Source organism: Halomonas sp. PBN3 (genome assembly GCF_000475415.1).
In the GTDB taxonomy this organism is placed as follows: Bacteria; Pseudomonadota; Gammaproteobacteria; order Pseudomonadales; family Halomonadaceae; genus Halomonas; species Halomonas shengliensis.
In genome coordinates this window covers 1-46,338 of the sequence record NZ_AXCA01000149.1, presented here as the reverse complement: position 1 = coordinate 46,338, position 46,338 = coordinate 1, and the positions used below count along the sequence as shown (strand labels likewise).

Genomic DNA, 46,338 nt, shown 5'->3' with positions numbered 1-46,338 from the left:
GGCCTGCTGCAGGCGGCGGGTGGCATCGTCCTCCCAGTCGCTGTCCTCGAGCTGGGTGGCCGGGTCCGCCGAGGCGTCATCGAGGAAGTGCACCGGCGCCTGCCAGCTGCTCTCCTCGTCCTCGTTGGGCGCGGCGTCGAAGCCGGCGTCGTGGGCGGAGAGGCGGCCCTCCATCTCGCGCACCACCTCGGGCTTGACGTCGAGGTCTTTGGCGATGGCGTCGACCTCGTCGCCGCTCAGCCAGGCCAGACGCTTCTTGGCGCTGCGCAGGTTGAAGAAGAGCTTGCGCTGGGCCTTGGTGGTGGCGACCTTCACGATGCGCCAGTTGCGCAGCACGAACTCGTGGATCTCCGCCTTGATCCAGTGCACGGCGAAGGAGACCAGGCGCACGCCCTGGTTGGGATCGAAGCGCTTGACCGCCTTCATCAGGCCGATGTTGCCCTCCTGGATCAGGTCAGCCTGGGGCAGGCCGTAGCCGGAGTAGCTGCGGGCAATGTGCACGACGAAGCGCAGGTGCGACAGGACCAGGCGGCGGGCCGCCTCCAGGTCGCCTTCGTCATGCAGGCGGAGGGCCAGCTCGCGCTCCTCTTCGGCGGTCAGCATGGGGATGCCGCTTACCGCCCGGAGGTACCCGTTGAGGTCGTGCCCCGGGGAGAGTTGGCCCACTGGAAGAAGACTGGTGCTCATGTGCAGGATGCCTCCTCGTCAGCCCAGATATCCATTGGCATACACTTCATATGATGCCAGGAACCGGAAAAAGTTCCATGAAATCACGGGATAGCCCGTGAACCCCATGCGGGCGGCGGTCTGCTCGCAGGCCATGCTCGCGAGGCGTGCCGCTAGCGCGGCCTGACGTCGGCGAGGTGGCGGCTCACGGCGATCCAGGCGCCCAACCACCCAAGTAGTATACTACAGCCCACCAGGGTCACGGAACCGACCGCCCCCAGCTGCGGCAGGCTGAAGCTGGCGCCGTAGCTGGCCGCCAGGGCCGCCACCGGCGCCGCCAGCCACTCGCTGCCGAGTGTCAGCAGCCCCCAGGCCAACAGGCCCCCGCCCAGGCCGTACCAGGCCCCGCTGTAGAGGAAGGGGCGGCGCACGAAGGCGTGGGTGGCCCCGATCAGGGTCACCACCTCGATCTCCCGGCGGCGGTTCTCCACCGCCAGGCGGATGGTATTGCCCACCACCAGCAGCACCCCGCTGCCGAACAGCACCGCCAGGGCCAGGGCGACTCGCCGCCCCAGCTCCGCCAGGTGGCGCAGCCGCTCGATCCAGGCCAGGTCCAGGCGCACCTCCTCCACGCCGCTCACCCCCTCGAGCTCGCCGGCCAGGACGCGCACCGCCTCCGGGGAGGGGTCCGCCGGGCTGACCACCACGCTGGCCGGCAGCGGGTTCTCTTCCAGCCGCCCCAGGGCATCCTCCAGCCCCAGCGACTGCTGGAACTCCGCCATGCCCTCGGCGGCGGTGATCAGCCGGGTGCGCGCCACCCCCTCCCGGGCCGCCAGCGCCTCCTCGACCCGCGCCGCCTGGGCATCGTCCACCCGGCGCTCCAGGTAGACGGTCAGGGTCGCGCTCTCGGTCAGCTCGGTATCGAGCAGCCGGGCGCCATCCAGGGTCAGCCAGAGCGCGGCGGGCAGCACCAGGGCGATGGCGATGGCCAGCATGGTCACCAGGCTGCCGACGGGGGCACGCAGCAGCCGGCCGGCACTGTCCAGCGCCATGGCGCGGTGGTGGCGCAGCCAGCCGCGCAGGCGGCTGGTGGAACGGGTGCGATGGCGGCGGGCGCCGCGGGCAGGCGCCTCGGGGCGTCGGCTCATGCGGCCTCCTGGTCGCCCACCAGGCGGCCCTCGCGCAGCCGCAGGGTGCGGTGACGCAGCCGGGCGATCAGCGCCAGGTCGTGGCTGGCGATCATCACCGTGGTGCCGATGCGGTTGAAGTCCTCGAACAGCGCCATGATGTCGGCGGAGAGCTGGGGGTCGAGGTTGCCGGTGGGCTCGTCGGCGAGCAGCAGTGCCGGCTTGTTGACCACGGCGCGGGCGATCCCCACCCGCTGCTGCTCCCCGCCGGAGAGCTCGATGGGCAGCGCCTTCTCGCGATGCAGCAGGCCCACCTTGTCGAGGGCCGCCCGCACCCGGCGGGCCGCCTCCCGGGGCTCCACCCCCTGGATCTCCAGGGGCAGGGCCACGTTGTGAAAGATCGAGCGGTCGTGGAGCAGCTGGTGGTCCTGGAAGACCACGCCGATCTGGCGCCGGTAGAAGGGCACCTGGCTGGGGTGGAGCCGGCCGATGTCGTGGCCCGCCACCAGGATGCGGCCCCGGGTGGGGCGCTCCAGGCGCATGATCAGCCGCAGCAGGGAGCTCTTGCCGGCACCGGAGTGGCCGGTCAGGAACACCATCTCGCCGCGGCGCACGCGGAAGTCGAGGTTGGCGAGCGCCTCGAAGCGCCCGCCGTAACGCTTGCCCACGTGCTCGAAGGCGATCATGGGGCGGCGTCGTTCCCGTCGCGGTCGAAGAGGGCGTCGACGAACTCGTGAGCCACGAAGGGCCGCAGGTCATCCAGGGTCTCTCCGACCCCGATGAAGCGGATCGGCGTGCCCATCTGCTTGGCCAGGGCGAAGATGATGCCACCCTTGGCGGTGCCGTCGAGCTTGGTCAGGGTGATCCCGGTGATCGGCACCGCCTCGTTGAAGGTGCTGGCCTGGGAGAGGGCGTTCTGGCCGGTGCCGGCATCGAGCACCAGCATCACCTCGTGGGGGGCGGTGGCGTCGAGCTTGCCCATCACCCGGTGCACCTTCTTGAGCTCCTCCATCAGGTGCGCCTTGTTGTGCAGGCGACCGGCGGTGTCGGCGATCAGCACGTCGATCCCGCGCGCCTTGGCCGCCGCCACGGCGTCATAGACCACCGAGGCGCTGTCGGCGCCGGTGTGCTGGGCGATCACCGGCACCTTGTTGCGCTCGCCCCACACCTTGAGCTGCTCCACTGCCGCGGCGCGGAAGGTATCGCCGGCGGCCAGCATCACGCTGCGCCCCTCGCGCTGGAAGCGCTGGGTCAGCTTGCCGATGGTGGTGGTCTTGCCCACCCCGTTGACGCCGACCACCAGGATCACGAAGGGCCCCTCTCCCTTGGGCGGCAGGGTAAGCGGCTGGCTCACCGGGGCCAGCATGGCCGCCAGCTCCTCCTGCAGGGCGCGGTAGAGCGCCTCGCTGTCCTTGAGCTCCTTGCGCGAGACCCGCTCGGTCAGGCGGTCGATGATCGCGGTGGTGGCCTCGATGCCCACGTCCGCCATCAGCAGCTGGGTCTCGAGGTCCTCCATCAGGTCGTCGTCGATCTGCTTCCTGCCGAGGAACAGGTCCGCCAGGCCATCGGTGAAGCTGGCGCGGGTCTTGCCAAGGCCGGCCCGGATGCGCGCGAACCAGCCCTTCTTCTCCCCGCCGGAGGGCTTCTCCTGCAGGGCGGCGCGGGCCGGCTCGGGCTCGGGCTCGGGCTCGGGCTCGGGCTCGGGCTCGGGCTCGGGCTCGGGCTCGGGCTCGGGCTCGAAGGCAGTATCCGGCGTCGGTGCCGTTTCGGCGACAGGTTCGGGATCAGGCGCGGATGCATGCCGGGCGCCGGCGTCCGGCTCCTCGGCTGCCTCGGGTTCGTCGATAGGGGGTGTCTCGGGTGGCGCCTTCGACTCGGAGGGCGCTGCGGCCTCGGCGCCCTCCTCCTCGACGGCGTCGACCGCCTCCTCCAGAGGCTCCTGCTCCTGGCGGGTCGCCTCGTGCTCCTGCTGCTTCTTCTTGCGCTTGAAAAAACCGAACATGGACAGAATCAGCCTCGCGGATGAACGAATCGCCACATCCTACCACCGCCCACCATGACTGTGGACAAGCGCCCCGGTACAATCGCGCCATGACGCGACGCCCTTCACGCCACCGACGCCCGAGCCGGCGCGCCCCCCCCACAGCAGGCGCCAAGCCCTCCGGCCGGCTGCGCCTGATCGGTGGCGACTACCGCCGCCGGCTGCTGCCGGTGCTCGACAGCCCCGGGCTGCGCCCCACCCCCGACCGGGTCCGCGAGACCCTGTTCAATTGGCTGACCGCCGCCCTGCCCGGCGCCCGGGTGCTGGACCTCTTTGCCGGCACCGGCGCGCTGGGGCTTGAAGCGCTCTCCCGCGGCGCCCGCGAGGCCACCTTCGTGGAACGCGACGCCCGGGTGGCCGCCCAGCTACGCGGGAACCTGGCGACCCTCGGCGCCGAGGCGCGCGGGCGGGTGGTGGACGCCGACGCCGCGGCCTTCCTTGCCGGCCCGCCGGCGCCGGTCACCCTGGCCTTCCTCGACCCGCCCTTCCGCCAGGACCTGGCCGCGCCCTGCTGCGCCGCCCTGGAGAATGGCTGGCTGGCCGACGATGCCTTTATCTACCTGGAGACCGAGGCGGGACTCGCTCCCGAGGTCCCGGCGACCTGGCGGCTGCACCGCGAGCTGCGGGCGGGCGACAGCCACGGCCGGCTTTACCGCCGCGAGGCCTCGTCGTCGCCAGCCGACGACGCTTGCTGAGCCACAGGTGCGGCGTTACTCTGCGGCCACCGGCTTCGCCGCCCAGGCCGCCGCTCCAACCGCATGGACCACCCCCGGAACGACACCCAGGAGAACAGGATGAGCATCGAACTCTTCAACCGGCTCGAGCAGAAGGTCACCAGCGCCGTCGAGGCCCTGGAGCTGCTGAAGATGGAGGCCGAGGAGCTGCGCGAGGAAAACAGCCGCCTGAAGCAGGAGCGCGAGGAGTGGGAGCGCCGCCTGACCGCCGTGCTGGGCAAGCTGGACGAGGTGGACGGCGGCCAGCAGGGCTGAGGCGCCCTCCGGGGCCACTATCCCGGCTGCGACGTCTCCAGCCCCAGCGACATCAGCACCGCATCCTCCCTGACCGCCCCGCCCTGACGGGGCGGTGTCGTGTCTGGCCCCCATGAGGGAGTCGCGGGCAGCGGCGGATAGTAGCCGCGGCGCCGGCCATCCTCGACGAAGCCCGCCGCGTGATAGAGGGAAATGGCCGAGGCGTTGCCGGCGCGCACCTCCAGCAGCAGCCGCTCGCTGCCCCAGCCACGGGCCTGCTCGACCACCGCCGCCAACAGCCGACGCGCCAGCCCCTGCCCCCGGCAGGACTCCTCCACCAGGATCGCCTGCAGCTCCGCCTCGAAGGGCAGCCGCGCCACCGCGGCGTAGGCCACCAGGGCAGCGTCGCGGGCGAGGCCAAGCACCGCCATGGCGTCATCGTCGAGGGTCGCCGCCAACGCGGCTGGCGAGCCGCCGGTGGGCCAGCCATGGGCCGCCTCCAGCGCCGCCACCGCGGCCAGGTCATCCGCGCCCAGGCGCCGCAGGCGTGGCGTCTCAGTGGCCATCGCCATCCTGCCCGTCATCGCCGGCGCCTGCCGAGCGCTCCCCGGCCTCATCAGCCTCGGCACACCACACCTTGCCCATCTCCAGCAGCCGCGGCAGCAGGGCCCGCTTGGCCTCGGCACCGGCGGCGAGCGCGCCCAGGGCGGGCGCCTGCCAGGCCGGCAGGTCCAGGGTGACACTGCGCCCCTCCTCCAGCGCCAGGACCCGTGCCAGGGCCTCGTCGTCGCCGAACATCAACAGCCGGCGCGGCGCCCAGCCGCGCCGGCTCGCCCCATTCAGGAAGGCACGCAGCCCCTCGCGCGCCTCCGCCAGGGGCTCCTGCACCGGTAGGCCCTCCTGCAGCGGCCAGTGGAAGGGCTGGAACACCGGCAGCGGCGAGGCGATCCCGGCACCGCGCAGCAGGTTGGCCAGCAGCCGCAGGCGGGTCCGCCCCGGCGGCGCCTCGCCGGGCAGCAGCAGCAGCCAGCGCCCCTCCAGGCAGGCCACCTGGAAGGCGAAGCGCAGCGCTTCCCGGGGTGCCTCGGGCGCCGCCTCCGCGGTCTCCGGCTCGCTCGGCGCCTCGGCCACCGGCGCCTCGCCGAGCAGCGCCACCCGCGCCCTGCCGGGGCGCGGCGGACGGGCGGCCCGCTCCGGGGAGGCGGCGGGCTTGCGGGACGCCGGCTCCTGTTCGCGGGCCTCGCCGAGCAGCGCATGCAGGCGCTCGCCGGGGGGCGCGGCGGCAGGGGCCGCCGGCGTCTCCCACTCGCAGGCCGGGGTCGGCCGGGCGTTGGGCAGCACATAGCGCGCCGCCCAGCCGGTCAGCCCCATCGCCTCCAGGTACTGGAGGCGGTGCGGCTCGCTGGTCACCGTCCGCCGCCCCGGCAGTCGGGCGAGTCGGGGCGGCTCTGGCCGCCGGCTTCCCACTCGCTCGGGGTGTAGAGGTGCAGGGCCAGGGCGTGCACGGGGCCTGCCAGCTCGTCGGCCAGGGCGGCGTAGACTTGCTGGTGGCGCTTGACCGGCATCATGCCCTCGAAGCGCGCGCTGACCAGGGTCACCTTGAAGTGGGTCTCGGAGTTAGGCGGCACGGCGTGGCGGTGGCTCTCGTTCTCGACCTGGAGGAAGGCCGGCTCGAGGGCCTTGAGCTTCGCTTCGATGCTGGACTGGATGCGCATGGCGGCTTCCCGACGTAGTGAAGTGAAGGAGCCATTGTACTCGCTATGGGCGGTGCGAACGATGCGCCTCAGTCGCCGCCGGCGGCCTTGACAGCGCGCCGCTCGCGCTGGGCGGCGGCGGCCAGGGGCAGCCGTGCCAGGCTGGCCAGCAGCGCCAGCAGGGAGGTGAGCGCACCGAGCCACAGGGTCGCCTGCACGGCAAGCCCGGCGGCCAGGAAGGCGCCCACCAGGGCCACCCCCAGCGACTGCCCCACGGTGCGCGAGGTGCTCATGGCACCAGAGGCGTTGGCGCTGCGCTCGCGGGGCACGCTGCCGATCAGCTCGCGGTTGTTGGGTGGCTGGAAGAGGCCGAAGCCGATGCCGCACAGCGCCATGCGCCACAGCACCTCCACCACGCCGGCCTCGGCCTCCAGCCGGGCCAGCGACGCCAGCCCCGCCATCAGCAGCGCCAGCCCCGCCGAGGCCAGCAGGCTGGGGTTGAGCCGGTCCGCCAGTCGGCCCGCCAGGGGCCCCACCAGCATGATCGCCAGCGGCCAGGGGGTGAAGAGCCAGGCGGTCTGCAGCGGCGAGAAGCCCATCGCCTGCTGGAACAGGAAGGAGAGCGCCACGAAGGCGAGCCCCTGCCCCACGAAGGCGCAGCCCTGGGCGGCAAGCGCCAGGCTGAAGCGGCGCTCGGCGAAGAGCGAGAGCGGCAGCAGCGGGTGAGGGGCGCGTCGCTGTCGCCACAGGAACAGCAGCGCGGCCGTCAGGCTGCCCCCTGCCCAGGCCGCGACCAGCCCGGCCGGCATGCCATGGCCGGCGCCGTCCATGGCCACGAAGAGGCCGGCCAGCATCGCCACCGAGAACAGCGCGCCCTGCCAGTCGAAACCGCCGGGCCGCGCCACCTCCCGGGGCAGCGCCCGCCAGGCCAGCACCACCGCCACCGCACCCAGCGGCAGGTGCAGGGCGAACAGCCAGGGCCAGTCGGCCAGCGACAGCAGCACGCCGCCGATGGCCGGCCCGGCGGCATAGCCCGCCGCCACCACCAGGGCGGAGAGCCCCAGGGCGCTGCCGAGCAGGCGGGAGGGGAAGATCTGGCGATAGATCGAGGGGCCGATGGAGAGGGTCGCCGCCGCCCCCAGCCCCTGCAGGGCGCGGAACACCAGCAGGCTCTCGAGGCTTTGGGAGAGGGCGCTGCCCAGCGCCGCCAGGGTGAAGACCGCCACCCCCGCCACGTAGAGCCGGCGACGACTGAGCAGCTCGCTCAAGGCGGCGAACACCAGCAGGAAGGCGGCACAGGTGATCTGGAAGAGGTTGGTGACCCACACCGCCCGGGAGGCGGAGACATCGAGCCCCGCGGCGATGGAGGGCAGGGCGATGTTGACCATGGTGGTGTCCACCACCGCCATCAGGGTGCCGAGGATCAGCGCCAGCACCGCCAGGCGCCGCTCGGGGCCCGGCAGGCCATCGTCGCCGGGGCGGGTCGCGAAGAGTCGACTCATGCCATCTTCCGTCGGGGGTTCGTAATGCAAGAGACCGGCCGAAGCCGGTCTCTCCTGGGCAGTGCGGGTCGGCCGTCAGTCCTGGTCGGTCTCCAGCAGCAGGCTGTCGTCGACCTCGGAGATCTCCAGCGCCGTCTCGTCGTCGAGGTCGATGGCCAGGTAGCTGTGCTCGAGCTGCAGGAAGCGCTGGAACAGCGGCCAGTCAAGGGTCTCGGGCCACTGGCGTTCGTCCTCCTCCCAGGCGCGCAGCTCGGTCTCGAGGATCTCGAGGTAGCGCTCGCGCACGAAGCCCTGCAGGGCCTCCGGGGTATCCATCTCCGGGATCAGGTAGATGGTGCTCTCGCGCTCGACGTCGGCCAGCGTCAGGTCGTCGTCGCCGAGGGTGGGCTCGAGCCCGTTGATCCAGTCCACGAAGTGCTGGGTCGGGCGGACGCTCAGGGCAGAGCGGTTGAGCAGTTTCATGGTGGTCTCCTCGACGTCGAAACGACAGCCATTATGGGCGCTCAGGGCGCCCCTTACCAACTATTCCACCTCGGGCCGCATGGCCGGGAACAAGAGCACATCGCGGATCGAGGCGCTGTCGGTGAGCAGCATCACCAGGCGGTCGATGCCGATGCCTTCGCCGGCGGTGGGCGGCAGACCATACTCCAGCGCGCGCACGTAGTCGGCATCGTAGTACATCGCCTCGTCGTCGCCGGCCTCCTTCTCCGCCACCTGCTCGCGGAAGCGCTCGGCCTGGTCCTCGGCATCGTTGAGCTCCGAGAAGCCGTTGGCGATCTCGCGGCCGCCGACGAAGAACTCGAAGCGCTCGGTGACGAACGGGTCGGCATCCTTGCGCCGCGCCAGCGGGCTCACCTCGGTAGGATACTCGGTGATGAAGGTGGGCTGCTGCAGGCGATGCTCCACCGTCTTCTCGAAGATCTCGATCTGGATCTTACCCAGGCCCCAGCCATCCTTGACGTCGATATCCAGGCGCTCGGCGATCTGGCGCGCCGCGGCCTCGTCGGCCAGCGCCTCGGCATGGATGTCCGGGTTGAACTCGAGGATGGCATCGAAGACCGTGAGCCGGCGCAGCGGCTGGCCGAAGTCGTACTCGTAGTGTTCGAGCACCTCGCCGTCGCGGCTCTTCACCGTGTTGACCACGGTGGTGGTGCCCAGCACCTCGCGGGTCAGGGTGCGCAGCATCTCCTCGGTGAGGTCCATCAGGTCGTGGTAGTCCGCGTAGGCCTGATAGAACTCGATCATGGTGAACTCGGGGTTGTGGCGCGTGGAGAGCCCCTCGTTGCGGAAGTTGCGGTTGATCTCGAAGACCTTTTCGAAGCCGCCCACCACCAGGCGCTTGAGGTAGAGCTCCGGCGCGATGCGCAGGTACATGTCCTGGTCCAGCGCATTGTGGTGGGTGATGAAGGGCCGCGCGGTGGCGCCACCGGGGATCGCATGCAGCATGGGGGTCTCCACCTCCATGAAGCCGCGCGCCTCGAAGAAGCGACGCATGGCGCTGATCACCCCGGCGCGGGTCTCGAACACCTGGCGCGACTCGGGGTTCATGATCAGGTCGACGTAGCGCTGGCGATAGCGCGCCTCCATGTCGGTGAGGCCATGGAACTTGTCGGGCAGCGGGCGCAGGCTCTTGGTGAGCAGCAGCGCCTCCTCCATCATCACGTAGAGGTCGCCCTTACCCGACTTGTGCACCTGGCCGCGCCCCGCGACGATGTCACCGATGTCCCAGCCCTTGATCTCCTCGAGGGTCTCGGCGGGCAGTCCCTTCTTGTCGACGTAGAGCTGGATCTGGCCCGAGACATCCTGGATCACGATGAAGGGGCCGCGCTTGCGCATGATGCGCCCGGCCACGCCGGCCTGGTGGCCCAGCGCCTCGAGCTCGGCCTTGTCCTTGTCACCCAGCGCCGCATTGAGCTCGGCGGCATGGCTGTCGCGGCGGAAGTGGTTGGGGAAGGCGCTCTCGCCTCGCTCGGCAGCGCGCTCGCGGCGCGCGGCCAGCTTGGCGCGACGCTCGGCGATCAGGCGGTTCTCGTCGTTCTGGGTGCCGTTCTGAGACGGACTATCCGGGGAGGAGCTCTCGTTGGCCATTTCGCTACCTAACTGGGAATCTTTGATAAGGAAACTTTGATGCGCCTGCCGCCATCGCCGCGCGAGCGCTACCGAGACGAGGCGCCCCTCTGCGAGAGAGCGGCGCTGACGGTCGTCAACGAGCCTCCATCACAGAGGGGCAACGCCTGATCGGCGAGCGCAGCAGGCTATAGGCCCTGTTTGAGGCTGGCGATGATGAACTGGTCCAGATCACCATCCAGCACCTTGTCGCAGTTGCTGGTCTGCACGCCGGTGCGCAGGTCCTTGATGCGCTGGTCATCCAGCACGTAGGAGCGGATCTGGCTGCCCCAGCCGATGTCCGCCTTGGACTCCTCCGCCTCCTGCTTGGCGGCGTTGCGCTTGTCCATCTCGTGTTCCCACAGCTTCGCCTTGAGCTGCTTCATGGCGAAGTCGCGGTTGGCATGCTGGCTGCGCTGGCTCTGGCAGGCCACCACGATGCCGGTGGGCTCGTGGGTGATACGCACCGCCGAGTCGGTGGTGTTGACGTGCTGGCCGCCGGCGCCGCTGGAGCGGTAGGTGTCGACGCGCAGGTCTGCCGGGTTGATCTCCACCTCGAAGCTGTCGTCGATCTCGGGGGAGAGGAACACCGAGGCGAAGGAGGTGTGGCGACGGCCGCCGGAGTCGAAGGGGCTCTTGCGCACCAGGCGGTGCACGCCGGTCTCGGTCCGCAGCCAGCCGAAGGCGTAGTCACCCTGCACGTGCAGCGTGGCCGACTTGATGCCCGCCACCTCGCCGGCGGAGAGCTCGATGATCTCCGCCTTGAAGCCGTGGTGCTCAGCCCAGCGCAGGTACATGCGCAGCAGCATGTTGGCCCAGTCCTGGGCCTCGGTGCCGCCGGAGCCCGCCTGGATGTCGAGGTAGGCGTTATTTTCGTCCATCTCGCCGGAGAACATGCGCCGGAACTCGAGCTTCTCAAGGCTCGCCTGGAAGCCCTCGAGCTCCTTCTCCACCTCGGCGACGGTGGCCTCGTCCTCCTCCATCTCGGCCAGCTCGAGCAGGTCTCGGCTGTCGCCGAGCCCCTGGTCCAGCTCGTCGATGGTGGCGACGATAAGCTCGAGTGAGGCCCGCTCCTTGCCCAGCTTCTGGGCGTAGTCCGGGTCGTTCCAGACGTTGGGATCCTCAAGCTCGCGGGTGACTTCCTCTAGCCGATCCTTCTTCTCGGCATAGTCAAAGATACCCCCTCAGGACATCTGTCCGCTCAGACAGGTCCTTGATGAGGTTGTGAATCGGGTTGGTTTCCAGCATGGGGCTCATCCGAGTCTGCGATGGAAAACGGCCGCCGCGGCGGCGACTTGACGTCGAGGCCCCGGCGGCACGGAAAAGACACCTATTGTAGCGAAAGCCGCGGCGCCACGCATCCGCCGGCCGGCTCCTCCCGCCGAACGCAGTGAACCCGGCCGAGGCCGGGTTCACGGGTCACGCCTGGTGGACGCCGCTCAGAATCGGTAGGTCAGCTGGGCACCGAAGCCATGGGCCTCGTTCTTGTAGTCGGCGGAGTAAGCTGAAGTCACCGTCGGGACTGGCAAAGCCTCATGGTCCAGACGGTCATAATCAACTTGTGTACCTCGCTCGGTCAGGTAAGAGTAGGCAAAGTCCAAGGTCAGGTCCTCGGTCGGGCTCCAACCGGCACCGATGGAGAAGATACGGCGGTCATCGGAGGGAATACGCGCGCTACGCTTCGCATCCTGTGTCGGAGTGAAGTCCAGGGTGATACCGGCACGCAGCGCCAGCTGCGGGTTGAGCTGATACTCACCCCCCAGCGAATAGGCCCAGGCATTTGAGTAACTTTGCGGCTCTTCGGTGATCTCCTCTCCGTTGTTGGGGTCTACCACACGAATCTGATCGAACCTGCTCCAACGTGACCAGGAGGCCCCCGCCATCAGTTTCAGACGATCGGTCATCTGCTGTGTGACAGAGAAGCTCACGGTTTCCGGCGTGGTCAAGTCAAGCTTTGCATCTCTCTCCAGCCGCTCCGGCGCAATAGCATTCACCAAGCCAGCAGGATCGGTGGCTCGGTAATCACCTGTAAGCGTGTAGCTGACTTTTGAACGGTACGTCAGACCCAGCGTGGTTTCCGGCACGGGCTGGAACATTACACCCAGGTTGTAACCCCAGCCTTCATCATCGCCTTCGATACGTGCATCCAGATCTGCCGCAGGGTCAACAGGATTGAATGGGTTTGCAACTTGTCTATGCAGCTCACCATCCACACGGTTATAGGTGACGCCGGCCCCGATAGACCACTGCTCATTGAAGCGGTAGGAGACCGTCGGCTGAGCGCTCATTACCGTCAGCTCGGTGTAGTTGCCCAGGTTCCGGCCAATAAAGCCATCTTCATAGTCGGTCTTGGAGCCAAATGGGGCATAGACACCGAAGCCAAAGGCCAGACGCTCATTGACCGGGTGAGCATAGAAGGCAAAGGGCACGAAGGTACCAGGCACAATATCTCCATCTGAAGAGCCTTCAATCGGAACCGGGCCTGCACCGAAATCGCGAGATGCCTCGGCATTCTTGATATCGGTATTAACGTTCAAATAGGTACCACCAACCGATACCTGGGCACGATCGAGGAACGACATCCCCGCCGGGTTGCCGAACACGATGGTGGCGTCGTTGACGTTGGAGCTGCGCCCGGCGTGGCCGTAGCCTTGGCCGCTGACGCTCTGCTCGTTGATCTGGTAACCGCCGGCGTGGACCTGGCCGGTGAAGGCGGCGGCCGCCACGGCGGCAGCGAGGGTCAGGCGATTGAACTTGTTCTTCATGGATCCATCCCTTGCGGTGCTGTTGTGACCTTGGCGCCGATATGGCCTCGCGACGAGGCAGGCGCGTGCCCTCCCCTTTTCTCGTATGCGAACGAGCGTTTCAACCCCAAACGAGCGTTTTAATGCTGGAAACGCTAATACTTTGGTCGCACAGACGTTTGAAGCCATGAACTTTCATGGGGTTACCTAACATCGGCCCGGTGCCGCCTCGGCACACTTCGCCGGCGGGTGAACGCCTTGACCTTTGGGTAACCCAAGGGTTTTACACTCATGGCATGATAGAGACGAGAGGCCCCGCGATGAAGGTCAGCGAACTGGCGAAGGCCGCCGGCGTCACCGCCGAGACGGTACGCCACTACGTGCGCGAGGGGCTGCTGCATCCCGAGCGCCACCCCGACAACGGCTACCAGCTCTTCGCCCATGAGGACCTGGAGCGGCTGCGCTTCATCCAGCGCGCCCGCACCCTCGGCTTCGGCGTGGCCGAGATCCGCGACATCCTCGACCACGCCGATCATGGCGACTCCCCCTGCCCCATGGTGCGCGATCTGCTCGCCAGCCGACTGCCGCAGATCCGCGAGCGCATCGCCGAGCTGCAGGCCCTGGCCGAGCGCATGGAGCGGGCGCTGGACGCCTGGGCCGAGATGCCCGACGGCACCCCGGACGGCCACAGCCTGTGCCGGCTGATCGAGAACTTCCCCGAACCGCTCCACGCCGACGCTTCCGACAAGGAGACGCCATGAACGCCACCCTCGAACGCCAGGTACCCGGCATGAACTGCCAGGGCTGCGTGAAGCGCATGCGCGAGGCGATCCAGGCCGAGGATCCGGACGCCGAGGTGGTCGGCGAACCGGGCGCGAAGCGCCTGACCGTCACCTCCACCCTCGACGACGCGCGCCTCGACCGCGCCCTCCAGCAGGCCGGCTATCCACCGGCGGATCGTCCGCTGCGCCATGAGCGCCGGGTGCCCGACATGAGCTGCCAGGGCTGCGTGAAGCGCATGCGCGAGGCGATCCAGGCCGAGGACCCGGATGCCGAGGTGGAGGGCGATCCGGCGGAGAAGCGCCTTGCGGTGACCACCCGGCTGGATGACGAGACCCTGGACCGGCTGCTGGGCGAGGCCGGCTACCCGCCGGGCGAGGCCTCGGCGCCGGCCGAGGAGGCCGAGCCGACGCCCGCCCCTGCAGAGGCCGAAACATCGCACGAGGCACCCGCCGACGAGCGCGCCACCACCCGGCGCCTCGCCATCGGCGGCATGACCTGCGCCAGCTGCGTGAAGAGCGTCCAGCAGGCGCTGGAGCGCACCCCGGGGGTGGTCTCGGCCACGGTCAACTTCGGGACCCACACCGCTCAGGTGCAGGGTAGCGCCGAGGAGAAGGCCCTGATCGAGGCGGTGGAGTCGGTGGGCTACGGCGCCGAGCCGATCCACGACCTGCGCCAGGCCGAGGCGGCCCGGGCCGAGCGCGAGCGGCACGAGTATCGCCGCCTGCTGCGCGGCAGCGCCTGGTCACTGGCGCTGGCCGTGCCGCTGATGGTGGGCATGTTCGTCTACCACCCCCACCCGGAAGGCGCCGGCCGGCTCTTCTGGCTGGTGATCGGGGCGCTGACGCTCGCCGTGATGGCCTTCCCCGGTCGCCACTTCTTCGTCAACGCCTGGAAGAACTTCCGCCACCACCAGGCCAACATGGACACCCTGATCGCCATGGGCACCGGCACCGCCTGGGCGTACTCCATGGCGGTGGTGGCCTTCGCCCCCTGGCTGCCCGAGATGGCCCGCGGCATCTACTTCGAGGCCTCGTCGATGATCATCGGCCTGGTGCTGCTGGGCAACGCCCTGGAACTGCGTGCCCGGGGCCGCACCAGCGACGCCCTCAAGCGCCTGCTCGACCTGCAGAGCCGCACGGCTCGGGTGATCCGCGATGGCGAGGAGCGCGAGGTGGAGATCGACGCGGTGCGCGAGGAGGACCTGATCCGCGTGCGCCCCGGGGAGCGCCTGCCGGTGGATGGCGAGGTGACCGAGGGCCAGAGCCATATCGACGAGTCCATGCTCACCGGCGAGCCGCTACCGGTGGCCAAGGCCGAGGGCGACGAGGTGAGCGCCGGCACCGTGAACGGCAATGGCTCGCTGGTCTACCGGGCCACCCGGGTCGGCGCCGACACCCGCCTTGGCCGCATCACCGAGCAGGTGGCCAGCGCCCAGAACTCGCGGCCGCCCATCGGCCAGCTTGCCGACCGGATCTCGAGCATCTTCGTGCCCTCGGTGATGATCATCGCCGTGCTCACCGCCCTGGTCTGGTACAACCTCGGCCCCGAGCCGCGGGTGCTGCACATGCTGGTTACCGCCACCACGGTGCTGATCATCGCCTGTCCCTGTGCCCTGGGCCTGGCCACCCCGATCTCCACCATGATCGGGGTCGGCAAGGCCGCCGAGCACGGCGTGCTGGTGAGAAGCGGCGACGCCCTGCAGACCGCCAGCCGCCTCACCACCCTGGTGGTCGACAAGACCGGCACCCTCACCGAGGGCAAGCCACGGGTCACCGAGGCCGAGGTGCTGGATGGCGACGAGCAGGAGCGCCTCGGCCTGGTGGCGGCCCTGGAGCGCGGCTCCGAGCACCCGCTGGCGGCGGCCCTGCTCTCCCATGCCGAACAGGCCGGCGCCGCGCCCGCCGAGATCCATGACTTCGACAGCGTGACCGGCGGCGGGGTGAAGGCCGAGACGCGCGACGGTCGCGCGCTGCTGCTGGGCAACGCCCGCCTGCTGGAGGAGGCCGGCGTCGACCTCTCGTCAGGGCGCGAGCGCGGCGCCGAGCTGGAGAAGCAGGCCCGCACCGTGGTCTACCTGGCCGTGGAGGGCACACTGGCCGCGCTGTTCGGGATCAGCGACCCGCTGCGCCACGACACCGTGGCGGCGGTTAAGCGCCTGCAGGCCGACGGCCTCCGGGTGGTGATGCTGACCGGCGACAACGCGTATACCGCCGGCGCCATCGCCCGGGAGGTGGGCATCGATGACTTCCGTGCGGGGCTCCTCCCCGAGGACAAGCACGCCGAGATCGAGCGCCTGCAGGGCGAAGGCGAGGTGGTCGGCATGGTCGGCGACGGCATCAACGACGCCCCGGCCCTGGCCCGGGCCGACGTCGGCTTCGCCATCGGCCAGGGCACCGACGTGGCCATCGAGAGCGCCGGCATCACCCTGGTGCGCGGCTCGCTGCACGGCGTCGCCGCGGCCATCGAGGTCAGCCGGGCGACGCTCTCCAACATCAAGCAGAACCTGGTGGGCGCCTTCGGCTACAACGTGCTGGGCATCCCCATCGCCGCCGGCGTGCTCTATCCGCTCACCGGCACCCTGCTGTCGCCGATGATCGCCGGGGCGGCGATGTCGCTCTCCTCGATCACCGTGGTCAGCAACGCCAACCGCCTGCGCCTGTTCCGCCCCTCCGGCGAGGCCGGCGGCGCCGAACCGTCATCCAACACCCCCGAGGAGGCACGCCCATGAGCTGGATCGTCAACCTGGCCGGCCTCGCCCTGATCGGCCTGATCGCCTGGTGGTTCTGGGGCAAGCGCTGAGCGTGGCGGCGCTCAGCTCACCCCCATGTAGCGCCCGGGCTTGTGGTTCAGGGCGATGATCAGGTTGAGCGCCACCGCACCCAGCACCGAGAGCCCCACCCGGTCGGCCGGCAGCAATGCCAGGCCGGCCAGCATGATGGCGCCGTCGATGGCCAGCTGCACATAGCCGGCGCGCAGCCCGAAGCGGTCCTGCAGGTAGAGCACCAGGATGTTCACTCCGCCGAGGCTGGCGCGGTGGCGGAACAGGATCAGCATGCCGATGCCGATTAGGCAGCCACCCATCAGCGCCCCGTAGAGCGGCGCCAGGCCGGCGATGTCGATCCAGCGCCCGGTGAGCTCCGAGAACAGCGAGACCAGCCCGATGGCGGCGAAGGTGCGCAAGGTGAAGGACCAGCCCATGCGCCTGATGGCCAGCCAGTAGAACGGCAGGTTGATCAGGAAGAACCAGGCACCGAAGGGCCAGCCGCTGGCGTACTGCAGCAGGAAGGCCATACCGGCGGTGCTGCCGGTGAGCAGCGTGGCCTGGGTGTAGAGGGTCACGCCCAGCGCCACGAACAGCGTGCCCACCAGCATCGCCATGGCGTCCTCCCAGAGGGAGTGGGGGTCCTTGGGCAGCTCCTGGGGATCCATGCCTGGCTCCTTAGATAACGTTTGCGTGCTCGACCATCAGCTGCAGGCTCTCCCGACCCCGCCAGCGGTTGCGGTTGAGCTTGTAGGCGCAGCGCAGGCGGTCGCCCACGCCGAAGGCGGGCACCTCGCCGGGGGTCAGCGCCCGGAACCAGATCGCCCGGTGGGTCGCCGCGCCCAGGGAGAGCTCCAGCATCAGGTGGGTGCCGTCGGCGCCGACCGGGCGCAGCCGCTCGACGAGGAACTCGCCCTGGAAGAGCGGTGGGTCGAACTCGCGGCCGTAGGGGCCGAGCGCCTGCAGCTCCTCGAGCGTCGCCAGGCTGAGCTGCTCGGGGGCCAAGTCGCCGTCGGTGAGGATCCGCGGGTAGAGCTCGGCCTCTCCCAGCTGCTCGGCCACCGCCTGCAGGAAGGCGGCCTTGAAGGCATCGAGATGCTCGACGGGCACGCCGACCCCGGCCGCCCCGCGGTGGCCGCCGAAGCGCGGCAGCGCCTCCGGCGCCAGGGCGAAGGTGCGCTGCAGGGCGTCACGCAGGTGGAGCGCCTCGATGGAACGCCCGGAGCCGGTGAGCATGCCCGGTGCCGCGGCGGGGGTCAGCACCAGCGCCGGCCGCCCGTAGGCCTGCACCAGCCGCGAGGCGACGATGCCTTGCACCCCCGGGTGGCCATCCTCGAGGAAGACCACGATGGCCGGCTCGTCGGCGGCCAGCGCCGGCAGCGCCAGGGCCCTCGCCTCCTCGGCCATGTCCGCCTCGATCGCCTTGCGCGACTGGTTGTCCTGATCCAGCACATCCAGATAGCGGCTCGCCACATGATCCTGCTCGGCCAGCATGAAGTGCAGCGCCGCATAGGGGTCGTCCAGGCGCGAGCGGGCGTTGATCCGTGGCCCCATCTGGAAGCCCAGGGTCTCGGCGTCGAAGGGCACGCTGTCGGCGCCCAGGCGCGCCGCCATGGCGCGCCAGCAGGCCGCCTCCATGCGGTTGATCAGCGCCAGGCCGTGGGTCACCACCGCGCGGTTGGTGGGGCTACCGCCCAGCGAGACGCAGTCCGCCACGGTACCCAGCGCCACGTAGGAGAGCCAGGGCGAGAGCTTGGGGGTGGCCTCGGGCAGCACGCCCCACTCGATCAGCACCGAGCGGGTCAGCGACATCACAAGCCAGGCCACCATGCAGCCGGCGATGGTGGCGTCGGGGTAGGGGCAGTCGTCCCGGGTGGGGTTGACCACCGCCTGGGCGGAGGGCGGCGGCCCCTCCACCGGCAGGGCGTGGTGGTCGCTGACCACCACGTCGATGCCCTCGGCGGCCAGCCGCGCGATTCGCGGCTCGTCGGAGCTGCCGCAGTCGGCGGTGATGACGAGGCTCGGGCGCGGCGAGAGCGCCAGGGTGCGCTCCACCAGCGGCAGGCTGATGCCGTAGCCGTCGTGGATGCGGTGGCCGATCAGGCTGTGCAGCCTCGCCTCCGGCACGCCGAACAGCTCGTGCAGGGTGCGCCGGATCACCACGTGGGAGGTGATGCCGTCGACGTCGTAGTCGGTGAGGATGCCGATATGCTCGCCATCCACCACCGCCTGGGCGATGCGCTCGGCGGCGCGCCGGGCGTCGGCGAGCCTCTCGGGGTGGGCCAGGTGGCGCAGGCTGGGCGCGACCAGCGGGTCGAGCTCACCCTGGTAGCCGGCCAAACGGCCGGCCAGCACCCGGGCCTGGAGCTCGGAGAGGCCCTCGCGCTGGGCGCGGGCATAGAGGGCGGCATCCCGGGGACGCGGCAGGATGCGCGGCCTCAGGCGCTGGTGAAGATCGACGGGATCGCTTGCGGCGTTCAAACCTGGCTCCAGCAAGTAAGAGACACGAAGAAGGGCAGCGGGGAGGCAGGGGCCCGCTCGGGGCTGATCCGGCGACAGGCCTTCAGGGAGGCGCTGTGAACCCATCCCTGGGCGCTACCTCGGCCATCCCTGGTCCTCGGACCTCCCTTTCGGCCTATCCCCGGCGCCCCTCGCTGGTGGTGTGCCGCCGCAGAAATGTCATGTGGTTCAACGGCGATTCTCGGCGACGAACCGCTGCACGGCAGAGAGCTCGGCCGGCAGTACGCGGTAGCGCTCCTCGCGCTCCAGCAGGTCGTCCATGTGCGGCGGCAGCGGCACGCCCGGGAAGCCCGCCTTGACCACCGCCTCGGCGAACTTGGCCGGGTGGGCGGTGGCCAGGGTGATCATCGGCACGGCGGCATCGCCCCGCTCGCGCTCGGCGGCACGGTAGCCGGTGGCGGTGTGCGGGTCGAGGATCTCCTGGGTGCGATGGTGCGCCTCGCGGATCACCTCGAGGATGGTGGCGTCATCCACGCTATGGCTGGCGAAGCGCTCGCGCAGCCGCGCCAGGGGGGCATCGGCGAGTGCCGTCGGCTCGGCCTGGAAGCGCTCAAGCAGCGAGGCCACGGCGGCGCCGTCACGCTCGTAGGCCTCGAACAGCAGGCGCTCGAAATTGGAGGAGACCACGATATCCATGGAGGGCGCCAGGGTCGCCTTGAGCTCCTGCTTCGAGAAGTCGTTGGCGGCCAGGGTGCGGTGCAGGATGTCGTTGGCGTTGGTGGCGATCACGAAGCGCTCCACCGGCAGCCCCATGCGGTAGGCCATGTAGCCGGCGAAGACGTTGCCGAAGTTGGCCGAGGGCACGCAGAAGCTCACCGGACGGTGCGGCGCGCCCAGCGCCACGGCGGAGGCCACGTAGTAGACGATCTGGGCCATGATCCGCGCCCAGTTGATGGAGTTCACCGCCACCAGGCGGGTGCCATTCAGGAACGACTGGTCGGCGAAGCTCGCCTTGACCATCGCCTGGGCGTCGTCGAAGTTGCCCTCGATGGCGACGTTGAAGACGTTGTCCGCCAGCACAGTGGTCATCTGGCGGCGCTGCACCTCCGAGACCCGGTTGTGGGGGTGGAGGATGAAGATGTCGAGGTTGTCGCAGTGGCGGCAGCCCTCGATGGCGGCGGAGCCGGTGTCGCCGGAGGTCGCCCCCATGATCACCGCGCGCTCGCCGCGCTTCTTCAGGAAGTGGTCGAGGATGCGGCCGAGCAGCTGCAGCGCCACGTCCTTGAAGGCCAGGGTCGGGCCGTGGAACAGCTCGAGCAGGAAGTGGTTGGCGTCGAGCTGGTTGAGGGGCACCACTGCGTCATGGCTGAAGGTGGCGTAGGCCTCCTCGACGATAGCGCGGAAGGTGTCATCATCGATCTCGCCGTTGACGAACGGCTTCATCACCCGGAAGGCGATCTCGGCATAGGAGAGCCCGGCCATGGCGGCGAGGTCGTCACGGGAGAGCGAGGGGATCTCCTCGGGCACGTAGAGGCCGCCATCGCTGGCCATGCCGGTGAGCACGACCTCCTCGAAGGAGAGCGCAGGCGCCTGCCCGCGGGTACTGATATAGCGCATGGCTTACTCCTGCTCGTCCAGGGACTCGACGCGGATCCGGGTCACGGGGCCGGCGATGTCGGCCATGGCCTCGATCTGGCGGATCGCCTCGTTCATGTGCTGCTCGCGGGTGCGGTGGGTCATCAGGATGATCGGCACCAGCTCGCCCTCGGTGGCCTCCTTCTGGATCAGCGCCTCGATGGAGATGCCCTGCTCGGAGAGGATGGTGGCCACCCGCGCCAGCACGCCGGGACGATCCACCGCCAGCAGCCGCAGGTAATAGGCGGTGGTGATCTCCTCCATGGGCATGATCGGCAGCTGGCTGACGTCCTCGCTGATGCCGCTGAAGGCCAGGTAGGGCACCCGGTAGTGGTGGTCGGTGGCGATGTCGCGAGCCACGTCGAGCAGGTCGGCGACCACCGCCGAGGCGGTGGGCTCGGCGCCGGCACCGGCACCGTAGTAGAGGGTCGGACCCACGGCGTCGCCCATCACGGCGATGGCGTTCTTGACGCCGTGCACATTGGCCAGCAGCCGCTCCTTGGGGATCAGGGTCGGGTGCACGCGCAGCTCCAGGCCCTGCTCAGTGCGCTTGGAGATGCCCAGGTGCTTGATCACATAGCCCAGGTTATCGGCCTGCTCGATGTCCTCGGCGGTGACCCGGGAGATGCCTTCGGTGTAGGCCTTCTCGAACTGCAGCGGCACGCCGTAGGCGATGGAGGCGAGGATGGTGAGCTTGTGGGCGGCGTCGATGCCCTCGACGTCGAAGGTGGGGTCGGCCTCGGCGTAGCCCAGCGCCTGGGCCTCGGCGAGGACGTCCTCGAAGGCCCGCCCCTCGTCACGCATATGGGTGAGGATGTAGTTGCCGGTGCCGTTGATGATGCCGGCGACCCACTCGATGCGATTAGCGCCGAGCCCCTCGCGCAGGGACTTGATCACCGGGATGCCGCCGGCGACCGCGGCCTCGAAGGCCACGATCACGCCCTTCTCGTGGGCGGCCGCGAAGATCTCGTTGCCATGCACCGCGATCAGCGCCTTGTTGGCGGTGACCACATGCTTGCCGTGCTCGATGGCGGTGAGCACCAGCTCGCGGGCCACGTCGTAGCCGCCGATCAGCTCCACCAGCACGTCGATATCGGGATTGGTGGCCACCTCGAAGACATCCGCGGTGCTGGCGATGCCGGTAAGGTCACACTCCGGGTTGGGGGTGCGATAGGCGACCTGCTCGATGACGATCGGCCGGCCGGCCCGGCGCTCGATGTCGTCGGCGTTGCGCGTCAGCACGTTGAAGGTACCGCCACCGACGGTTCCCAGCCCACAGATTCCTACTCTTACCGGTTTCAATGTCTTGCTCCTGCTCGCGTGTTCCGAGTTCGTTATATGGCGTGTCGTGTCCAGGCGTGTCGACGGCCCGCCTGGGTGGCGAGCCGTCGACCGATAGGGAAGTGTGCCGGGCGGGGTCGGGCTATTCCGCCACGCCCAGCATCGCCGCCAGGCGCTCGGCGGGCACATAGCCCGGCACCAGGCGGCCATCGGGCAGCACGATGGCGGGCGTGCCCTGGACGCCCAGCTCCAGCCCCAGATGATACTGTGCCTCGACCGGATTGTCGCAGTCTGCGGCGCCGGAAAGCGAATCATCGCGCTTGGCGGCGCTCATCGCCTCGGCGGGGTTCTCGGCGCACCACACCTGCTGCAGCTCGCGGGCGCCCTGGCCGTTCATGCCGCTGCGCGGGAAGGCCAGGTAGTGCACCTCGATGCCCAGCTCGTTGAGGCGCGGCACCTCCTCGTGGAGCTGCTGGCAGTAGGGGCAGGTGGTGTCGGTGAAGACCACCACCTCGGCCTCGCTCTCGGGTCCCCGGAAGATCACCCGCTCCGCCTCCGGCACCTCGGCCAGGCGCGCGGCGCGTTCGCCGTTGCGCGCCTGCTCGGTGAGGTTGACCAGCCCCTGCTCGGCGTTGCGGTAGAGGTCACCGACCAGGAAGTGCTCGCCCTCGGCGTCGCTGTAGAAGCGCTCGCCGGTGGCCAGGCGCACCTCGAAGAGGCCCTCCATGGGCGCCTCGCGCACGCTCTGCACCGGCATCGCCTGGCCGTTGACCGCGAGGCGCTCGGCCAGGCGCTCGGCGCCGTCCTGCTCGGCGAGGGCCGGCAGGGCCAGCGGCGCGGCGAGCAGGGTGGCAAGAAGGGTCCGGGAAAGGGTCGTCATGTGTCGTCATCCTCGCGGGTGATGGTCGGCGTGCAGGCGCTCCAGCCGCGCCTGGGCCACATGGGTGTAGATCTGGGTGGTCGAGAGGTCGCTGTGACCGAGAAGCAACTGTACGACACGTAGATTGGCGCCATGATTCAACAGGTGGGTGGCGAAGGCGTGGCGCAGGGTATGCGGCGAGAGCGGCCGCTCGATGCCGGCGACCCGGGCATGGTGCTTGATACGGTACCAGAAGGCCTGCCGGGTCAGGGGGCGATCGCCGCGCCCCGGGAAGAGCGCCGGCCGTGTAGGGTCCTGCATCAGCGCGCCGCGGGCGGTGCGCAGGTAGCGCGATAGCCAGTCGACGGCCTCCTCTCCCAGCGGCACCAGGCGGTCCTTGTCGCCCTTGCCACGCACCCGCACCACACCCTGGCGCAGGTTGACCGCCTCTACGCCGAGCCCTACCAGCTCCGAGACCCGCAGCCCCGCCCCGTAGAGCACCTCCAGCATGGTACGGTCGCGCAGCCCCAGGTCGGTGGTCACGTCCGGGGCGGCCAGCAGCCGCTCCACCTCGTCCTCCTCCAGGGTCTCCGGCAGGCTGGGGCGCACCCGCGGCAGGCGGATCTCGGCCAGGGGGTCGCGCTCGAGCCGCCCCGTCTCCAGCGCCCAGCGGTAGAAGCGCCGCAGGCTGGACAGCAGCCGGGCGTTGCTGCGCAGCCGGTAGCCCGCCTCGCGGCGCTCGTCGAGCCAGATCGGCAACGTAGCCGGCGCCGGGGCCAGCAGCGCCTCGTCGCGCTCGGCCAGTCGCGCCGCCCAGGCCGCCAGGTCACGGCGGTAGGCGGCGAGGGTATGGTCGCTCACCCCCTGCTCCAGCCACAGGGCGTCGAGGAAGGCCTCGAGGGTGTCGCGGTCGGCGGCGGCGCTCATGGCAGGCTCCGGCGGGCAGCGCTCAGATGCAGCAGGACCCCGCCCCGCGGCTGCGGTGACGGGGTCCTGGTAACGAGCCGGGGCCAGGCCCCGGCTCGGCGGCTCCGAGGCGGCTGCCTCAGGCCAGCTTTTCCTTGATGCGGGCGGACTTGCCGCTGCGCTCGCGGAGGTAGTAGAGCTTGGCCTGGCGCACGTCACCACGACGCTTGACGCTGATGGAGTCGACCAGCGGGCTGTAGGTCTGGAAGGTACGCTCGACGCCGACGCCGTGGGAGATCTTGCGCACGGTGAAGGCGGAGTTCAGGCCGCGGTTGCGCTTACCGATGACGACGCCTTCGAAGGCCTGCAGACGCTCGCGGTTGCCTTCCTTGACCTTGACCTGGACGACGACGGTGTCGCCGGGGGCGAAGGCCGGGACTTCCTTGCTCATCTGCTCGGCTTCGAGCGCCTGGATCACCTTGTTCTTGCTGCTCATGACATGTAACTCCTTGATAACCTGACTCGCCGGTCGGCTTGGGATGCCGGCGAATCGTGATCCCGGCGCCCGAGCGAGCTCGAGAGCGCGGGAGATGATGGGTGACACGAGCGAGCCCCTCGGGCTCCTCGCACCGCCGCCCTGCCTACCTGGCCGTCAGGGCGTGTTCCTCGAGATACTCCTCGAGCAGCTCACGCTGCTCCCTGTCCAACGCCCTGCCCTCGAGCAGGTCGGGACGCCGCTGCCAGGTGCGCCCCAGGGACTGCTTCAGCCGCCAGCGCCGGATGGCGCCGTGGTTGCCGCTGAGCAGGACCTCCGGCACCTGCCGCCCGTCGATCTCCTCCGGGCGGGTGTAGTGCGGGCAGTCCAGCAGCCCGTCGTTGAAGGAGTCCTCGACCGCGGAATCCTGATGGCCCAGCACCCCGGGCACCAGCCTTGCCGCGGCGTCGATCAGCACCATGGCCGGCAGCTCGCCACCGCTCAGCACGTAGTCGCCGATCGACCACTCCTCATCGATGTCGCTCTCAACCACGCGCTCATCGATGCCTTCGTAGCGCCCGGCCACCACCACCAGCGGCGGTCCGGACGCCAGCTCCTGCACGCCGACCTGGTCGAGCCGCCGCCCCTGGGGCGACAGGTAGATCACCCTGGGGCGCTGCCCGGTGGCCTGCTCGGCCCTGGCCCTGGCGGCGTGGATCGCCGCGCGCAGGGTGTCGACCTTCATCAGCATCCCCGGGCCGCCGCCGTAGGGACGGTCGTCGACGGTGCGATGCCGGTCGCTGGCGTAGTCGCGCGGGTTCCAGAACTCCAGCGCGATGCGCCCCTTCTCTACCGCCCGGCCGGTGACGCCGTGGCGGGTGATCGCCTCGAACATCTCCGGGAACAGCGAGACGACGCCGACCCACATGGCGTGTTCCGGGTCGCGTTCGAGCGCGCCCTGTGCCGGCGACGGGAGCTCCATCAGAAGTCCGAATCCCAGTCGACGGTCATCACGCCCCCGGCGAGATCCACCTCGAGGATCACCTCCTCGGGCAGGAACGGCAGCAGCCGCTCGCGGGCGTCGATGGCCTCCGGCTCGAGGCTCCCCTTCACCACCATGACGTCGTTGGCGCCGGTCTCGAAGAGGTAGTCGATGCGCCCCAGCACCTGGCCGTCGCGGGTGACGACCCGCAGGCCTTCCAGCTCGTGCCAGTAGAAGTCATCGCCGGTGAGCTCGGGCAGCTCGGCCTTGGCCAGCAGGATCTCGGCGCCGGCCAGCGCCTCGGCGGCCTCACGGCTGTCGCAGCCCTCGACCTGAGCCACCAGGCCCTTGCCGTGGCGACGCCCCTGCAGCAGGCGGCGGCGCTCCAGGCGTTCGCCCTGGCGCACGACCCACACGGGGTAGTCGAGGATGCCCTCCATGGGGCTGGTGTACGAATACACCCTGAGCCAGCCCTTCACGCCATAGGGACTGGTCAGCGTTCCCAGCACCACATGATCGTCGGCGGGCTGCTCCCTGGTGGATTCGCTCATCGACGACCTCGGAACCGAGACAACCATCGCATCAGGCCTCAGGCCTGCTTGCGTGCTTCCTTGACCAGCTCGGCGACGCGGCCGGAGAGCTGGGCACCCTGGCTCTGCCAGTGAGCGATGCGGTCGAGGTCGATGCGCAGGCGCTCTTCCTGGCCGCGGGCGACCGGGTTGAAGAAGCCGAGACGCTCGATGAAACGGCCGTCGCGGGCCTTGCGGGAATCGGTAACGGTCAGGTGGTAGAAGGGACGCTTCTTGGCGCCACCACGAGCCAGACGAATGGTAACCATGGCCTGTTCTGTCCTTCGGTTGAGTTGGATTCGGTCACGACGATGACCGCGCCATTCGCGGTCCTGCCAGTGAAGACGCAGCATTCTACGGAAAACAGCCCCGCTTGGGAACCTTTTTCGGGCTTACCGCCAGGGCATCCCGCCGGGGCCGCCCATTCCCCCCATGCCGCCGGGGCCTCCCGGGCCGCCGCCGCCCATCATGCCGGACATGCCGCGCATCATCTTCTGCATGCCGCCCTTCTTGCCCGCCTTCTTCATCATCTTCTGCATCTGCTTGTGCTGCTTGAGCAGGCGATTGAGGTCGGGCACCTGCAGGCCGGCACCGGCGGCGATGCGGCGCTTGCGCGAGCCGTTGATGATCTCCGGCTTGCGACGCTCCTGGGGCGTCATGGAGTTGATCAGCGCCTCGAGCTTGCCCAGCTCCTTCTCGGGGCCGGGTCCCTGGGCCATCTCGGCCATCTGGCCCATGCCGGGCAGCTTGCCCAGCAGGCCGCCCATGCCGCCCATCTTCTTGAGCTGCTGGAGCTGGTCGCGGAAGTCCTCGAGGTCGAAGCCCTGGCCTTTCTTGACCTTCTTGGCCAGCTGCTCGGCCTTGCCCTTGTCGACGGTGCGCTCGGCCTCCTCGATCAGCGACAGCACGTCGCCCATGCCGAGGATCCGAGAGGCGACGCGATCCGGGTGGAAGGGCTCCAGAGCATCGACCTTCTCACCCACGCCCATGAACTTGATCGGCTTGCCGGTGATATGGCGCACCGAGAGCGCCGCGCCGCCGCGGGCGTCACCGTCGGCCTTGGTGAGGATCACCCCAGTCAGCGGCAGCGCCTCGTGGAAGGCCTTGGCGGTGTTGGCGGCATCCTGGCCGGTCATCGCATCGACGACGAACAGCGTCTCCTGGGGCGAGACGGCCCGGTGCAGCGCCTGGATCTCGGCCATCATCGCCTCGTCGATGGCCAGGCGGCCGGCGGTATCCACCAGCACCACGTCGTGAAACTGGATCTTGGCGTGCTTGATCGCCGCCTGGGCGATCTCCACCGGCTTCTGGTCGGAGCGCGACGGAAAGAAGTCGACCTCGACCTCCTTGGCCAGGGTCTCGAGCTGGTCGATGGCCGCCGGACGGTAGACGTCGGCGGAAACCACCAGCACCTTCTTCTTCTCGCGCTCGCGCAGGTAGCGCGCCAGCTTGGCCACCGAGGTGGTCTTGCCCGCGCCCTGCAGGCCGGCCATCAGCACCACCGCCGGCGAGCCCTTGAGGGTCAGCCCCTCGTTGGCCTCGCCCATGGTCGCCTCGAGCTCCTGCTGGACGATCTTGACGAACTGCTGGCCCGGCGAGAGGCTCTTGGAGACCTCCTGGCCTACGGCGCGCTCGCGCACCCGCTCGATGAAGTCCTTGACCACCGGCAGGGCGACGTCGGCCTCGAGCAGCGCGCGGCGGACCTCGCGCAGCGTCTCTTTGACGTTGTCTTCGGTCAGGCGCGCCTGACCCTTGATCGACTTGAGCGTCTGCGACAGGCGCTCGCTGAGATTCTGGAACATTGGCCTCTCCACATGTGCGATGGCCTGAAGGTTGCGGGCGATTATACGCGCTGTGGCCGCGACTCTCCATGCGCCTGGCTTCGCGCCCGGGGCTATCGCAGGCAGCCTGCGCTGATAGCGAAAGGCGCCGGGGGCAGGCCGAAGAGGGGGTCCTATGCCAGGGATGGCAACGGTAGCGCCCAGGGACGGGTTCACAGCGCCCCCTCGAAGGCCTTTCGCCGGGAAAGCCTTGAGCGGTTCTTCTATCTGCGATGGCCCTGGCTTCGCGCCCCTGGGCGAGGTGCTCAAGGCCTCTCCCTGTGCGCCGCGCAGGGGATTGGGTATAGTAGCGGCACGCGACACAGGCTGATGCCATCTCATCCCACCGGCGCACGGACCGCAACCCATGCAGGCGCTCTCCCTGGCCGTCCTGGCCTTTCTGCTCTATCTCGCCGCCTCCTCCTGGCAGGGGCTGACGCTGACCCGTCGGGTCGCGCCGCGCCCGATGCTGGTGCGCGGCCTGGCGGGGCTGGGCCTGCTCTGCCACCTGCCGCTGGTGGCCGGGCTGTTCGGGCACGACGCCCAGGTGCTGCCGGGGCTCTACGCCAGCATGGTGATGCTCGGCGCCATGGCCGTGGCGGTGCTGCTGGTGGCGAGCCTGTTCAAGCCGGTGCTCGGCGCCGCGGTCGGGGTGCTGCCGCTGGCGGGGCTCGCCCTGCTGCTGGCCGCCATGGCCCCGGCACCGCTGCCCAGCGAGGCCCTGCCCCCCGGGGTCGCGCTGCACGCCGTCAGCTCGCTGCTGGCCTTCGCGGTGCTGGCCATCGCCGCCGTCCAGGCGGTGCTGCTGGGTCTGCAGAACCGTGCCCTGCGCCAGCACCAGGTGCGAGGCCTCGTCCAGGCGCTGCCACCGCTGACCACCATGGAGCGGCTGCTGTTCGAGCTGATCTGGACCGGCATGGCGCTGCTGACGCTGGCGATCCTCAGCGGTTTCGTGTTCCTCGACAACATGTTCGCCCAGCACCTGGCCCACAAGACGATCCTGTCGCTGGCCGCCTGGGTGATCTTCGCCACCCTGCTGCTCAGCCACCACCGCCTGGGCTGGCGCGGCATGCGTGCCGTGCGCTGGACCCTGGGCGGCTGCGCGGTGCTGCTGCTGGCCTACTTCGGCAGCCGCTTCGTGCTGGACGTGCTGCTCGGCCGCGGCTGAACCGCCCCGAGGCCGCCTTGACACCGCGCCCGCCCCTCCCGTCAAATCGAGCCTGACCCGCGACCGAGGACCCTACGACTTGAGCGACGACTTCCCGCTGGGATTGCTGTTCGGCCTGCTGCTCCTGCTCATCTGCCTGTCGGCCTTCTTCTCGAGCTCCGAGACCGGCATGATGTCCATCAACCGCTACCGCCTGAGCCACCGGGCCAACAGCGGCGAGTCGCGCGCCCAGCGGGTGGCCAGGCTGCTCGCCCGTCCCGACCGGCTGATCGGCGTGATCCTGATCGGCAACAACTTCGTCAACAACCTGGCGGCCTCCATCGCCACCATCATCGCCATCCACTTCCTGGGCGACGTCACCGGCCCCGCGGTGGCCACGGCGGCGCTGACCATCACCATCCTGATCTTCGCCGAGGTCACCCCCAAGACCTACGCCGCGGTGAAGCCCGAGCGCATCGCCTTCCCCGCCTCGCGGGTGCTCGAGCCGCTGCTGATGCTACTCTACCCGCTGGTGTGGCTGGTCAACGTGATCTCCAACGGCCTGCTGCGGCTGATCGGCGTGCGCAGCATCGACGGCAATGGCGACAACCTCACCCGCGACGAGCTGCGTACCGTGGTGCACGAAGCGGGCACCCTGATCCCCCAGCGCCACCAGGCGATGCTGCTGTCGATCCTCGACCTCGAGAACGTCACCGTGAACGACATCATGGTGCCGCGCCACGAGGTGGTGGGCATCGACCTGGACGACGGGCTCGACGAGATCCTGGCCCAGATGCGCACCAGCCAGCACACCCGCCTGCCGGTCTACAAGGGCGACATCAACAACATCATCGGCATGCTGCACCTGCGCAACTCGGCGCGGATCCTCTCCCGCGCCGAGGTGACCAAGGCGGCCATCGTCCAGGAGGCCCGGGAGCCCTACTTCATCCCCGAGTCGACCCCGCTGCACACCCAGCTGCTCAACTTCCAGAAGCAGAAGCGCCGGATCGGCATCGTGGTGGACGAGTACGGCGACGTGGAGGGACTGCTGACCCTGGAGGACATCCTCGAGGAGATCGTCGGCGAGTTCACCACCGACGTGGCCGGCATGGAGGAGGAGATCCACCGCCAGGAGGATGGCAGCGTGATCATCGCGGGCACCGCCAGCATCCGCGACATCAACAAGTCGCTGGGCTGGCAGCTGCCCACCGACGGTCCCAAGACCCTCAACGGCCTGATCCTGGAGCACCTGGAAGGCTTCCCCGAGGGGCCGGTATCGCTGCAGCTGGGCGGCGTGCGCATGGAGATCCAGGAGGTGCGCGACAACCTGATCACCGCCGCGCGCTGCTGGCAGGCGCCGCGGCGCCGCTAGCAGCGCCACCGGAATCGCGAGCCGCGAGCGGCGCCGGGCTCAGTGGCGCTGGGCCTGGTGGGCCTCGGCGGGACAGCTCCAGGCATCGCCCTCGGCCTTGAGGTAGCGTACCCGGACCTCGAGCCGGTGGCGCGTCGCGGCCCCGGGAGAGAGTGGCTCGCCCAGGCGCAGCGCCACCCGGGCGCGCAGCCGGCGCGGCGGGCCGCTCAGTGCCGGACCATGGCAGTGGGAGGTCCAGGAGCCCCACAGTCCCGACAGGCTGGCCGGCACCACTGGTACCGGGTCGCGAGCCAGGATCAGCTCCAGGCCACGGCGGAAGGGTTGTACCTCGCCGTCCGGGGTCAGCCGCCCCTCCGGGAACAGCATCACCACCTCGCCGGCGCGCAGCGCCCGGCTCACCTCCTCCAGCGCCCGGCGCAGGCTGCCCGGGTCGCGGCGCTCCGACTCCACCGGGATCGCCCCCACCAGCCGGAACAGCCAGTTGAGCCACGGCGAGTCGTAGATCGGCTTGTCCATCAGGAAGCGCAGCGGGCGTCGGCTGGCGCCGCCCACCACCAGGGCATCCATGAAGCTGACATGGTTGCAGACCACCAAGGCGGCGCCCCGGCGAGGGATATGCTCCAGCCCCTCGACCCGCAGGCGATAGACCAGGCGCACCAGCAGGTAGACCAGCAGGCGCACCGCGGGGCGCGGCGCGCGCGCCACCCGCCAGACGAGCCAGGCCACCGCGCCGCCGATCAGCGACCAGGCGAGCAGGGGCCAGGGGAGTGCCGGCACCGGAGGACCTACCGGGCCCGCAGGCCGGCCAGGATGGTACCCAGCAGCTGGTCGAGCAGCTCGCCCACCTCCAGCGGCTGCCCCTGCCAGAAGCCCAGGCGCTCGTTGAGGCCGAGCTGCACCAGGCCGTGCACGCTGCCCCACAGGGTACGGGCCAGGCGCCGGGCCTCGAGGTCATCCAGCGCCGGCTGGTACTCCTTGAGGGTCCCCTCCACCCGCACGAACAGCGCCTCGATCATCTCGGTCTGGCGCTGGTCGAGCTCGCCCTCCTGGGCCAGCGGGTACTCGAAGAGCAGCTGCCAGCGGTAAACCTCGCCCTGGGCGAATTGCCAGTAGGCGCGGGCCAGGGCAGTGAGGCGCTGCTCCGGGGTGGCCTGGCCGGTCAGCGGCTCGATCACCTCGCGCAGCCGGCCGAGGGTCTCGATGTTGACGTGCTGCAGCAGGTTGTGAAAGCTGCCGTAGAGCTTGAGCAGGGTGCTGGGGGCACAGCCCACCTCCCGCGCCAGGGCGCGCAGCGACAGGGACTGCACCGGCTGCTCCTTCAGCCAGGCGTCGCAAGCCGCCATGACCTGGGCATGGAGCGCCTCGGGGGCATGCTGTCTGGGACGGGCCATCGATTCCTCGGAGCCGACGCGGGCGGTTGGGTAACGGGCTCCAAGGATACCCCACATCGAACACTGTTTTCGATACCCGATCCACGGCGAAGGGCGACTTTACTGCCCTGGGTCAGACGCTTTCCCCACGACCCACCCTTGGGTACCCTATCCGCCCCTGAGCACGGAGCCCCCATGGCCGGCCGACTGCATATCGCCCCGATCGACCTTCGCGCCCTGCTGCCCGACCTGGCGGAGGATGCCCCGCTGGTGCGAAGCCCCAACCTGGCACCGCGACGGATGCTCTCGGCGATCCGCCTGGAGGCGGGAACGCCGCGCCTGGGCCGCCTCTTCTGGGGCCTCACCCCGCCCTGGCTGAAGGTGCTGGACCACGCGCCCCACTGCGCCCGGGCGGAGTCGCTGGCCGAGCGCCCCATGTTCCGTGAGGCCTTCCACGCCCGGCGCTGCCTGGTGCCGGCGACGGGGGTCTACGCCTGGAAACCCCAGCCACGCTTCAAGCAGCCCTTCCTGGTCACCCGGGTCGACCGTGGCCCGCTGCTGCTGGCCGCGCTGTGGTGCCGATTCCATACCAGCCTGGCCGAGCACACCGACTCCCTGGCGCTGATCACGGTGCCGACCAGCCCCCTGCTGGCGCCCCTCACCGACCGCCTGCCGGCGGTCATCCCCGCCGCCGCCGCCGCGCAGCGCTGGCTCGACCCGCAGACCTCGGCGGAGGAGGCCATGGCCCTGCTGACGCCGGCGCCGAGGGAACTGTTGGGCGCTTTCCCGGTATCAAGACGAGTGAACCATCCGGCCAACCAGGACGCCGCCTGTGCCCACCCGGTGGGTCCGATGCTGCGTCACGACGCCTGAGCCGACATCGCCGCACAAGGAGAGAGAATGCCGCCCATCCTGCCCGCCGCCCGTCGCTGGCGGCTGTTGCCCCTGCTGCTCGCCCTGCTGGGCCCGGTCTCGCCGGTCCTGGCGACTCAGGACACGACCGCGCCCGGCGAGGCGATCGCCGAGACCACCACGCCACGCGTCAGCCCCCATGACGAGCGCGACTACCGCGTGCTGACCCTGGAGAACGGCCTGACCGCCCTGCTGGTCAGCGACCCCGAGGCCGACAAGGCGGCGGTGTCGCTCAACGTCTCGGTGGGCAGCGCCCAGGACCCCGAGGATCTCGCCGGCCTGGCCCACTTCCTCGAGCACATGCTGTTCCTGGGCACCGAGCCCTACCCCGAGGCGGACGCCTACCAGGGCTACCTCACCCGCCACGGCGGCAGCCACAACGCCTTCACCGCGCCCCGCGACACCAACTACTTCTTCGACGTGGAGCCCGACGCCCTGGCCGGCGCCCTGGACCGCTTCAGCCAGTTCTTCATCGCCCCGCTGTTCAACGCCGAGCGCCTGGAGAGCGAGCGCAACGTGGTCCACTCCGAGTACATGGCGCGCCTCCGCGACGAAGGACGCCGGGCCGGCGAGGTGCTCGACCGCCAGCTCAATCCCGAGCACCCCTATACCGGCTTCTCGGTGGGCAGCCGCGAGACCCTGGCCGACCGCCCCGAGGGGGAGCCGAGCCTGCGCCAGCGGGTGATCGACTTCTACACGTCCCACTACGGTGCCGGTGTGATGCACCTGGCGGTGGTCGCCCCCCAGCCGCTGGATGAGCTCGAGACGCTGGTCGTCGAACGCTTCTCACCGATTGAGAACCGCGGCCTGGCACGCCCCACCATCGAGGCGCCGCTGGCCGAGGCGTCGGCCCTGCCGCGGCGGGTGGCGATGCGCTCGCTGCGCGACAGCCGCACGCTCGCCTTCCACTTCCCGATCCCCGACCCCGAGGCGGAGTACCGCACCAAACCCGCCGACCTGATCGCCCACCTGCTGGGCCACGAGGGCGAGGGCAGCCTGCTCGCCGCCCTGCGCGAGGCGGGCTGGGCCGACGGCCTCTCCGCCGGCGTCTCCCGCGGCGACGGCCAGGATGCCCTGTTCAGCGTCAGCGTCAGCCTGACCCCGGAGGGGGCCGAGCGCCGCGACGCCATCGAGGCCAGCCTGTTCGCCGCCATCGAGGCGATCCGCGAAGCCGGCCCCGAGGCGTGGCGCTACGCGGAGCAGGCACGCCTGGCCGAGCAGGCCTTCCGCTTCCAGCAGCATGGCTCGCCCCTGCAGGACGCCATGGGGCTGGCCATGAACCTGGCCCGCTTCCCGGTGGAGGACGTGCAGTACGCCGCCTACCGCATGGACGGCTATGACCGCGAGCGCACCCGCGCCTACCTCGCCGCCCTGACTCCCGACAACCTGATCCGTCTCTACAGCGGCCCCGAGGTCGAGGGCGAGCAGACCACCCGCTGGTTCGACGCCCCCTGGCGCGAGGACGCGATCGCCGAGGGTGCCGAGCCGCTGGCAGGGCTGGCACTGCCCAGCCCCAACCCCTATATCGCCGAGGACCTCAGCCTGCTCGAGGCGCATGATGCGCGCCCCGAGCGGCGCCTCGAGACAGACGGCTTCGCCTTCTGGCACAAGGCCGATGCCGAGTTCGACACCCCCAAGGTGGAGTGGCGCTTCAGCCTGCAGCATCCCCGGGCCGCCGAGGCGCCCCGCGAGGCGGTACTCGCCCGGCTGCTGGCGGGCTGGCTGGAGGACAGCCTCAACGAGGCGCTCTACCCGGCGCGCCTGGCCGGCCAGGGAGTCGAGGCCTACGCCCACGCGCGCGGCATCACCCTGGCCTTCTCCGGCTGGCGCGACCGCCAGGAGGCGGTGATGGAACGGGTGATCGAGCAGCTGCAGCGGGGCGAGATCACCGCCGAGGCCGTCGAGCGGGTGCGCTACCGCCTGCAACGGGAGTGGCGCAACGCCCCCCAGGACCCGCTCTACCGCCAGGCGAGCCGCACCCTCCATGAGGCGCTGGTACGCCCCCAGTGGCCCAGCGCGGCGCTGCTCGAGGCGAGCCAGGGGCTCACGGCCGAGGACCTGCGCACCTTCCGCGATGCCTTCCTGGGTGAGCTGCGCCTGGAGGCCATGGCGGTGGGCAACCTCGCGGCCGAACAGGCCGACGCTATCGCCCGGCGCGTCGCCGATACCCTCTCGCCGACGCTTCCCGCCGAGACGATCCCTGAGCTCACGCCGCTGGATGTCACCGCCGGGCTGCCCACCCTGACCCCGCATACCGAGCGCCAGGAGTCGGTGCTGCTGCGCTACCTGCAGGGCCCCGACCGCTCCCTGGAGAGCCAGGCACGGCTGGCGGTGCTGGGGCAGCTGATCGACACCCCCTTCTACCAGCGCCTGCGCACCGAGCAGCAGCTCGGCTACGTGGTCAACGCCGGCTACTCGCCGCTGCTGGACGCCCCCGGCCTGGCCCTGCTGGTGCAGTCACCCGAGACCGGAAGCGAGGCGATCGCCGGGCACGTCGACGCCTTCCTCGACGAGTTCGAGGCGTCCCTGGCAACGCTCGAGGAGGAGGACCTGGCCGCCTACCGCCAGGCGGTGCACGCCGAGCTGACCCGCCGCGACACCAGCCTCTCCGGGCGCACCGACCGCCTGTGGCGCGCCCTGGCCTACGGCGACACCACCTTCGACCGCCGCGAGCGGCTGGCGGAGCGGGTGCTCGAGGTCACGCCCGAGGCGCTGCGTCAGGCCTGGCAGGCGCTGCGCGAGGCGCCGGCGGTCGAGATCGCCTTCGATCCGGGCGACGCGCCGGACGACGTGCTGGCGCTGACCGAGCACCTGATGCCGCTGCCGGAGGGTGAGGGGTAAGCGCGCTTCGCGCTTGTGAATGGCGAGGCGTGAGATAAGCCGGGGGCGGTTCCGCAAGGAGCAGCCCCCGGCTCGCTTTCTCAGGACGGTATCAGCCCGCATCGAAGGCCTGGGGCGGCAGGATCGCCTCGACGTGCATCACCAGCTCCTCGAGCACCTGGCGGTCGCGATCGCTGAGCTCGACCCGGTTGAGCCGCTCGATCTCCCGGGCGAAGCCCTTGAGGGTGAGGCTCGCCACCTCGGCGTCGTTGAGGCGCGCCCAGCGGTAGGCCTCCCACTGCGCCAGTTCCTCGCCCTCCAGGGTCTCGGGGAAGCTGCGCGCCCGGTAGCGGAACAGCATCTCCTCCAGCCGCGGGTCCTGGAAGGCGAAACGCGCCCCCACCAGGTCCCAGGGGTCGGTGTCACGTACCCGCTGCATCTGGGTCTTGTCCGCCGGCGAGAAGAAGCCGCCCGAGTAGAGCATCAGGTCGGGATCCCCCGGCCCCGCGGGGGGCGGCTCGGCGAACACCTCGGCGGCCCTCTCCGCTGCCTCGGGATGGCCCGCGAGGCGCTTCCAATGGTCGCGACAGGCGGCCATGTCCAGGCCCAGGCGCGCCACGATCTCGCCGTACTGCCCCTTGCGCTCACCCGTCACGTCCTTGAGGGCCGCGGCCGGGAAGAGCACCGGGCACTTGTTGACGTGGATCACCTTGAGGGGGATGCGCTCGGTGCCCTCGGCGAGGTCGTCGTTGCTGACGAAGACCCGCTGGCGGATCTGCTCGGCAGAGAGCTCGAGCAGCGGCGCCGGGTCCACCGAGAGGTCGTAGACGATCACCCCGTTGGGGTTGGAGGGGTGCTCGGCCAGGGGCATCACCAGGGCGGCACAGCCGCGGCTTGCCGGGTAGCGCCGCGAGATGTGCAGCAGAGGCTTGCGACCCGGCACGTCGATCAGCCGGCCCACGGCGCGTTTGCCGCGCCTGCCCAGCAGGTGGTCGAAGAGGTTGGCGTTCACCTCGCGCAGGCGCCGGGCCAGGGCGATGGTGGCGCGCACGTCGGCCAGGGCGTCATGGGCCCCGGCGTGCTCGATGCCGTTGGCGGCAGTGAGATCCTCGAGGCGGAAGCTGGGGGCACCATCCTCGCGGCGCGGCCATTCGAGCCCCTCGGGGCGCAGCGCATGGAAGGCGCGCACCACGTCGATCAGGTCCCAGCGGGAGTTGCCGTTCTGCCACTCCCGGGCGTAGGGGTCGAGCAGGTTGCGGTAGAAGAGGTGACGGCTCACCTCGTCATCGAAACGCACGCTGTTGTAGCCCACCGAGCAGGTGCCCGGCTCGCTCATCAGCGCCTCGATGCGCCCGGCGAACTCCGCCTCGGGCATCCCGCGACGCCGCGCCTGCTGAGGCGTGATGCCGGTGACCAGGCAGGCCTGGGGATGGGGCAGGAAGTCGTCGGCGGGCTTGCAGTACCAGGTGACGGGCTCGCCGATCTCGTTGAACTCGGCGTCGGTGCGGATCGCGGCGAACTGCGCGGGGCGGTCCCGCCGCGGGTCGGCACCGAAGGTCTCGTAGTCGTGCCACAGGAAGCTCTGCGGGGCGTCGGACGGCGCCATGGGCTAGGTCTCTCCGGCAATCGGCATGGGCCGCCAGCCTAGCACAGCCCCGCGACGCGCTCAGCCGACCCGCTCGGCCGGGCTCAGCCCGGCGAGCCCTTGGGCAGGGTCACGTTGAGCTCCAGCACCGAGCAGTTGTCCTCGCTGTCGAGGCTGATGTTGATGGCATCGTCGTCCACCTCGACGTAGCGCCGGATCACCTCGAGCAGCTCGCGCTCGAGCATCGGCATGTAGTCCGGCTGTCCGCGCTGGCTGCGCTGGTGGGCGACGATGATCTGCAGCCGCTCCTTGGCGACCGACGCGGACTTCTTGCGCTCTCGCTTCAGGAATTCAAGCAGTTTCACCGACGACCTCCTCCGAACATGCGGCTCAGCAGGCTCTTCTTCTGGTACTCGTGGAAGCGCAGGGGCACGTCCTCGCCGAGCAGCCGTGAGACGGTATCGGCATAGGCCTGGCCGGCATCGCTATCGCCGTCGTGGGTCACCGGCACCCCCTGGTTGGAGGCCCGCAGCACCGCCTCGGACTCCGGGATCAGGCCGATCAGGTCGATGGCCAGGATCTCGCGGATGTCATCGAGGTTGAGCATGTCACCACTGTCGACCCGCAGCGGGTTGTAGCGGGTGATCAGCAGGTGTTCCTTGATCTCCTCGGCGCCGCGCTCGGCGCGCCGGGTCTTGGAGGCTAGCAGGCCGAGGATGCGGTCGGAGTCACGTACCGAGGAGACCTCGGGGTTGGTGACCACGATCGCCTCGTCGGCGAAGTACATGGCCAGCTGGGCACCGCGCTCGATGCCCGCCGGGGAGTCGCAGAGGATGTAGTCGAAGTCCTTGCTCAGGGTATCGAGCACCTTCTCGACCCCCTCCAGGGTCAGCGCGTCCTTGTCGCGGGTCTGGGAGGCCGGGAGGATATGCAGGTTGTCCACCCGCTTGTCACGGATCAGCGCCTGGCTCAGCCCCGCCTCGCCCTGGATGACGTTGACCAGGTCATAGACCACACGCCGCTCGCAGCCCATGATCAGGTCGAGGTTACGCAGCCCGACGTCGAAGTCGATGACCACGGTCTTGTTGCCGCGCAGCGCCAGGCCGGTGGCGATGGCCGCCGCGCTGGTTGTCTTGCCGACGCCTCCCTTGCCGGAGGTCACAACGATGATCTTGGCCAAGAGTCGCTTCCTGTCGTGTCGTTGAAATGGATCGGGCGATCGACCTTGCCGGCTCAGGCGAGCGCGGCGATGCCCAGCTGGTCTCCGTCCAGGCGCACCTGCACCGCGGCACCCAGCAGGCGGCGGTCGATGTCCTCGAGACGCTTGTAGTTGCCGGCCACCGAGAGCAGCTCGGCATGGAGCTCACGGCAGAAGATGCTGGCCAGGGGGTCGCCGTGGATGCCCGCCAGGGCGCGGCCGCGCAGCGCACCGTAGACGTGCACGCTGCCGGCGGCGAGGACCTCGGCACCGGCGTTGACCGAACCGACCACCACCAGATCGCCCTCCGGCGCGGTGATCTGCTGGCCGGAGCGCACGGTGCCGCGGAAGATACGCCCGCCGCTGGTCACCCCGGGGGGCGTCTCGAGCTCGGCCTCGGCACCCTCGCCCGCGTCCGGCGTGGCCTCCGGCTCGCCCACGGCGACGCTCTCCAGCGCACGGCCACGGCCTCCCTCATGGGGCGGGAACCAGCCCAGGCCCAGGGCCCAAGCCGACTGCTTGACCGGGTCGGCACCGCCACGCACCGCCACCGGCAGCAACTTGTGGGCACGGCACACCGCGCAGATGCGCTCCAGCGCGAGTTGAGGCTCGTCGAGCTTCTCCACGCTCAGCACCACGGGGGTATGCTGGAAGAAGGCCGGCGACTGGCTGAGCTTGCCGGCGAGCTGCTCGCGGATCCGCTCGGGGTCGGCGCTGGCCAGTTCCATGACCGTCATCGGCAGCATGCCCCCCTTGAAGGTGAAGGCCATGCGCTCCCTGTCCAGTTTGAGACTCATTGCCGAACTCCAGGTCGGGATGGTGAGGGTAGAGTCAAAGCTAAGCGACTCCCTGCTCCCCTGCAACTTCTCCATCATACGCCCGCCGACGCGCCGCTGTCAGTGTCGCCGACTGGCCACAGGCACCCCGCGGCACAGCCTTTTCCCCAGGCGCGGCGCGTGCTTAGATAGTCCCTTTATAATGTACCAACAACGCTTCGGGCCGCGCGGCCCACCGCGCGGCGCCGCCTTCGCCAGGATGCCCCATGCCCGGACTCTTCCGTCGCCTCTTCGCCCCCCGCTGGCAGCACCCCGACCCCGGGGTGCGGCGCCAGGCCCTCGAGCGTCTCGACCCTGCCCGCGACGATCAGCGTCAGGCGCTGGAGCGGCTGGCCCGGGACGCCGACCCCGGGGTGCGCACCGCCGCCCTGGCACGGCTGGAGGACCCCGAGCGGCTGATCGCCCTGCTCGACGACGAGGAGACTCGCTCGGCGGAGCTGGAGCGGCGCCTGACGGCGCTGATCTGTGGCCGCGAGGGCGGCCTGGAGCTCGCTGCCCGGGTGGCCATGGTGGGGCGCCTCAGCGACACCGCCCTGCTCGAGGCGGTGGCCCTGGAGGGCGACAACCAGCAGCTGCGCCTGGCGGCGATCGCGCGCCTCGACGACGAGGCGGCGCTGGTGCGCCAGGCCTGCGACAACGGCATCGCCGCGGTGCGCCACGCCGCGGCCGCCCGGGTCGAGAGCGATGCGGGGCTGGCACGCCTGGCGCGAGAGGCGAAGCGCGACCGCCAGGTAATGCGCCAGGCCCGGGAGCGCCTCAACCGGCGCCGCGCCGATGCCGCCGAGCTGGCCGCCGCCCGGGAGCGTCGGGAGGCCCTGCTCAGCGACCTGGAGCGCCACGCCACTGCACCCTGGGAGCCACTCTATGCCGGCCGGCTGCGCCACCTGATGCGCGAGTGGCAGCAGCTCGAGGACACTCCCGAGGCGAGCCAGGAGCGCCGCTACCACGATGCCTGCCTGCGCTGCCGCAAGGTGATCGAGGACCACGAGGCCCAGGCCCGGGCCAGCGAGGCGGCCCAGCGCCACCGCGAGGACGCCCGGGAGGCCGGCGAGGGACTGGTGGAAGCCCTGGAGGAGGGGCTCGAGGCGCTGGAGCGCGGCGAGACGGTGACCGCCCAGGACATCGACAGCCTGCGCGCCCAGAAGCGCCTGCTCGCCCAGCGCTGGCAGGAGCTCGCCGACCGCCACCTGGTCGACGAGGCCCTGCGCCGCCGCTACGACGCCGCCCTGGCACGCTTCGAGACCCTCGCCGGGGCCTGGGTGCGCCACAGCCAGCGTGCCGGCGAGCTGGAACGGGCCCTGGCCGACGGCGACGATGATCGCGCAGCCTCACTGCTCACGGCCATCGCCTGGCCCGAGGGGCTGGCACCCACCGCCCTGATGCGCCGCGCCCGCCAGGCCCTGAGCCAGCGAGGCGAACCGCAGAAGTCCGACGAGGCGGCCTCCGCCGAAGGCCTCGAGCAGGAGCTCGACGAGCTCGAGCACCTGCTCGAGCGCGGCGCCTTCAAGCCCGCCAGCCGACTGCACCAGCGCCTGCGCCAGCGCATGGAGCGGCTTCCCGCGGCCGCACGCCGGCCACTAGAGGGCCGCTTCAAGCGCCTCGGCGCAAGGCTCGCCGAGCTGCGCGACTGGCGCGGCTTCGTCGCCGGCCCCAAGCGCGAGCAGCTGGTCGGTGCCATCGAGGCCCTGGCCGAGGACGAGGCCGCCGTGGAGGGCGCCCTCGACCGCCGCCACCGCCAGCTGGTCAAGGAGTGGAAATCGCTGGGCGATGCCGCCGCCAACCGCGACCAGTCCACCCGCTTCCGTGCCGCCTCGAACCGCATCCACGAACGCCTGGCCCCCTGGCGCGAGCGGCTGGATGCCGAGCGCCAGGCCAACCTCGCCACCCGCACCGCGCTGTGCGAACAGCTCGAGACCTTGCTCGACCATCCCGCCCAGGAGGCCGATCCCGACGCCCTGCGCGAGATCCGTGACCGCGCCCGCGACCAGTGGCGCCGCGCCTCGCCGGTGCCTCGCGACCAGGCCGAGGCGATCGGGCGCCGCTTCGGCAGCATTCGCCACCGGCTCCAGGCGCTGATCGACCAGCGTGCCCGGGAGATCGCCGAGGCCAAGCGGGCCCTGATCGAGGAGGCGCGCACGCTGGCCGCCGCCGAGATGCCCCCCGCGCGTCGGGCCGAGCAGGCCAAGGGCCTGCAGCGTCGCTGGCGCGAGCTGGGACGTGCCCCCAAGGGCGAGGAGCAGGCGCTGTGGCGGGAGTTCCGCGGCCTCTGCGACACCATCTTCGCCAGCCGCGAGGCGGCGCGCGACGACCACGCCAGGCAGGCGCGGGAACGCCAGGACGCCATGCAGGCGCTGATCGACCGCCTCGACGCCTGGCAACCCAACCGCCTGGCCGACGAGGCGGTGCTGGCCCGCGCCATCGACGAGGCCGCCGCCCTGGAGCCGCTGCCCGGCGGGCGCCGCAGCGAGGGCATGCGCCGGCGCTGGTCCGGCATCGTGCGTGCCCGCCGCGAGCGGCTGGAGCGCCTGGCGGTGGCCGAACAGGTGGAAGGATGGCAGGCCGTGCGCCCGCTGCTGGAGGCGCACCTCGCGGCCGACGCCGAACGGCTTGCGGGCGGCGAAGCCCGCGAGGTGTCACTGCCGAAGGAGCTCTCCCTGGGCGACGACATGCGTCGCGCCCATGCCCGGCGCAACGCCGCACGCCTCGAGACAGCGGACCCGGAGGCGGTGGCGGAGGGGCTGGCGCGCCTTCGCGTCCACCTCTCGCTGCTGGCGGTGGGCAGCGTCAGCCAGCGCGACGATCCGCTGCGCCTGGCGATCCAGGTCGAGCGGCTCAACGAGAACCTCGGCCGCGAGCCATCGCGCGCCGAGGAGGTCCGCGGCGTGCTCTGCGAGCTGCTGGCGTTGGGTCCCGTCTCCCCGGGGCTGTGGGAGCGCGAGGTGGGCGAACTGGACCGCATGCTCGAACGCCTGGCGCAGCTGCCCCCGCCCTGAGCCTCGGGACCGGGCTCCGAAACACCGGAGCGCGAGGGGATCTCCCTCGCGCTCCGCTGGCGTGACGGCCCGTGGCGGGCCCGTGGCGACAGGCCTCAGCCCATGAACTGGCCGCCGTTGATATCGATGTTGGCGCCGGTGATGAAGCCCGACTCCTCGTCGGCCAGGTAGGCCACCAGGCGACCGATCTCCTCGGGCTTGCCATAGCGCTTCACCGGGATGGTCTCGCGGATCGACTCGCGTACCTTCTCCGGGATCTGCATGATCATGTCGGTGGCGATGTAGCCCGGCGAGACCGTGTTCACGGTGATGCCCTTGGTGGCGGTCTCCTGGGCCAGGGACATGGTCAGGCCATGCATGCCTGCCTTGGCCGCGGCGTAGTTCACCTGCCCGAACTGGCCCTTGCGGCCGTTGATCGAGGAGATGTTGATGATGCGGCCATACTGCTGCTCCAGCATGCTCTCGATCACGCTGCGGCAGGTGTTGAAGACGCTGTTGAGGTTGGTGTCGATGACCTCGTGCCACTGCTCGGGGCTCATCTTCTTCATGGTGCCGTCACGGGTGATCCCGGCACAGTTGACCAGCACGGCGATGGGGCCATGCTTCTCCTCGATCTCCTTGACGCCCTTCACGCAGGCGTCATAGTCGACCAGGTCGATGCCGGCGATGTCGATGTTGTCGAAGCCGGCGGCCTTCTGTTCCTCGAGCCAGGCCTTGGCCTTCTCCGGATTATGATAGCCGGCCACGACCTTGTAGCCCTCGGCGGCCAGAGAACGGCAGATCGCGCTGCCGATGCCGCCGGTACCACCGGTTACCCAGGCGACGCGAGATGAATTGGCCATGTGTACCTCCCTGATGATGATGACACTGCGTCCCGACCCTGCCGGCCGGCACCACATTGTTCTCGGTCAAGCTGTCAGCTTTATGACAGCGCGGTCAGTATGGCCCAAGGGCGGCCCCAGGGACGAGCGTTTGACGCCCACGCTTGACTAAAGGCGAACACCCTGTAGAATACACCCCACGTCGATGCGGGGTGGAGCAGCCTGGTAGCTCGTCGGGCTCATAACCCGAAGGTCATCGGTTCAAATCCGGTCCCCGCTACCAATATTTTAGAGGCAGGTCAGTATCTTACTGGCCTGCCTCTTTTCGTTGTCTGCAGGAAAAGTCGCCTGTGACACCACTGTGACACTCCCGTGCCACCCATCGGAAATCTCTTCCAGCCATTGCCGTCGAACAACGACCTTCGGGCAGACAGCGTCACAAGACGCCTGAAGTGGCCACCCCCCCTTTCTCACGGCTCCTCGGGCACGTACTCCAGAAGATCGCTCACCTCGCACTGGAACAGCCGACACAGTTTCTCCAACGCTTCCAGATCGATGCGCTGCGCCGTCTCCTTGTAGAGAAGCGTCACCGTATTGCGGTTTAACCCGGTCTCTCTCGCCACATCCACGATCTTCATCTTGCGCTCCCCCATCAGGCGCGCCAGGTGGCATCGAATCATGCTCACTCCATCCCAAAGGTGATTTTTTTATCCTGGATAACAAAAAGCCCTTGCAAATGTGATTATGAGGGCTAAAATGCCATTCAGGATGGCATTTGGCTACTGCGAATGCCTTTTGTAGACACAGGCTATCACCACGCGAGGGCGTTTTCGATGGATACCTCCTATACCTACCTCACCACGGAAGAGCTCGCGGCCAGGATCAAGTACGACTGCCGCACCATCCGCCAGTGCCTCAAGGACACCGTCCTCCTTGAAGGCAAGCACTACATCAAGCCTTTCGGGCGGCGAAAAATCCTTTTCCTCTGGGAAGCGGTTGAGCAAGAAATGCTGGCCGACTCCACAGGCGACGATCTGGCGATCCCCATGGCAGGTGGAGGGGTATGTCATGGGTAAGGTCCGAGTCCGCAAGGAAACAGGAAAACTCTATCTCGACTTCTTCTATCAGGGCGTGCGTTGCCGAGAGCAGACGGCGCTGACGGATACCCCTGCAAACCGAAAACAAGTCGAGAAGCTGATGCAGCGAGTCGAAGCCAAGATTCTGCTGGATGAGCTCGACTATGCCGAGTTCTTCCCGGGAAGCCGTAACTTGAAGAAGATTCAACAACAAAACTCTCAAAGCGAAAGAGAAGGAGGTGGTTCACTTTACAACAGGGATACTGTCATAAGTGTGACATTCAAGGAATTTGCCAATCAATGGTTCCAGGAAATGCAGGTAGAGTGGCGGCAGTCACACATACGTAACGTCAACTCGATATTGGAAAACTCCTTGATTCCGGAATTCGGTGACATCCCGGTCGCCCACATCACGAAATCCAACATCCTGGAGTTCAGAGCCAAACTTGCCCAACGGAGAGGAAGAGGCAGCAACGTCATGCTTTCTCCGAAAACGATCAACAGCCACATGGCAGTTATTCGCATGATAGTCGACGAAGCTGCAGACCGGCTTGGATTCGAGACGCCTTACAGGAATATCAAACCGCTGAAGCTTAAAAAAAGCCACATAGAGCCATTTTCACTGAAGGAGGTCGAACATATCATCAGACAGGTTAGGCCCGACTTCCGAAATTACTATATTGTTCGGTTCTACACTGGACTAAGGACCGGAGAAGTCGATGGCCTGAAATGGAAGCATATCGATTTCGAGAAGTGTGAAATCCTGGTCCGAGAAACACTCATAAGAGGCCAGACTGAATATACCAAGACAGATGGGTCTCAGCGTGAAATTCCGTTGCTTGGCCCTGTACTGGATGCTCTCAAGCGGCAACATGCCGTCACAAGACACAAAAGTGAATATGTTTTTTGCAACCGTCTTGGAGAGCCTTTGGATCACAACAACGTAACCAAGCGAGTCTGGTATCCACTGCTTCGTCGTCTCGGTATGAAAAAGCGTCGTCCATACCAGACACGACATACTGCAGCGACGCTTTTTCTTGCTTCGGGAGAAAATCCCGAATGGGTAGCTAAAATCCTGGGCCACTCATCCACTGAGATGTTGTTCAAAGTTTACTCACGCTACATACCAAACGCTACCCGCATGGATGGGTCAGCTTTCGAAAGACTAATTGGAACACCTCTCTCTAATTCCAAAAAGGAGAAAGAAGATGAAACTGAATAATTTTTCCCGCCGGATCTCACCCAACTTTTCTGGAGTCTACCGACTTACTGGACGAATCGTAGAATTCGACCAGCATGGCTCACCCTATATAAAGCTCCGCCTGAGCAACTGCGATACGGATTACATTGCTGGCCTGGATGCCGATAATGAAACCATACCAGAGACCATTGGATACCTTGACCAAGTCACTGTTTCTGGAATCGAGTGTGGAAGCAACTCTTTGGGCCTGGATGTAAAACTGCACAATATCCGCCTGGCATCACGCGACGAAGTCAATATGCAGCCATATTTGCACAGCTTGCCTAGGGTATACTGCTCTGCTCCCGAATCATTGGATAAATTGGTAGCATCTGTACGCTCACTGAAGTCAGTTCATCTTAAGAACTTTATCAGGCGTGTTATCGAAAGGAAGGACCGCCTGGAAGTTTTTCTAAACGCGCCAGCTAGCCGATCACATCACCATGCCTACCGCGGCGGACTGCTGGAACACTCTCTGGAAGTTGCACGAAATGTGGTCGCCATGATTAAACTTAACGAGCCCAACATGCCACGCGCTCTTCTAGAGCTCGGTTTTGTGGCAGGCCTGCTCCATGATATAGGAAAAACTTTCACCTACGATTCGCAAGGTAAGCCGACTAACGCATGGAGCCTCTGCGAGCACGACGCTCTAACTCTCGAAGCATGCGCCATTGCTCTGGCTTATCTAGATCGCCATGAGCCGGAACTGGCCATCACGCTCAGGCATATTTGGACCTGTGCCTCTCCGGGAGCACGTTATGGCGTTCGCCCTGCAACCACACTCGCACGATATGTCAGAGATGCAGATGCACAAAGTGCTGCATCCAATAAATTCAGCCATGCTTTTCGGAAAACCAAATCCGGCTTGGTACGCAAGGGAAGTGAAATACTCTGGACACCAGCTACAAAACCACTATTGTCTCACACCAAATCAAAGCACCTATAAGTTCAGGGATCCCCCATCCTAGACTTCGGCCCAACAACTCCAAGGGCCGAAGTCGAAAAAATGACATAAAAAACACGCTACAACTGGGAAGCCTGGATTCAAAGAATAACCGCAGCATTTTGGGCCACACGCTGCTTCACTCAGCACGCGATCCCGCTGACGGCGAGGTGCCCTTGGAGGTCTCCTTGCACCTCTCCTGTATCCCCCACTGTCAAGCTAGTTGGAGTGTCAGCGGCTGTTAGACTCTGAACGATGTGGGGCGTGACGAGGTTCCGATGAAGTACTCAGACGAGCGCCGGGAAGCCATCCTCAAGAAGCTGCTCCCGCCGCATAACCGCACGGTGGCGGAGGTGGCCCAGGAAGAAGGCATCTCCGCGGCAACGCTGTACACCTGGCACAAGAAGGCTCGGCAAGCAGGCCGCCTCCTGCCGGACCAGAGTGATGACCCTGAGGGCTGGAGCTCTCAGGATAAGTTCCACGCCGTACTGGAAACGGCGGCCCTCAGTGAAGCCGAGCGTGCCGAGTACTGCCGGCAGCGGGGCCTCTACCCCGAGCAGATCCAGCGCTGGCGGGCGAGCTGCGAAGGTGCCAACGACCGGAGCGATGCCGCTTCGAAGCAGGTGAGTTATAGGTCGGGTAGACC

Annotated in this window: 44 protein-coding genes and 1 tRNA gene; 14 read left to right on the top strand and 31 right to left on the bottom strand. The window is 68.8% G+C overall.

Annotated features, from left to right (window positions below; translation table 11 throughout):
* The 4 genes from Q673_RS25565 to ftsY form a co-directional block, all read right to left on the bottom strand.
* A partial coding sequence (locus Q673_RS25565) for an RNA polymerase factor sigma-32 (protein WP_043524668.1) occupies positions 1-687 on the bottom strand: 687 nt, incomplete at its 3' end.
* A gap of 152 nt (positions 688-839) precedes the next feature.
* Complete coding sequence (gene ftsX / locus Q673_RS25560) at positions 840-1,814, bottom strand: permease-like cell division protein FtsX (RefSeq protein WP_023005523.1); 975 nt, start codon at positions 1,812-1,814, stop codon at positions 840-842.
* A complete protein-coding gene (gene ftsE / locus Q673_RS25555; protein WP_023005522.1) occupies positions 1,811-2,479 on the bottom strand; it encodes a cell division ATP-binding protein FtsE in 669 nt (222 codons plus the stop codon). Before ftsE ends, ftsX begins: the two co-directional genes overlap by 4 nt.
* Positions 2,476-3,795: a signal recognition particle-docking protein FtsY gene (gene ftsY / locus Q673_RS25550; protein ID WP_023005521.1), complete on the bottom strand. Its 1,320-nt coding sequence runs from the start codon at positions 3,793-3,795 to the stop codon at positions 2,476-2,478. Before ftsY ends, ftsE begins: the two co-directional genes overlap by 4 nt.
* Positions 3,796-3,884: 89 nt before the next feature.
* Here ftsY and rsmD point away from each other — a divergent pair, with 89 nt between their 5' ends.
* On the top strand, positions 3,885-4,529 hold the full coding sequence (rsmD, locus tag Q673_RS25545) for a 16S rRNA (guanine(966)-N(2))-methyltransferase RsmD (RefSeq protein WP_023005520.1): 645 nt from the start codon (positions 3,885-3,887) through the stop codon (positions 4,527-4,529).
* Between the two features lie 99 nt (positions 4,530-4,628).
* Positions 4,629-4,823, top strand: a complete 195-nt coding sequence (locus Q673_RS25540) for a cell division protein ZapB (RefSeq protein WP_023005519.1) — start codon at positions 4,629-4,631, stop codon at positions 4,821-4,823.
* Between the two features lie 17 nt (positions 4,824-4,840).
* Here the strand turns inward: Q673_RS25540 and Q673_RS25535 are convergent, their stop codons facing one another.
* From Q673_RS25535 to Q673_RS25500, 8 genes are all read right to left on the bottom strand, one after another.
* A complete protein-coding gene (locus tag Q673_RS25535; RefSeq protein ID WP_235048499.1) occupies positions 4,841-5,374 on the bottom strand; it encodes a GNAT family N-acetyltransferase in 534 nt (177 codons plus the stop codon).
* Positions 5,358-6,212, bottom strand: a complete 855-nt coding sequence (locus Q673_RS25530; RefSeq protein ID WP_023005517.1) for a hypothetical protein — start codon at positions 6,210-6,212, stop codon at positions 5,358-5,360. The genes Q673_RS25535 and Q673_RS25530 overlap by 17 nt, the downstream gene beginning before the upstream one ends.
* Positions 6,209-6,517 carry a BolA family protein gene (locus Q673_RS25525; protein ID WP_023005516.1) on the bottom strand — a complete coding sequence of 103 codons (309 nt, stop codon included), beginning with the start codon at positions 6,515-6,517 and terminating at the stop codon, positions 6,209-6,211. Before Q673_RS25525 ends, Q673_RS25530 begins: the two co-directional genes overlap by 4 nt.
* 68 nt (positions 6,518-6,585) lie before the next feature.
* Entirely contained in the window at positions 6,586-7,998 is a 1,413-nt protein-coding gene (locus tag Q673_RS25520) for an MFS transporter (RefSeq protein ID WP_023005515.1), read from the bottom strand.
* 75 nt (positions 7,999-8,073) lie between these two features.
* On the bottom strand, positions 8,074-8,460 hold the full coding sequence (locus tag Q673_RS25515) for a hypothetical protein (protein WP_023005514.1): 387 nt from the start codon (positions 8,458-8,460) through the stop codon (positions 8,074-8,076).
* A 60-nt stretch (positions 8,461-8,520) separates the two neighbouring features.
* Complete coding sequence (gene lysS / locus Q673_RS25510; RefSeq protein WP_023005513.1) at positions 8,521-10,086, bottom strand: lysine--tRNA ligase; 1,566 nt, start codon at positions 10,084-10,086, stop codon at positions 8,521-8,523.
* A 167-nt stretch (positions 10,087-10,253) separates the two neighbouring features.
* A protein-coding gene (gene prfB / locus Q673_RS25505) for a peptide chain release factor 2 (RefSeq protein WP_152527090.1) occupies positions 10,254-11,352 on the bottom strand; the annotation gives its coding sequence in 2 pieces (ribosomal slippage) (positions 10,254-11,276 and positions 11,278-11,352; 1,098 coding nt in all).
* A gap of 191 nt (positions 11,353-11,543) precedes the next feature.
* Entirely contained in the window at positions 11,544-12,869 is a 1,326-nt protein-coding gene (locus Q673_RS25500; protein ID WP_023005511.1) for an OmpP1/FadL family transporter, read from the bottom strand.
* 299 nt (positions 12,870-13,168) lie between these two features.
* On the opposite strand from Q673_RS25500, the gene Q673_RS25495 reads away from it, so the two are divergent.
* Both Q673_RS25495 and Q673_RS25490 read left to right on the top strand, forming a co-directional pair.
* Positions 13,169-13,609, top strand: a complete 441-nt coding sequence (locus Q673_RS25495; protein WP_023005510.1) for a MerR family transcriptional regulator — start codon at positions 13,169-13,171, stop codon at positions 13,607-13,609.
* Complete coding sequence (locus tag Q673_RS25490; RefSeq protein WP_023005509.1) at positions 13,606-16,359, top strand: heavy metal translocating P-type ATPase; 2,754 nt, start codon at positions 13,606-13,608, stop codon at positions 16,357-16,359. The genes Q673_RS25495 and Q673_RS25490 overlap by 4 nt, the downstream gene beginning before the upstream one ends.
* Positions 16,360-16,442: 83 nt before the next feature.
* On the opposite strand, the gene Q673_RS25485 is transcribed toward Q673_RS25490, so the two are convergent.
* From Q673_RS25485 to ffh, 11 genes are all read right to left on the bottom strand, one after another.
* The gene (locus Q673_RS25485) at positions 16,443-17,060 is read right to left on the bottom strand and encodes a YitT family protein (RefSeq protein WP_023005508.1); all 618 of its coding nucleotides are present in this window, start codon (positions 17,058-17,060) and stop codon (positions 16,443-16,445) included.
* A gap of 10 nt (positions 17,061-17,070) precedes the next feature.
* Positions 17,071-18,873, bottom strand: a complete 1,803-nt coding sequence (locus Q673_RS25480; RefSeq protein ID WP_023005507.1) for a single-stranded-DNA-specific exonuclease RecJ — start codon at positions 18,871-18,873, stop codon at positions 17,071-17,073.
* Between the two features lie 207 nt (positions 18,874-19,080).
* On the bottom strand, positions 19,081-20,469 hold the full coding sequence (gene thrC / locus Q673_RS25475) for a threonine synthase (RefSeq protein ID WP_023005506.1): 1,389 nt from the start codon (positions 20,467-20,469) through the stop codon (positions 19,081-19,083).
* Positions 20,470-20,472: 3 nt separating this feature from the next.
* Positions 20,473-21,789: a homoserine dehydrogenase gene (locus Q673_RS25470; RefSeq protein WP_031217944.1), complete on the bottom strand. Its 1,317-nt coding sequence runs from the start codon at positions 21,787-21,789 to the stop codon at positions 20,473-20,475.
* Positions 21,790-21,910: 121 nt separating this feature from the next.
* Positions 21,911-22,648, bottom strand: coding sequence for a DsbC family protein (locus tag Q673_RS25465; protein WP_023005504.1), 738 nt, complete (start codon positions 22,646-22,648; stop codon positions 21,911-21,913).
* 6 nt (positions 22,649-22,654) lie between these two features.
* A complete protein-coding gene (gene xerD / locus Q673_RS25460) occupies positions 22,655-23,554 on the bottom strand; it encodes a site-specific tyrosine recombinase XerD (RefSeq protein WP_023005503.1) in 900 nt (299 codons plus the stop codon).
* 118 nt (positions 23,555-23,672) lie between these two features.
* Entirely contained in the window at positions 23,673-24,029 is a 357-nt protein-coding gene (gene rplS, locus Q673_RS25455) for a 50S ribosomal protein L19 (protein ID WP_023005502.1), read from the bottom strand.
* A gap of 145 nt (positions 24,030-24,174) precedes the next feature.
* On the bottom strand, positions 24,175-24,936 hold the full coding sequence (gene trmD / locus Q673_RS25450) for a tRNA (guanosine(37)-N1)-methyltransferase TrmD (protein ID WP_023005501.1): 762 nt from the start codon (positions 24,934-24,936) through the stop codon (positions 24,175-24,177).
* A 53-nt stretch (positions 24,937-24,989) separates the two neighbouring features.
* A complete protein-coding gene (gene rimM, locus Q673_RS25445; RefSeq protein WP_023005500.1) occupies positions 24,990-25,541 on the bottom strand; it encodes a ribosome maturation factor RimM in 552 nt (183 codons plus the stop codon).
* A 38-nt stretch (positions 25,542-25,579) separates the two neighbouring features.
* Entirely contained in the window at positions 25,580-25,828 is a 249-nt protein-coding gene (gene rpsP / locus Q673_RS25440; protein ID WP_023005499.1) for a 30S ribosomal protein S16, read from the bottom strand.
* A 123-nt stretch (positions 25,829-25,951) separates the two neighbouring features.
* Positions 25,952-27,361: a signal recognition particle protein gene (gene ffh, locus Q673_RS25435; protein ID WP_023005498.1), complete on the bottom strand. Its 1,410-nt coding sequence runs from the start codon at positions 27,359-27,361 to the stop codon at positions 25,952-25,954.
* Between the two features lie 385 nt (positions 27,362-27,746).
* Between ffh and Q673_RS25430 the strand changes: the two genes are divergently transcribed.
* Positions 27,747-28,547: a cytochrome C assembly family protein gene (locus Q673_RS25430; RefSeq protein ID WP_023005497.1), complete on the top strand. Its 801-nt coding sequence runs from the start codon at positions 27,747-27,749 to the stop codon at positions 28,545-28,547.
* A gap of 79 nt (positions 28,548-28,626) precedes the next feature.
* Complete coding sequence (locus Q673_RS25425; protein WP_023005496.1) at positions 28,627-29,898, top strand: HlyC/CorC family transporter; 1,272 nt, start codon at positions 28,627-28,629, stop codon at positions 29,896-29,898.
* 39 nt (positions 29,899-29,937) lie between these two features.
* On the opposite strand, the gene Q673_RS25420 is transcribed toward Q673_RS25425, so the two are convergent.
* Together Q673_RS25420 and Q673_RS25415 are read right to left on the bottom strand one after the other, a co-directional pair.
* The gene (locus Q673_RS25420) at positions 29,938-30,603 is read right to left on the bottom strand and encodes a 1-acyl-sn-glycerol-3-phosphate acyltransferase (RefSeq protein WP_052004206.1); all 666 of its coding nucleotides are present in this window, start codon (positions 30,601-30,603) and stop codon (positions 29,938-29,940) included.
* 80 nt (positions 30,604-30,683) lie between these two features.
* Positions 30,684-31,289, bottom strand: a complete 606-nt coding sequence (locus Q673_RS25415) for a TetR/AcrR family transcriptional regulator (RefSeq protein ID WP_023005494.1) — start codon at positions 31,287-31,289, stop codon at positions 30,684-30,686.
* A 174-nt stretch (positions 31,290-31,463) separates the two neighbouring features.
* Here Q673_RS25415 and Q673_RS25410 point away from each other — a divergent pair, with 174 nt between their 5' ends.
* Positions 31,464-32,141: an SOS response-associated peptidase gene (locus Q673_RS25410; RefSeq protein WP_023005493.1), complete on the top strand. Its 678-nt coding sequence runs from the start codon at positions 31,464-31,466 to the stop codon at positions 32,139-32,141.
* Positions 32,142-32,168: 27 nt separating this feature from the next.
* The gene (locus Q673_RS25405) at positions 32,169-35,021 is read left to right on the top strand and encodes an insulinase family protein (protein ID WP_023005492.1); all 2,853 of its coding nucleotides are present in this window, start codon (positions 32,169-32,171) and stop codon (positions 35,019-35,021) included.
* 91 nt (positions 35,022-35,112) lie between these two features.
* Here Q673_RS25405 and sbcB read toward each other — a convergent pair whose 3' ends face one another.
* The 4 genes from sbcB to minC form a co-directional block, all read right to left on the bottom strand.
* A complete protein-coding gene (sbcB, locus tag Q673_RS25400; protein WP_023005491.1) occupies positions 35,113-36,606 on the bottom strand; it encodes an exodeoxyribonuclease I in 1,494 nt (497 codons plus the stop codon).
* A gap of 83 nt (positions 36,607-36,689) precedes the next feature.
* Positions 36,690-36,950: a cell division topological specificity factor MinE gene (gene minE, locus Q673_RS25395; protein WP_023005490.1), complete on the bottom strand. Its 261-nt coding sequence runs from the start codon at positions 36,948-36,950 to the stop codon at positions 36,690-36,692.
* A complete protein-coding gene (gene minD, locus Q673_RS25390) occupies positions 36,947-37,765 on the bottom strand; it encodes a septum site-determining protein MinD (RefSeq protein WP_023005489.1) in 819 nt (272 codons plus the stop codon). Before minD ends, minE begins: the two co-directional genes overlap by 4 nt.
* 53 nt (positions 37,766-37,818) lie before the next feature.
* Entirely contained in the window at positions 37,819-38,580 is a 762-nt protein-coding gene (gene minC / locus Q673_RS25385; protein WP_023005488.1) for a septum site-determining protein MinC, read from the bottom strand.
* A 245-nt stretch (positions 38,581-38,825) separates the two neighbouring features.
* Between minC and Q673_RS25380 the strand changes: the two genes are divergently transcribed.
* A complete protein-coding gene (locus Q673_RS25380) occupies positions 38,826-41,612 on the top strand; it encodes a DUF349 domain-containing protein (protein ID WP_023005487.1) in 2,787 nt (928 codons plus the stop codon).
* A 95-nt stretch (positions 41,613-41,707) separates the two neighbouring features.
* On the opposite strand, the gene phbB is transcribed toward Q673_RS25380, so the two are convergent.
* Entirely contained in the window at positions 41,708-42,454 is a 747-nt protein-coding gene (gene phbB, locus Q673_RS25375; protein WP_023005486.1) for an acetoacetyl-CoA reductase, read from the bottom strand.
* A gap of 185 nt (positions 42,455-42,639) precedes the next feature.
* Here phbB and Q673_RS25370 point away from each other — a divergent pair.
* Positions 42,640-42,716: transfer RNA gene (locus tag Q673_RS25370), tRNA-Met, on the top strand.
* A gap of 187 nt (positions 42,717-42,903) precedes the next feature.
* Here the strand turns inward: Q673_RS25370 and Q673_RS25365 are convergent.
* Complete coding sequence (locus Q673_RS25365) at positions 42,904-43,113, bottom strand: helix-turn-helix domain-containing protein (protein WP_023005485.1); 210 nt, start codon at positions 43,111-43,113, stop codon at positions 42,904-42,906.
* Between the two features lie 153 nt (positions 43,114-43,266).
* On the opposite strand from Q673_RS25365, the gene Q673_RS25360 reads away from it, so the two are divergent.
* From Q673_RS25360 to Q673_RS36490, 4 genes are all read left to right on the top strand, one after another.
* Complete coding sequence (locus Q673_RS25360; protein ID WP_031217941.1) at positions 43,267-43,509, top strand: hypothetical protein; 243 nt, start codon at positions 43,267-43,269, stop codon at positions 43,507-43,509.
* Positions 43,502-44,731 carry a tyrosine-type recombinase/integrase gene (locus tag Q673_RS35965; RefSeq protein ID WP_081712002.1) on the top strand — a complete coding sequence of 410 codons (1,230 nt, stop codon included), beginning with the start codon at positions 43,502-43,504 and terminating at the stop codon, positions 44,729-44,731. Before Q673_RS25360 ends, Q673_RS35965 begins: the two co-directional genes overlap by 8 nt.
* Positions 44,718-45,695, top strand: a complete 978-nt coding sequence (locus tag Q673_RS35960; protein ID WP_081712001.1) for a TraI domain-containing protein — start codon at positions 44,718-44,720, stop codon at positions 45,693-45,695. The genes Q673_RS35965 and Q673_RS35960 overlap by 14 nt, the downstream gene beginning before the upstream one ends.
* A gap of 275 nt (positions 45,696-45,970) precedes the next feature.
* On the top strand, positions 45,971-46,338 hold a 368-nt coding region (locus tag Q673_RS36490; RefSeq protein ID WP_023005482.1), incomplete at its 3' end, for a transposase.

What these genes read in the sequence shown, in the direction of transcription:
- Q673_RS25535 (WP_235048499.1), bottom strand. Translation starts at nt 5,374, where the DNA reads ATGGCGATGGCCACTGAGACGCCACGCCTGCGGCGCCTGGGCGCGGAT.
- ftsX (WP_023005523.1), bottom strand. Translation starts at nt 1,814, where the DNA reads ATGAGCCGACGCCCCGAGGCGCCTGCCCGCGGCGCCCGCCGCCATCGC.
- Q673_RS25380 (WP_023005487.1), top strand. Translation starts at nt 38,826, where the DNA reads ATGCCCGGACTCTTCCGTCGCCTCTTCGCCCCCCGCTGGCAGCACCCC.
- Q673_RS25515 (WP_023005514.1), bottom strand. Translation starts at nt 8,460, where the DNA reads ATGAAACTGCTCAACCGCTCTGCCCTGAGCGTCCGCCCGACCCAGCAC.
- rimM (WP_023005500.1), bottom strand. Translation starts at nt 25,541, where the DNA reads ATGAGCGAATCCACCAGGGAGCAGCCCGCCGACGATCATGTGGTGCTG.
- Q673_RS25405 (WP_023005492.1), top strand. Translation starts at nt 32,169, where the DNA reads ATGCCGCCCATCCTGCCCGCCGCCCGTCGCTGGCGGCTGTTGCCCCTG.
- Q673_RS35960 (WP_081712001.1), top strand. Translation starts at nt 44,718, where the DNA reads ATGAAACTGAATAATTTTTCCCGCCGGATCTCACCCAACTTTTCTGGA.
- rplS (WP_023005502.1), bottom strand. Translation starts at nt 24,029, where the DNA reads ATGAGCAGCAAGAACAAGGTGATCCAGGCGCTCGAAGCCGAGCAGATG.
- Q673_RS25410 (WP_023005493.1), top strand. Translation starts at nt 31,464, where the DNA reads ATGGCCGGCCGACTGCATATCGCCCCGATCGACCTTCGCGCCCTGCTG.
- Q673_RS25365 (WP_023005485.1), bottom strand. Translation starts at nt 43,113, where the DNA reads ATGATTCGATGCCACCTGGCGCGCCTGATGGGGGAGCGCAAGATGAAG.
- thrC (WP_023005506.1), bottom strand. Translation starts at nt 20,469, where the DNA reads ATGCGCTATATCAGTACCCGCGGGCAGGCGCCTGCGCTCTCCTTCGAG.
- Q673_RS25540 (WP_023005519.1), top strand. Translation starts at nt 4,629, where the DNA reads ATGAGCATCGAACTCTTCAACCGGCTCGAGCAGAAGGTCACCAGCGCC.
- ftsY (WP_023005521.1), bottom strand. Translation starts at nt 3,795, where the DNA reads ATGTTCGGTTTTTTCAAGCGCAAGAAGAAGCAGCAGGAGCACGAGGCG.
- trmD (WP_023005501.1), bottom strand. Translation starts at nt 24,936, where the DNA reads ATGTGGGTCGGCGTCGTCTCGCTGTTCCCGGAGATGTTCGAGGCGATC.
- Q673_RS25430 (WP_023005497.1), top strand. Translation starts at nt 27,747, where the DNA reads ATGCAGGCGCTCTCCCTGGCCGTCCTGGCCTTTCTGCTCTATCTCGCC.
- Q673_RS25485 (WP_023005508.1), bottom strand. Translation starts at nt 17,060, where the DNA reads ATGGATCCCCAGGAGCTGCCCAAGGACCCCCACTCCCTCTGGGAGGAC.
- Q673_RS25360 (WP_031217941.1), top strand. Translation starts at nt 43,267, where the DNA reads ATGGATACCTCCTATACCTACCTCACCACGGAAGAGCTCGCGGCCAGG.
- Q673_RS25495 (WP_023005510.1), top strand. Translation starts at nt 13,169, where the DNA reads ATGAAGGTCAGCGAACTGGCGAAGGCCGCCGGCGTCACCGCCGAGACG.
- xerD (WP_023005503.1), bottom strand. Translation starts at nt 23,554, where the DNA reads ATGAGCGCCGCCGCCGACCGCGACACCCTCGAGGCCTTCCTCGACGCC.
- minC (WP_023005488.1), bottom strand. Translation starts at nt 38,580, where the DNA reads ATGAGTCTCAAACTGGACAGGGAGCGCATGGCCTTCACCTTCAAGGGG.
- Q673_RS25415 (WP_023005494.1), bottom strand. Translation starts at nt 31,289, where the DNA reads ATGGCCCGTCCCAGACAGCATGCCCCCGAGGCGCTCCATGCCCAGGTC.
- ffh (WP_023005498.1), bottom strand. Translation starts at nt 27,361, where the DNA reads ATGTTCCAGAATCTCAGCGAGCGCCTGTCGCAGACGCTCAAGTCGATC.
- lysS (WP_023005513.1), bottom strand. Translation starts at nt 10,086, where the DNA reads ATGGCCAACGAGAGCTCCTCCCCGGATAGTCCGTCTCAGAACGGCACC.
- sbcB (WP_023005491.1), bottom strand. Translation starts at nt 36,606, where the DNA reads ATGGCGCCGTCCGACGCCCCGCAGAGCTTCCTGTGGCACGACTACGAG.
- rpsP (WP_023005499.1), bottom strand. Translation starts at nt 25,828, where the DNA reads ATGGTTACCATTCGTCTGGCTCGTGGTGGCGCCAAGAAGCGTCCCTTC.
- rsmD (WP_023005520.1), top strand. Translation starts at nt 3,885, where the DNA reads ATGACGCGACGCCCTTCACGCCACCGACGCCCGAGCCGGCGCGCCCCC.
- phbB (WP_023005486.1), bottom strand. Translation starts at nt 42,454, where the DNA reads ATGGCCAATTCATCTCGCGTCGCCTGGGTAACCGGTGGTACCGGCGGC.
- Q673_RS25490 (WP_023005509.1), top strand. Translation starts at nt 13,606, where the DNA reads ATGAACGCCACCCTCGAACGCCAGGTACCCGGCATGAACTGCCAGGGC.
- Q673_RS35965 (WP_081712002.1), top strand. Translation starts at nt 43,502, where the DNA reads ATGGGTAAGGTCCGAGTCCGCAAGGAAACAGGAAAACTCTATCTCGAC.
- Q673_RS25525 (WP_023005516.1), bottom strand. Translation starts at nt 6,517, where the DNA reads ATGCGCATCCAGTCCAGCATCGAAGCGAAGCTCAAGGCCCTCGAGCCG.
- Q673_RS25520 (WP_023005515.1), bottom strand. Translation starts at nt 7,998, where the DNA reads ATGAGTCGACTCTTCGCGACCCGCCCCGGCGACGATGGCCTGCCGGGC.
- Q673_RS25500 (WP_023005511.1), bottom strand. Translation starts at nt 12,869, where the DNA reads ATGAAGAACAAGTTCAATCGCCTGACCCTCGCTGCCGCCGTGGCGGCC.
- ftsE (WP_023005522.1), bottom strand. Translation starts at nt 2,479, where the DNA reads ATGATCGCCTTCGAGCACGTGGGCAAGCGTTACGGCGGGCGCTTCGAG.
- Q673_RS25465 (WP_023005504.1), bottom strand. Translation starts at nt 22,648, where the DNA reads ATGACGACCCTTTCCCGGACCCTTCTTGCCACCCTGCTCGCCGCGCCG.